Annotated in this window: 51 protein-coding genes, 2 tRNA genes and 2 pseudogenes (1 of these 55 only partly in view); 22 read left to right on the top strand and 33 right to left on the bottom strand. The window is 62.4% G+C overall.

The genetic code is table 11. The features are described 5' to 3' along the window. On the bottom strand, positions 1-141 hold the start of the coding sequence (locus APH35_RS03820) for a Tex family protein (RefSeq protein ID WP_012270051.1). The gene continues 2184 nt to the left of window position 1, outside the view; the window shows 141 of its 2325 coding nt (coding positions 1-141); its start codon is at positions 139-141; its stop codon lies beyond the left edge, outside the window. A 217-nt stretch (positions 142-358) separates the two neighbouring features. Between APH35_RS03820 and ompR the strand changes: the two genes are divergently transcribed. Both ompR and APH35_RS03810 read left to right on the top strand, forming a co-directional pair. Beyond that, entirely contained in the window at positions 359-1099 is a 741-nt protein-coding gene (ompR, locus tag APH35_RS03815) for an osmolarity response regulator transcription factor OmpR (protein ID WP_012270052.1), read from the top strand. A 13-nt stretch (positions 1100-1112) separates the two neighbouring features. After that, a complete protein-coding gene (locus APH35_RS03810; protein WP_012270053.1) occupies positions 1113-2426 on the top strand; it encodes an ATP-binding protein in 1314 nt (437 codons plus the stop codon). 31 nt (positions 2427-2457) lie between these two features. Here APH35_RS03810 and rimK read toward each other — a convergent pair whose 3' ends face one another. Further along, entirely contained in the window at positions 2458-3363 is a 906-nt protein-coding gene (gene rimK / locus APH35_RS03805; RefSeq protein WP_008099005.1) for a 30S ribosomal protein S6--L-glutamate ligase, read from the bottom strand. Then, positions 3360-3842, bottom strand: coding sequence for a retropepsin-like aspartic endopeptidase RimB (gene rimB / locus APH35_RS03800; RefSeq protein ID WP_041166351.1), 483 nt, complete (start codon positions 3840-3842; stop codon positions 3360-3362). Before rimB ends, rimK begins: the two co-directional genes overlap by 4 nt. A gap of 109 nt (positions 3843-3951) precedes the next feature. Here rimB and APH35_RS03795 point away from each other — a divergent pair, with 109 nt between their 5' ends. Next, positions 3952-4353, top strand: a complete 402-nt coding sequence (locus APH35_RS03795) for an RNA-binding S4 domain-containing protein (protein WP_060493641.1) — start codon at positions 3952-3954, stop codon at positions 4351-4353. A 102-nt stretch (positions 4354-4455) separates the two neighbouring features. Here the strand turns inward: APH35_RS03795 and APH35_RS03790 are convergent, their stop codons facing one another. Further along, on the bottom strand, positions 4456-5250 hold the full coding sequence (locus tag APH35_RS03790; RefSeq protein ID WP_060493640.1) for a phosphatase PAP2 family protein: 795 nt from the start codon (positions 5248-5250) through the stop codon (positions 4456-4458). A gap of 119 nt (positions 5251-5369) precedes the next feature. Here APH35_RS03790 and hslO point away from each other — a divergent pair, with 119 nt between their 5' ends. The 3 genes from hslO (at position 5370) to APH35_RS03775 (ending at position 8584) form a co-directional block, all read left to right on the top strand. After that, positions 5370-6269 (top strand): Hsp33 family molecular chaperone HslO, encoded by a 900-nt coding sequence (hslO, locus tag APH35_RS03785; protein WP_060514228.1) that lies wholly within the window; start codon positions 5370-5372, stop codon positions 6267-6269. 179 nt (positions 6270-6448) lie between these two features. Next, on the top strand, positions 6449-7990 hold the full coding sequence (locus APH35_RS03780; RefSeq protein WP_012270058.1) for a phosphoenolpyruvate carboxykinase: 1542 nt from the start codon (positions 6449-6451) through the stop codon (positions 7988-7990). Between the two features lie 153 nt (positions 7991-8143). Further along, positions 8144-8584: an acyl-CoA thioesterase gene (locus APH35_RS03775; RefSeq protein ID WP_012270059.1), complete on the top strand. Its 441-nt coding sequence runs from the start codon at positions 8144-8146 to the stop codon at positions 8582-8584. 55 nt (positions 8585-8639) lie between these two features. Here the strand turns inward: APH35_RS03775 and APH35_RS03770 are convergent. The 3 genes and pseudogenes from APH35_RS03770 to fdhD form a co-directional block, all read right to left on the bottom strand. Continuing rightward, positions 8640-9118: pseudogene (locus APH35_RS03770) on the bottom strand (glycine zipper domain-containing protein). A gap of 196 nt (positions 9119-9314) precedes the next feature. Next, positions 9315-11660 carry an FdhF/YdeP family oxidoreductase gene (locus tag APH35_RS03765; protein ID WP_060514227.1) on the bottom strand — a complete coding sequence of 782 codons (2346 nt, stop codon included), beginning with the start codon at positions 11658-11660 and terminating at the stop codon, positions 9315-9317. Positions 11661-11665: 5 nt separating this feature from the next. Next, positions 11666-12451, bottom strand: a complete 786-nt coding sequence (gene fdhD / locus APH35_RS03760) for a formate dehydrogenase accessory sulfurtransferase FdhD (RefSeq protein ID WP_256213705.1) — start codon at positions 12449-12451, stop codon at positions 11666-11668. A gap of 220 nt (positions 12452-12671) precedes the next feature. On the opposite strand from fdhD, the gene lysM reads away from it, so the two are divergent. Beyond that, a complete protein-coding gene (gene lysM / locus APH35_RS03755) occupies positions 12672-13112 on the top strand; it encodes a peptidoglycan-binding protein LysM (RefSeq protein ID WP_012270063.1) in 441 nt (146 codons plus the stop codon). Between the two features lie 50 nt (positions 13113-13162). On the opposite strand, the gene yrfG is transcribed toward lysM, so the two are convergent. Then, a complete protein-coding gene (yrfG, locus tag APH35_RS03750) occupies positions 13163-13825 on the bottom strand; it encodes a GMP/IMP nucleotidase (RefSeq protein WP_012270064.1) in 663 nt (220 codons plus the stop codon). A gap of 64 nt (positions 13826-13889) precedes the next feature. On the opposite strand from yrfG, the gene nudE reads away from it, so the two are divergent. Next, the gene (nudE, locus tag APH35_RS03745; protein WP_012270065.1) at positions 13890-14456 is read left to right on the top strand and encodes an ADP compounds hydrolase NudE; all 567 of its coding nucleotides are present in this window, start codon (positions 13890-13892) and stop codon (positions 14454-14456) included. Beyond that, positions 14453-15271 (top strand): 3'(2'),5'-bisphosphate nucleotidase CysQ, encoded by an 819-nt coding sequence (cysQ, locus tag APH35_RS03740; RefSeq protein ID WP_060514225.1) that lies wholly within the window; start codon positions 14453-14455, stop codon positions 15269-15271. Before nudE ends, cysQ begins: the two co-directional genes overlap by 4 nt. A gap of 47 nt (positions 15272-15318) precedes the next feature. Here cysQ and APH35_RS03735 read toward each other — a convergent pair whose 3' ends face one another. Genes APH35_RS03735 through rfbC form a run of 4 tightly spaced genes read right to left on the bottom strand, consistent with a single transcriptional unit; the run spans position 15319 to position 19579 of the window. Beyond that, positions 15319-15774, bottom strand: a complete 456-nt coding sequence (locus tag APH35_RS03735; protein WP_060493555.1) for a thioesterase domain-containing protein — start codon at positions 15772-15774, stop codon at positions 15319-15321. Continuing rightward, positions 15774-17180, bottom strand: coding sequence for a sigma-54-dependent transcriptional regulator (locus tag APH35_RS03730; RefSeq protein ID WP_060493554.1), 1407 nt, complete (start codon positions 17178-17180; stop codon positions 15774-15776). The genes APH35_RS03735 and APH35_RS03730 overlap by 1 nt, the downstream gene beginning before the upstream one ends. After that, on the bottom strand, positions 17177-18991 hold the full coding sequence (locus APH35_RS03725) for a sensor histidine kinase (protein WP_012270069.1): 1815 nt from the start codon (positions 18989-18991) through the stop codon (positions 17177-17179). The genes APH35_RS03730 and APH35_RS03725 overlap by 4 nt, the downstream gene beginning before the upstream one ends. A gap of 42 nt (positions 18992-19033) precedes the next feature. Further along, positions 19034-19579, bottom strand: coding sequence for a dTDP-4-dehydrorhamnose 3,5-epimerase (gene rfbC / locus APH35_RS03720; protein ID WP_012270070.1), 546 nt, complete (start codon positions 19577-19579; stop codon positions 19034-19036). A 278-nt stretch (positions 19580-19857) separates the two neighbouring features. On the opposite strand from rfbC, the gene aguA reads away from it, so the two are divergent. Further along, positions 19858-20964 (top strand): agmatine deiminase, encoded by a 1107-nt coding sequence (gene aguA / locus APH35_RS03715; protein ID WP_012270071.1) that lies wholly within the window; start codon positions 19858-19860, stop codon positions 20962-20964. 183 nt (positions 20965-21147) lie between these two features. Then, entirely contained in the window at positions 21148-21345 is a 198-nt protein-coding gene (locus APH35_RS29230) for a hypothetical protein (protein WP_012270072.1), read from the top strand. A gap of 71 nt (positions 21346-21416) precedes the next feature. Here the strand turns inward: APH35_RS29230 and APH35_RS03710 are convergent, their stop codons facing one another. Beyond that, positions 21417-23513, bottom strand: a complete 2097-nt coding sequence (locus APH35_RS03710; RefSeq protein WP_060514224.1) for a TonB-dependent receptor — start codon at positions 23511-23513, stop codon at positions 21417-21419. 504 nt (positions 23514-24017) lie between these two features. Here APH35_RS03710 and APH35_RS03705 point away from each other — a divergent pair. Next, complete coding sequence (locus APH35_RS03705) at positions 24018-25337, top strand: OprD family porin (protein WP_012270074.1); 1320 nt, start codon at positions 24018-24020, stop codon at positions 25335-25337. Between the two features lie 30 nt (positions 25338-25367). Here the strand turns inward: APH35_RS03705 and APH35_RS03700 are convergent, their stop codons facing one another. The 3 genes from APH35_RS03700 to APH35_RS03690 form a co-directional block, all read right to left on the bottom strand. After that, positions 25368-27035 (bottom strand): FMN-binding glutamate synthase family protein, encoded by a 1668-nt coding sequence (locus APH35_RS03700; RefSeq protein WP_012270075.1) that lies wholly within the window; start codon positions 27033-27035, stop codon positions 25368-25370. A gap of 113 nt (positions 27036-27148) precedes the next feature. Further along, positions 27149-28516, bottom strand: coding sequence for an ATP-binding protein (locus tag APH35_RS03695; protein ID WP_012270076.1), 1368 nt, complete (start codon positions 28514-28516; stop codon positions 27149-27151). Position 28517: 1 nt separating this feature from the next. Next, positions 28518-29240 carry a response regulator gene (locus APH35_RS03690; protein ID WP_060514223.1) on the bottom strand — a complete coding sequence of 241 codons (723 nt, stop codon included), beginning with the start codon at positions 29238-29240 and terminating at the stop codon, positions 28518-28520. A gap of 149 nt (positions 29241-29389) precedes the next feature. Between APH35_RS03690 and APH35_RS03685 the strand changes: the two genes are divergently transcribed. Next, positions 29390-31678, top strand: a complete 2289-nt coding sequence (locus APH35_RS03685) for a TonB-dependent siderophore receptor (RefSeq protein ID WP_156341190.1) — start codon at positions 29390-29392, stop codon at positions 31676-31678. 61 nt (positions 31679-31739) lie between these two features. On the opposite strand, the gene APH35_RS03680 is transcribed toward APH35_RS03685, so the two are convergent. The 8 genes from APH35_RS03680 to APH35_RS03645 all read right to left on the bottom strand — a co-directional run bounded on the left by APH35_RS03680 (position 31740) and on the right by APH35_RS03645 (position 37243). Continuing rightward, on the bottom strand, positions 31740-31946 hold the full coding sequence (locus APH35_RS03680) for a DUF3079 domain-containing protein (protein WP_012270079.1): 207 nt from the start codon (positions 31944-31946) through the stop codon (positions 31740-31742). A gap of 214 nt (positions 31947-32160) precedes the next feature. After that, positions 32161-32236, bottom strand: a tRNA-Thr gene (locus tag APH35_RS03675). A 98-nt stretch (positions 32237-32334) separates the two neighbouring features. Then, positions 32335-32583, bottom strand: a complete 249-nt coding sequence (locus APH35_RS03670; protein ID WP_060493557.1) for a hypothetical protein — start codon at positions 32581-32583, stop codon at positions 32335-32337. 416 nt (positions 32584-32999) lie between these two features. Then, positions 33000-34205 (bottom strand): methyltransferase, encoded by a 1206-nt coding sequence (locus APH35_RS03665; RefSeq protein WP_060493528.1) that lies wholly within the window; start codon positions 34203-34205, stop codon positions 33000-33002. Between the two features lie 64 nt (positions 34206-34269). Then, complete coding sequence (locus APH35_RS03660; RefSeq protein WP_012270083.1) at positions 34270-34959, bottom strand: ABC transporter permease; 690 nt, start codon at positions 34957-34959, stop codon at positions 34270-34272. Further along, positions 34959-35651: an ABC transporter permease gene (locus APH35_RS03655; RefSeq protein WP_003255749.1), complete on the bottom strand. Its 693-nt coding sequence runs from the start codon at positions 35649-35651 to the stop codon at positions 34959-34961. Before APH35_RS03655 ends, APH35_RS03660 begins: the two co-directional genes overlap by 1 nt. A gap of 54 nt (positions 35652-35705) precedes the next feature. Continuing rightward, positions 35706-36458, bottom strand: coding sequence for an ABC transporter substrate-binding protein (locus tag APH35_RS03650; protein ID WP_060493527.1), 753 nt, complete (start codon positions 36456-36458; stop codon positions 35706-35708). Positions 36459-36469: 11 nt separating this feature from the next. Continuing rightward, positions 36470-37243: an ABC transporter ATP-binding protein gene (locus tag APH35_RS03645; RefSeq protein ID WP_003257472.1), complete on the bottom strand. Its 774-nt coding sequence runs from the start codon at positions 37241-37243 to the stop codon at positions 36470-36472. Between the two features lie 641 nt (positions 37244-37884). On the opposite strand from APH35_RS03645, the gene gabP reads away from it, so the two are divergent. After that, entirely contained in the window at positions 37885-39270 is a 1386-nt protein-coding gene (gene gabP, locus APH35_RS03640; RefSeq protein ID WP_012270085.1) for a GABA permease, read from the top strand. A 76-nt stretch (positions 39271-39346) separates the two neighbouring features. Here gabP and APH35_RS03635 read toward each other — a convergent pair whose 3' ends face one another. The 6 genes and pseudogenes from APH35_RS03635 to APH35_RS03610 all read right to left on the bottom strand — a co-directional run bounded on the left by APH35_RS03635 (position 39347) and on the right by APH35_RS03610 (position 44746). Continuing rightward, positions 39347-39790, bottom strand: coding sequence for a hypothetical protein (locus tag APH35_RS03635; protein ID WP_012270086.1), 444 nt, complete (start codon positions 39788-39790; stop codon positions 39347-39349). 60 nt (positions 39791-39850) lie between these two features. Then, a pseudogene (ppk2, locus tag APH35_RS03630) lies at positions 39851-40831 on the bottom strand (polyphosphate kinase 2). A 169-nt stretch (positions 40832-41000) separates the two neighbouring features. Next, positions 41001-41076, bottom strand: a tRNA-Phe gene (locus APH35_RS03625). 90 nt (positions 41077-41166) lie between these two features. Beyond that, positions 41167-41439: an oxidative damage protection protein gene (locus tag APH35_RS03620; protein WP_003255742.1), complete on the bottom strand. Its 273-nt coding sequence runs from the start codon at positions 41437-41439 to the stop codon at positions 41167-41169. Next, complete coding sequence (gene mutY / locus APH35_RS03615) at positions 41436-42503, bottom strand: A/G-specific adenine glycosylase (RefSeq protein WP_060493522.1); 1068 nt, start codon at positions 42501-42503, stop codon at positions 41436-41438. The genes APH35_RS03620 and mutY overlap by 4 nt, the downstream gene beginning before the upstream one ends. Then, positions 42500-44746, bottom strand: coding sequence for an AsmA family protein (locus tag APH35_RS03610; protein WP_012270089.1), 2247 nt, complete (start codon positions 44744-44746; stop codon positions 42500-42502). The genes mutY and APH35_RS03610 overlap by 4 nt, the downstream gene beginning before the upstream one ends. Positions 44747-45053: 307 nt before the next feature. Here APH35_RS03610 and APH35_RS03605 point away from each other — a divergent pair, with 307 nt between their 5' ends. The 6 genes from APH35_RS03605 to hisF all read left to right on the top strand — a co-directional run bounded on the left by APH35_RS03605 (position 45054) and on the right by hisF (position 49924). After that, positions 45054-46715, top strand: coding sequence for an OFA family MFS transporter (locus APH35_RS03605; protein WP_012270090.1), 1662 nt, complete (start codon positions 45054-45056; stop codon positions 46713-46715). Positions 46716-46885: 170 nt separating this feature from the next. Next, complete coding sequence (gene hisB, locus APH35_RS03600; protein WP_003255736.1) at positions 46886-47479, top strand: imidazoleglycerol-phosphate dehydratase HisB; 594 nt, start codon at positions 46886-46888, stop codon at positions 47477-47479. Then, positions 47480-48118: an imidazole glycerol phosphate synthase subunit HisH gene (hisH, locus tag APH35_RS03595; RefSeq protein WP_060514221.1), complete on the top strand. Its 639-nt coding sequence runs from the start codon at positions 47480-47482 to the stop codon at positions 48116-48118. Beyond that, positions 48118-48378: a DUF2164 domain-containing protein gene (locus APH35_RS03590; protein ID WP_012270093.1), complete on the top strand. Its 261-nt coding sequence runs from the start codon at positions 48118-48120 to the stop codon at positions 48376-48378. The genes hisH and APH35_RS03590 overlap by 1 nt, the downstream gene beginning before the upstream one ends. A 27-nt stretch (positions 48379-48405) precedes the next feature. Beyond that, positions 48406-49143, top strand: a complete 738-nt coding sequence (gene hisA, locus APH35_RS03585) for a 1-(5-phosphoribosyl)-5-[(5-phosphoribosylamino)methylideneamino]imidazole-4-carboxamide isomerase (protein WP_060494680.1) — start codon at positions 48406-48408, stop codon at positions 49141-49143. A 10-nt stretch (positions 49144-49153) separates the two neighbouring features. Beyond that, positions 49154-49924, top strand: coding sequence for an imidazole glycerol phosphate synthase subunit HisF (hisF, locus tag APH35_RS03580; RefSeq protein WP_008091498.1), 771 nt, complete (start codon positions 49154-49156; stop codon positions 49922-49924). Between the two features lie 119 nt (positions 49925-50043). Here the strand turns inward: hisF and choV are convergent, their stop codons facing one another. The 3 genes from choV to APH35_RS03565 all read right to left on the bottom strand — a co-directional run bounded on the left by choV (position 50044) and on the right by APH35_RS03565 (position 53096). Next, positions 50044-51222: a choline ABC transporter ATP-binding protein gene (gene choV, locus APH35_RS03575; RefSeq protein WP_012270095.1), complete on the bottom strand. Its 1179-nt coding sequence runs from the start codon at positions 51220-51222 to the stop codon at positions 50044-50046. After that, complete coding sequence (choW, locus tag APH35_RS03570; protein ID WP_174244689.1) at positions 51219-52067, bottom strand: choline ABC transporter permease subunit; 849 nt, start codon at positions 52065-52067, stop codon at positions 51219-51221. The genes choV and choW overlap by 4 nt, the downstream gene beginning before the upstream one ends. An 81-nt stretch (positions 52068-52148) precedes the next feature. Beyond that, complete coding sequence (locus tag APH35_RS03565) at positions 52149-53096, bottom strand: choline ABC transporter substrate-binding protein (protein ID WP_012270097.1); 948 nt, start codon at positions 53094-53096, stop codon at positions 52149-52151. A 442-nt stretch (positions 53097-53538) separates the two neighbouring features. Here APH35_RS03565 and APH35_RS03560 point away from each other — a divergent pair, with 442 nt between their 5' ends. Together APH35_RS03560 and APH35_RS03555 are read left to right on the top strand one after the other, a co-directional pair. Next, positions 53539-54915, top strand: coding sequence for an L-serine ammonia-lyase (locus APH35_RS03560; protein ID WP_012270098.1), 1377 nt, complete (start codon positions 53539-53541; stop codon positions 54913-54915). 449 nt (positions 54916-55364) lie between these two features. Beyond that, the coding region (locus tag APH35_RS03555) for a GlxA family transcriptional regulator (protein ID WP_060514220.1) at positions 55365-56460 on the top strand (1096 nt) is incomplete at its 3' end.

The following is a 56460-nucleotide window of genomic DNA, read 5'->3' as shown; positions in this document are numbered from 1 at the left end:
GTCCAGGCTACCGGTCACTTCCTTGCGGTAACGGGCGATGAAGGGCACGGTCGAGCCTTCGTCCAACAGGCCCACGGCCGCCTCGACCTGCTGGGGGCGTACGCCCAGTTCCTCGGCGATACGGCTGTTGATGCTGTCCATGTAAACCACCTGACATTTGTGAATACGGGGGTCGCCTGTGGGCTTTTCGCCCGGCGGCGCTGGATGAAAGGCGCGCATTATACCCATCGCAAACGCCTTGCGGTGATGGCGCCCGGCCAGCCGGAACTGGCGCCGGGGGAAAAATCTGCTAACAATGCTCACGCAACGTGCAGCAATGGCTACGCCATAATGCGCGGCGAAATCAGAGGAGTTATTCATGACCGGCACGCCAAACACCGCTGAAGGTGACAAGATTCTCATCGTCGACGACGATCCGGGGCTGAGCAGCCTGCTGGAACGTTTCTTCACCAGCAAGGGCTACCGTGCCCGCGCGGTGCCCAACACCGAGCAGATGGACCGTCTGTTGCAGCGCGAAGTGTTCAACCTGGTGGTACTCGACCTGATGCTGCCAGGTGAGGATGGCCTGTCTGCGTGCAAGCGCCTGCGCCAGCAGAACAACCAGATCCCGATCATCATGCTGACCGCCAAGGGCGATGAGCTCAGCCGCATCAAAGGCCTGGAACTGGGTGCCGACGACTACCTGGGCAAACCCTTCAACCCGGACGAACTGATGGCGCGGGTCAAGGCTGTGCTGCGTCGCCAGGCGCCCAGCGTACCGGGTGCGCCGGGCAGCGAAGACGAGTCGGTCACCTTCGGCGACTACGAGCTTTCGCTGGCCACCCGCGAACTCAAGCGTGGCGACGAAGTGCACATGCTCACCACCGGTGAATTCGCCGTACTCAAGGCCCTGGTGATGCACGCCCGCGAGCCGTTGACCCGCGACAAGCTGATGAACCTGGCCCGTGGCCGTGAGTGGGATGCACTGGAGCGCTCCATCGACGTGCAGATCTCGCGCCTGCGTCGCATGATCGAACCGGACCCGTCCAAGCCGCGTTACATCCAGACCGTATGGGGCGTGGGCTACGTGTTCGTACCGGACGGAAACGCCGGTAAATGATGCCGCGCCCTTCATGAAAACACCGGTCTGGTTTCCGCAAAGCTTCTTCGCCCGCACCCTGTGGCTGGTGTTGATCGTCGTCCTGTTCTCCAAGGCGCTGACCCTGGTCTACCTGCTGATGAACGAGGACGTGCTGGTCGACCGTCAGTACAGCCACGGGGTAGCGCTGACATTGCGCGCCTATTGGGCCGCCGACGAAGAAAACCGCGACAAGATCGCCGAGGCGGCAGGCCTTATCCGCGTGACCGGCTCGGGCGTGCCCGAAGGGGAGCAGCACTGGCCCTACAGCGAAATCTACCAACGGCAGATGCAGGCCGAACTGGGTGACGACACCGAAGTTCGGCTGCGCATTCACGCGCCGCCAGCGTTGTGGGTCAACGCGCCAAGCCTTGGGCCTGGTTGGCTGAAAGTGCCGCTGTACCCGCACCCGTTGCGTGGGCAGAAAATCTGGAACGTGCTGGGCTGGTTCCTGGCCATCGGCCTGTTGTCTACCGCTTCGGCGTGGATTTTCGTGCGCCAGCTGAACCAGCCGCTCAAGCGCCTGGTGTTTGCCGCTCGCCAGCTTGGCCAGGGGCGCAGTGTGCGCCTGCCGATCAGCGATACGCCCAGCGAGATGACCGAGGTGTACAAGGCCTTCAACCAGATGGCCGAGGATGTCGAGCAGGCCGGGCGCGAGCGCGAGCTGATGTTGGCTGGGGTTTCCCATGACCTGCGCACACCGCTGACACGTCTGCGGCTGTCGTTGTCACTGCTGAACAGCGACAGCGATTTGAGTGACGACATGGTCCGCGATATCGAGGACATGGACGCGATTCTCGATCAGTTCCTGGCGTTTATCCGCGATGGCCGTGACGAACCGGTGGAAGAGGTCGACCTGGCTGACCTGGTACGCGAGGTGGTGGCGCCGTACAACCAGCCACAAGAGCGCGTGCGCCTGTGCCTGGAGCCGATTCCACCGTTCCCGCTGCGCCGGGTTTCGCTCAAACGCATGTTGGGCAACCTGATCGGCAACGCCTTGCACCATGCTGGCAAGGGGGTCGAGGTGGCGGCCTATGTGTCGGGTGACGAAAGTGCGCCGTACGTGGTGCTGAGCGTGCTGGACCGCGGCACCGGGATCGACGAGTCGGAGTTGGAAACCATCTTCAACCCGTTCATTCGTGGTGACCGGGCGCGGGGTGGCAAGGGCACAGGCCTGGGGCTGGCGATCGTCAAACGGATCGCGGCGCAGCATGGCGGGAATGTGGAATTGCGTAACCGGTCTGGTGGCGGGATCGAAGCGCGGGTCAGGCTGCCATTGGGGCTGCTGCTACCGCGTAATGCCGTGTGATTGCTGGGGCCGCAAAGCGGCCCCAAAAATCTCAGCCTTTGCCCTTGGTCCGGGTCTGATTCGGCCCGCCATTCTTCTCCAGGTGTTCGATGATCATCCCGGCCACGTTCTTGCCGGTGGTCACTTCAATGCCTTCCAGCCCCGGCGACGAGTTCACCTCCATCACCAGCGGCCCATGGTTGGAGCGCAGGATATCCACACCCGCCACGCTCAGCCCCATCACCTTGGCCGCGCGAATCGCGGTAATCCGCTCTTCAGGGGTTATCTTTATCAGGCTGGCAACGCCACCACGGTGCAGGTTGGAGCGAAACTCGCCCGGCTTGGCCTGACGCTTCATCGAGGCAATCACCTTGTCGCCCACCACGAAGCAGCGAATGTCGGCGCCACCGGCCTCTTTGATGTACTCCTGAACCATGATGTTCTGCTTGAGGCCCATGAACGCTTCGATCACTGACTCGGCCGCCTGGGTGGTTTCGCACAGCACCACGCCGATGCCTTGAGTGCCTTCCAGCACCTTGATCACCAAAGGGGCACCGTTGACCATCTGGATCAGGTCGGGGATGTCGTCCGGCGAGTGGGCGAAGCCTGTGATCGGCAGGCCGATGCCGCGCCGCGACAACAACTGCAACGAGCGCAGCTTGTCGCGTGAGCGGGCAATGGCCACCGACTCGTTGAGCGGGTACACGCCCATCATTTCGAACTGGCGCAGTACTGCGCAGCCGTAGAAGGTAACCGAAGCACCGATGCGCGGGATCACCGCATCGAAGCCTTCCAGCGGCTTGCCGCGGTAGTGGATCTGCGGCTTGTGGCTGGCAATGTTCATGTAGGCCCGCAGGGTATCGATCACCACCATTTCGTGGCCACGCTGGATACCGGCTTCGACCAGGCGGCGGGTGGAATACAGACGCGGATTGCGCGACAGCACAGCGATCTTCATGCAGCACCTGTGACAGGGGAAAGGGTGGCCGGGAAGGCCGGTTTGTCTTGTACGTATTTCAGGCCGGGGTTGACCACCAATTGGCCGTGGATGAGGGCCTTGGAACCAAGCAACAGGCGGTAGCGCATATTCTTGCGGCAGGCCAGGGTGAACTCCACCTCCCACACACCATCGCCCAGCGCCAGTGACGTGCGGATGACATAGCGGGTCTGGGCCTGGCCGTTGGAGCTTTTGATGGTTTTCATGGTGACCAGCGGCGCCTCGCAGCGGCGGTGACGCAGTTGCACCACCGAGCCCAGGTGCGCGGTGAAACGGACCCAGGGCTGGCCATCGCGCTCGAACGGTTCCACCTCTGTGGCGTGCAGGCTGGAGGTGCTGGCACCGGTGTCGATCTTGGCGCGCAGCCCGGCCACGCCGAGGTCAGGCAAGGCGACCCACTCGCGCAGGCCGATCACAGTCAAATGGTCAAATGTCTTCACGAAGCACACCCTGCGAATGAGGTGGTGAACTGTAAGCACGGCGGGGACTTTTTGCATCCGTATGTGAAGGTAGTACAGTTCGATGAAAGACAGAATCCGAGGTAACGGGATGGCACAAAAAGCCGAAGACGACGATAAGGTTCGTCTGGACAAATGGCTGTGGGCGGCGCGCTTTTACAAGACGCGCGCACTGGCCAAGGCCGCGATCGAAAGCGGCAAGGTGCATTGCCGGGGCGAGCGATGCAAGCCGGGCAAAGAACCGCGGGTGGGCGACGAGTTCGTGCTGCGCACCGGGTTCGATGAACGTACCGTGGTGGTGAAAGCGTTGTCGGTGGTGCGGCGTGGGGCGCCAGAGGCGCAGACGCTGTACGAGGAAACCGAAGAAAGTGTGCGTCGCCGTGAGCAGGCGGCCGACTTGCGTAAGGCGGGGGCGATGGGGGTGACTACCGATGGCCGGCCGACCAAAAAGCAGCGGCGGCAGATACACCAGTTGCATGGGAGCTTTGAATAGCCGGGGCCGCTTTGCGGCCTATCGCGACACAATGGACCTGCGCACACCATTCAATGTGGTAGCGGCCTTGTGTCGCGATAGGCTGCGCAGCAGCCCCAGGGTTTAGCGGACTACCGCCAACTTGCCGACCAACGGTAACTTGGCCGCGATCGTGAACAGTGGCGCCGTCCAGCGCATCAGCGCCTCGCTGCCCTTGGCCGCCAGCGGGGTGTAATAGCTCCAGCCCAACGCCAGCACCGCCATCAGCAACCCGCCAATGTAGTCATCCTGCCCCCAGTGAGCACCCGCTACCAGGCGCGGCAGCATGAACAGCAGCGCCAGCCCCCAGACCACCAGGTACTGCACCAGGCGGCGGCAGAACACGCTCATGAACAGCGCCCAGATCAGCAACACCGAGGCGTGATCGCCCGGGAAGCTCTTGCTGGAACGGTCCTTGAGCTCCCAGGCCTTCTCCAGGTTGGGGTAGTAGTCACTGAGGTGCACGACGTCGTCGAAGATCATCGACGGGCTCTTGTGTTGCCAGCCGGCTGCATCCACCCACTTGGAAAACAGTGCGCGAATCACCACTAAGAGGAGTAGCGTGACCAGAAAGCCGAAAAATGCCTGGCGAACTTGCGCTGCCTTGAACACCCAGTCACCACGGATGAGCACTGTCAGCAGGATCAGGCCGACGACGATGTCGAACGGGCGCAGGCTGCCGACGGTCCAGATGTAGCGCCAAGTGGTGTTGTCGGCCAGCGGCGCATTCAGGCTGTGAAACAGCCACTCGTCGAAAGTCAGGCACAGGATCTGGCCAATGGGCCATAACCAGAAACACAGTAGAGCGATGGGAAGCAGCGTACAGGCTGCCAATGGCCCCAAAGACCACCTTGCTTGGAACAGTGGTCGATTGTCCATAAAATACCTCTATTGCAAACAGGAATCGGAGCGCCTTGTGAGCGCTCTGTCACGGGTTCTCGCAGGTTTCCGATAACCCTTGTAACCATTTTGTCATCATTTTTAGATAGCCAAAACCTATGAGCGATTTGCCTGATACCGATTTCACCCAACGTTTCATCTTCGACGAGCGCGATGTGCGCGGCGAGTGGGTGTCTCTGGATGACAGCTACGCCGCAGTATTGGCGCGCCATGAGTACCCACAGCCGGTCAAGGCATTGCTCGGCGAACTGATGGCCGCCACCGCCTTGCTGGTCGGCGCGATGAAGTTCGATGGCTTGCTGATTTTGCAGGCGCGCTCGGCAGGGCCGATTCCGCTGCTGATGGTGGAATGCTCCGGTGACCGCGAAATTCGCGGCATGGCCCGCTACGAAGCAGAGCAGATCCCGGCGGATGCCAGCCTGTCGCAACTGATGCCCGACGGCCACCTGACCCTGACCATCGACCCGGTCAAGGGCCAGCGCTACCAGGGTACCGTCGACCTCGATGGCGCCAACCTGTCGGAATGCTTCACCAACTACTTCGTCCAGTCGCAGCAGTTGAATACGCGCTTCTGGCTCAACGCCGAAGGCGGCAAGGCCCGTGGCTTGTTGCTGCAGCAGCTGCCGCGTGATCGCCAGCCGGATGATGAAGAGCGTGAGGACAGCTGGCAGCACGTGGTGGCCCTGGCCAAGACCCTCAAGCCCGAAGAGTGGGCCGAAGGCAACGAAACCCTGTTGAACCGCCTGTACCACGAAGATGCCGTGCGCCTGTTCGATATCCAGCCGCTGCGCTTCAATTGCAGCTGTTCGCGCGAGCGCTCCGGCAATGCGTTGGTCAGCCTGGGCGAGCACGATGCCAAGGCGCTGGTAGAAGAGTGCGGTGGGACGGTGGAGATCGATTGCCAGTTCTGCAACGAGCGCTATTTCTTCGATGTCAGCGATGTAGCGCAACTGTTTGCTGGTGGCGGCACTGACGTGGCCTCAGAAACTCGCCACTGAAACGGTTAATCACAGGACAATCTCCTGTCGAATTGCGCAAAAGCGCAGTTCTGACAGGAGGGGCCTACTTTTTTTGGGCGTTTCTGGCATAATCCGGCCACTTTTTTCGCTGTAGTAGTTTTTTCAAGACAACTACAAAACGTTTGGAGCACTCGGCCTCGGGCCGGATGGGGTATCTCATGACGCAAGCCAACAACACCGTGTACACCGACCTGAGCGTCGATGAGCTGGTAAAAGAAGCGCTGCAACGCGGTGAAGGTGTACTAGCCGATACTGGCGCACTGGTCGTAGAGACCGGTCACCGTACTGGCCGTTCGCCGGCTGACCGTTTCATCGTCGAAGAACCTTCCACCCAGGACGCCATTTCCTGGGGCCCGATCAACCGCAAGTTCCCGGCCGACAAGTTCGATGCCCTGTGGGCTCGCGTCGAGGCGTTCAACAACGCCCAGGATCACTTCGTTTCCTATGTTCACGTAGGGGCGGCTGCCGAGCACTACCTGCCGGTGAAGATGACCACCCAGACTGCCTGGCAGAACCTGTTCGGCCGTTGCCTGTTCATCAACCCGGAGCAGTTCAACCCGGCTGGCCGCGACCAGTGGCAGGTCCTGAACGTCGCCAACTTCGTCTGCGAGCCTGAGCGTGACGGCACCAACTCCGACGGTTGCGTGATCATCAACTTCGCCCAGAAGAAGGTGCTGATCGCTGGCATGCGTTACGCCGGTGAAATGAAGAAAGCCATGTTCTCGGTGCAGAACTTCCTGCTGCCGGCTGCCGACGTGCTGCCAATGCACTGCGCGGCCAACATCGGTGAAGAAGGTGATGTGACCCTGTTCTTCGGCCTGTCCGGCACCGGCAAGACCACCCTGTCTGCCGACGAAAGCCGTTACCTGATCGGTGACGACGAGCACGGTTGGGGCGAAGGCGTTGTCTTCAACATGGAAGGTGGCTGCTACGCCAAGTGCATCGACCTGTCCGAGAAGAACGAGCCGGTCATCTGGAAAGCCATCAAGCACGGCGCGGTGCTGGAAAACGTCGTGCTCGACGCCAACAAGCACGCCGACTACACCGATGTCAGCCTGACCCAGAACAGCCGTGCGGCCTACCCGCTGGAGCACGTTGCCAAGCGCTCCGAAGCGAACCTGGGCGGCGAGCCTAACGCAGTCATCTTCCTGACCTGCGACCTGACCGGTGTACTGCCTCCGGTTTCGATCCTGAACAACGAGCAGGCGGCCTACCACTTCCTGTCCGGCTATACCGCGCTGGTCGGTTCGACCGAAATGGGTTCGGGCGGCGGCATCAAGTCGACCTTCTCCACCTGCTTTGGCGCACCGTTCTTCCCGCGCCCGGCTGGCGAGTACGCCGAGCTGCTGATCAAGCGCATCAACGGCTTCAACTCCAAGGTTTACCTGGTCAACACCGGCTGGACCGGTGGTGGCTACGGCGTTGGCAAGCGCTTCAGCATCCCGACCACCCGTGCCGTGATCGCGGCGATCCAGAGCGGCGCGCTGGTCGGTGCCGAAACCGAGCACCTGGACATCATCAACCTGGACGTGCCGAAGGCTGTTCCGGGCGTTGAAACCGAGCTGCTCAACCCGCGCACCAACTGGGCTGACAAAGCTGCCTACGACGAGGCCGCCAAAGGTCTGGCCAAGCTGTTCATCGAAAACTTCAAGAAGTTCGAAGTTTCCGACGCCATCAAGGCCGCTGGTCCACAGCTGTAAGCTGAGCCAGCCGCAACGAGAAAGCCGCCCCCAGGGGCGGCTTTTTTGTTCCTGCAAATCAGCAAGGCCGCTCCCACAGGGGAGCGCAGGCAGCGCAAACCTGGATTTTCTGATTCACTGTCAGCATCAATTGCGAAGACAAGAGCCAGACAGATGACCGAATCCCCTCAGCGCACTGCCTTCTCCCACTTCCACACCGTCCTCACCCGCCCTTCGGACAACGACATCAACGGCCATATCGCCGGGGCTACCGTGCATGGCTTTTTCGAAACCGCCATCCAGGCATTTTTCGTCGAACAGGCCGAACTGGACCTGCGTGACGGCGAACTGGCGGCCTTCGTGGTCAGTTCGGCGGCGGACTTCTACGCACTACCGGGCTTCCCGGACGTGCTGGAGGTGGGGTTGGGAGTGACGCGCCTGGCGGGCAGCACGGTGGAGTACCGCTTGGCGCTTTACCGTCCAGGCGAATCAGAGGCGTGTGCGGCGGGCACGGTGGTGCAGGTGTTCATCGAGCGTGCCAGTGGCCGGCCTGTGGCACTGCCAGAGGCGCTTCAGGCGATCCTGTCCGGCCTTGTACTGGAACCACAGGCATAAAAAAGCCCCGCCACAAGGGGCGGGGCTTTTGCTGCCGGGGCGAGGCCCTCAGGCATCAGTCGCGCCAGTGGCGCTTGTGCTTGCGGTGGCCGTAATGGTGGCCACGGTCGTAGTGGCGACGGTCGTCGTAGCCGCGACGGTAGCGGCGATCGTCATGACGCTCGTCTTCGTCGGCCTTGTTGCCCATGTAGTTACCCAGTGCGCCACCGGCACCACCGCCGGCTGCCGGCCAATGTAGCTACCGGTGGTGCCGCCCACCGAGCGACCTACCACGTTACCGCCTGCCGCGCCCAGTGCGCCGCCGATAGCGGCCTCACCGCGCTGGCGCTTGTCCGCGCCCAGGGCACCGCCTGCCGCGCCGCCCAGGCCGGCACCAATGGCGCCGCCGGTGCTACCGCCGATGGAGTTGCCCACCACTGAGCCCAGTACCCCACCCAATGCGCCGCCAATGCCGGCCTCGGTGGTGCCGCCTGCCATGGAAACGCCGCTGAGCAAGCTGAAAGACAACAACAGAATCGAGGAGTACTTCTTCATCAAGAGAGCCTCATAGGGATGACGAGGCGAATTTGAGGCTAAGCGGCCTGGCTGGCAACGGAAATCCGACGAGTAACACGAGTTGTACACAATTCTCTAAGTTACTGTATTTGCTGTGAAACTTTATCGATTTTCGGCTGTCTGAGACCTTTATGACAAAGCCCTGAACCCCAACGGAACAGGGCTTTTTTCGTTTTTACAGGATGCGCCCGTCGTCCCGCGCGCGCTCCAGTTTGATCGCGATGAACTTCGATGTCGGTGTGTGGCTGCCATCGCCAATGCTCTCCAGCGGCACCAGCGGGTTCACCTCGGGGTAATACGCCGCCGCCTGCCCGGCCGGGATGTCGAAAGGCAGCAAGGTAAAGCCTTGCACCCGGCGCACATGCTCATCTCCCCACAGCGAAACGATGTCGACTTTCTGCCCTGGCTGGAAGCCCAGGCGGATGATGTCGGCTTCGTTGGCGAACAGCACCTCACGTTGGCCGCGCACGCCCCGGTAGCGGTCGTCCAGGCCGTAGATGGTGGTGTTGTACTGATCGTGCGAGCGCATGGACTGCATGATCAGGTCCGGCAGTTGGCCACTGGCGCGCACGCGCTCATCGAGTAGCGAATCCGGCAGCAGGTTGGCCTTGAAGTTGGCGCGACCGGTGCTGGTCTTCCATTCGCGACTGGCGGCGCTGTTGCCCAGGTAGAAGCCACCTGGGTGTTGCAGGCGCTGGTTGAAACCGCTGAAGCCGGCGATGGTATCGCCGATCAGGTCGCGGATTCGGTCGTAGTCAGCCACCAGCCAGTGCCAGTCCACCGGTTGCTTGCCCAGGGTGGCGGCGGCGATGCCGGCAACGACTGCCGGTTCCGAGCGCATTTGCGTCGACAGCGGCTTCAGCTGGCCGTTGGAGGCGTGCACCATGCTGAACGAGTCCTCCACTGTCACCGCTTGTGGCCCGTCGGCCTGCAGGTCGATGTCGGTACGGCCCAGGCACGGCAGGATCAGCGCCTGCTTGCCGTGGACCAGATGGCTGCGGTTGAGCTTGGTGCTGATGTGCACGGTCAGCTCGCAGTTGCGCAATGCCTGGGCGGTGCGCTCGGTGTCTGGCGTGGCTTGGGCGAAGTTGCCACCCAGGCCGATGAATACTTTGGCGCGGCCGTCGAGCATGGCGTGGATGGCTTCGACGGTGTTGTGGCCATTGTGCCGGGGCACGGGGAAGCCAAAGCGCTTTTCGAGGGCGTCAAGCAGGGCCACCGGCGGGCGCTCGTTGATGCCCATGGTACGGTCACCCTGCACGTTGCTGTGGCCGCGCACCGGGCACAGGCCGGCGCCTGGCGCGCCGATGTTGCCGCGCAGCATCTGCAGGTTGACGATTTCCTGGATGGTCGGCACCGAATGGCGGTGCTGGGTGATGCCCATTGCCCAACACATGATCACCCGCTTGCCACGGCAGTACATGCGCGCGGCCAGCTCGATGTCGGCCAGGGTCAGGCCGGACTGCGCCTGGATGTGTTCCCACGGCGTGGCATCCACCACAGCCAGGTACTCGTCGACGCCATGGCCATGCTCGGCAATGAAGGCATGGTCGAACACGGCCGGCTCGCCTTTGGCCTGGGCTTCGCGTTCCCATTGCAGGACGAACTTGGCCATGCCGCGCAGCATCGCCATGTCGCCGCCCAGCGCCGGGCGGAAGAACGCGGTGTTGGTTGGCCGGTCACTGTTGGTCAGCATCTCCAGCGGGTTCTGCGGGTGCTGGAAGCGCTCCAGGCCACGTTCCTTGAGCGGGTTTACGCACACCACCTGGGCGCCACGTTTCACCGCATCACGCAGCGGGTCGAGCATGCGAGGGTGGTTAGTACCGGGGTTCTGGCCCCAGACAAAGATCGCATCGGCATGCTCGAAGTCGTCGAAGGTGACGGTGCCCTTGCCAACCCCGACGCTTTGCCCCAGGGCCACGCCGCTGGCCTCGTGGCACATGTTCGAGCAGTCGGGGAAGTTGTTGGTGCCGTAAGCGCGCACGAACAGTTGGTACAGGTACGCCGCTTCGTTGCTGGCGCGCCCCGAGGTATAGAATTCGGCCTGGTCCGGGTTGGCCAGCTTGTTCAGCTCGCGGGCGATCAGGGCGAATGCGGCCTCCCAGCGGATAGGCAGGTAGCGGTCGCTGGGTGCGTCGTAGACCATCGGCTCGGTCAGGCGCCCCTGGTACTCCAGCCAGTAATCGCTCTGCTGCAGCAACGAGTTGACACTGTATCGGGCGAAAAAGGCCGCATCGACACGGCGCTTGGTCGCCTCCCAGTTCACCGCCTTGGCGCCGTTCTCGCAGAACTTGACCATGCCGGTTTCAGGCGAATCGCCCCAGGCGCAGCCGGGGCAGTCGAAACCGCCGTTCTGGTTGGTTTTGAGCAGGGCGCGAATGTTCTTCAGTGCGTTATCGCTGCCGACCCAGGCCTTGGCCACGCTGCGCAGTGCGCCCCAGCCACCGGCGGGGCCGTGGTAGGGCTTGTAGCGAGGGGTAGAGGCTGGGGCGTTGTCCGGAAGGTGCTGGTACGAGGTCACGGCTGTTACGACTCCGCCGCTGGGCTGTAGACCCGCGGTGCGCTGTGCTTGGGCAAATGGATGAGGTTGAGGTTGTGCTTGCGTGCCCATTGCAGGGCAAGGCCAGTGGGCGCCGACAGGCTGACCAGGGTCTGGATACCGGCGCGCAGCACCTTCTGGATCAGCTCCAGGCTGCAGCGGCTGGTGACGATGGCCAGGCCGCCCTGGCTGTCGATGCCTTGGCGCAGCAAGGCGCCGATCAGCTTGTCGAGGGCGTTGTGCCGGCCAATGTCTTCACGGCCGAGCAGCAATTCGCCATGGCGGTCCATGAACAGTGCCGCATGTACGGCGCCGCAGTGCTGGCCCAGAGGCTGGAAGGCATCGATGCGCTCGCGCAGGCCGACCAGCCACTGGGCCGGCGGCAGGGGGGCACCCGGCAGCACGGCCAGTTCCGGCAGCGCCTGCTCCAGGGCTTCGACCCCACACAGGCCACAACCACTGGTGCCGGCCAGCTGGCGGCGCTGGTTCTTCAGGTTCCAGAATGCCCGGCTGGAAATTTCCAGGTCGGCATACATCGCCGAGCCGCTGCCCGACAGCTTGAGGTCGTAGATTTCTGCGGTGCCTTCGACAATCCCGCTGCCGACGCTGAAGCCCACGGCGAAATCTTCCAAATCGGTGGGGCTGACCAGCATCACCGCCTGGTTGAGGCCGTTATAGACGATGGCCAGGGCCACTTCCTCGGCCAGTGGGGTGCTGTCGCGTTTGGCGTCGCTGAGCTGGACGTAATCGTATCTATTGCTGGCGGCGGGCATGGACAAGGGCGATGAGGCCGCGCAGACCGGAGGCTTGCTGTTCATCGGGGCGCTGAATACCGGCGGCTTTCTGATTGCACAAGCCTAGGCTTGCGTGCCAGCGGCGTCTAATCGCTAGGCTCTATGCCTTGATAGACCGCGTCGATTGGCCGCATGGGGCGAGAGTGGCAAAGCTGGCCTAGACTCCTGTGTCCGAGGTTTCGTCAACAAGGAGAGCGCAATGAGCCTGTTCAGTTTCGTGAAGGAAGCCGGCGAGAAGTTGATCGACCTGCTGACCCCTGGCAACGCCAATGCCGAAGAGCAGCTTAAGAAACACGTGGAAAGTGTCGGCCTGGGCAACCCGAACATCACCGCCACTGTAGAGGGAGACAAGATCATCCTCAAGGGAGAAGTGGCCAGCCAGGAAGAGAAGGAGAAGATCATTCTCGCAGCCGGCAACATCAATGGTGTGGCCAGTGTCGATGACCAGATCACTGTGACCGGGCCAGTGGTGGCGGCGGCCAGGTTTGTTACGGTGAAGAAGGGCGACACGCTGTCGGCCATCTCTGTGGTGGTTTATGGCAATGCCAACCAGTACAACAAAATCTTTGAGGCCAACAAGCCGATGCTCACGCACCCGGACAAGATTTATCCGGGGCAGGTGCTGCGTATTCCTGACTGATCTCTAAAGCCTGTAGCGGCCTCTTCGCGGGCGCGCCCGCGAATGGGGCCTCACAGGCCTACCAATAACTCCCGATAATCCTCGACCGCTGCAAATTCCTCGGTATCACGCGGCTGCGCCTTGCTATCGGGCTGCCGCACCGCCAGCAGGTGCCCCACACCAAAGCGCCGCGCACTGCGCAGAATCGCCAGCGTGTCATCGATGAACAGGCTGCGCCCCGGTTCGAAGCCGATATCCGCCTGCAAGGCATCCCAGAACTGCGGGCTTTCCTTCGGGTAGCCATAGTCGTGGGAGCTGATCAGCCGCTCGAAGTACGGCGCCAGTTCTACACGCTCCAGCTTCAGCGACAGTGAATCACGGTGGGCATTGGTGATCATCACCACTCGCTTGCCCGCCTGGCGAATCGCAGCCAGGAAGGTATCGGCATCCGGGCGCAGGGCAATTAGGTCGGCAATTTCCCGCTTCAGCTCGCGAATGGGCAGGCGCAGCTCGCGGCTCCAGAAATCCAGGCAATACCAGTTCAAGGTGCCGGCATTGCGTTCGAACAGCGGTTGCAGCTCCATTTCCGCCATGGCGCGGCTTACACCGTGCAGCTCGGCATAGCGCTGGGGCAGGTGGTCCAGCCAGAAGCGGTTGTCGTAATGCAGGTCGAGCAGGGTGCCGTCCATGTCCAGCAGGACGGTATCGATGGCGGACCAGGGAAGAACAGGCATGGGAAACTCTCGATCAGTCGGCAAGCCACGGTATAGTAACCCGTTCACGCCAAGGAGCCGCCCCATGCGCCAGAAACCCACCGTACTCAGCCGCGAAATCGTCGCCAGTAGCCGCCTGTTTCGCGTCGAAGCCGTGCAATTGCGCTTCAGCAATGGCAACGAGCGCACTTACGAGCGCCTGGTCGGCCGGGGGAATGGCTACGGTGCGGTGATGATCGTGGCCATGCTCGACGCCGAGCATGCCGTGCTGGTGGAAGAATACTGCGGCGGCACCGATGAATATGAGTTGTCGTTGCCCAAGGGCTTGATCGAGCCTGGCGAAGACGTGCTGGCGGCCGCCGACCGGGAGCTCAAGGAAGAAGCCGGTTTTGGCGCACGCCAGCTGGAGCACCTGACCGAGCTGTCGTTGTCGCCGGGCTACATGAGCCAGAAGATCCAGGTGGTGCTGGCCAGCGAGCTGTATGAAGAGCGCCTGGAAGGCGACGAGCCGGAGCCGATGCGGGTCGACAAGGTCAACTTGCGTGAGCTTTCGGCCTTGGCCATGCACCCGCAGTTCACCGAGGGGCGCGCCCTGGCGGCGCTTTACCTGGCCCGTGACCTGTTGATTCAGCGGGGTTTGCTGGAGCTATGAACGACCTGCAACTGATGCACGAAGTGGTCAAGCTGGCACTGACGGCAGGCGAGGCGATCCTGCCGTTCTGGCGCGCCGATGTGGCGGTGACCAACAAGGCCGACGATTCGCCGGTTACCGTTGCCGACCTGGCGGCGCACCGGGTGATTGCCGATGGCCTGTTGGCGCTGGCGCCGCACATACCGGTGCTGTCCGAAGAGGATTGCAATATTCCCCTGGCCGAGCGTCAGGGCTGGGGCCGCTGGTGGCTGGTCGACCCGCTGGATGGCACCAAGGAGTTCATCGCCGGCAGCGAAGAGTTCACGGTCAACATCGCCCTGATCGAAAACGGCCAGGTGGTGTTCGGCGTGGTGTCGATGCCGACCAACGGGCGCTGCTATTTCGGTGGTCGCGGCCTGGGTGCCTGGCGGGCCGACGCGGGTGAGGCTGCCAAGCCGATTCAGGTGCGTAACGCGCCTCCTGCAGGTGAGTGTTTCACCGTGGTTGCCAGCCGCCGGCACTCCAGCCCGGAGCAGGAAGCGCTGCTGGCCGGGCTGGGTGCTGCGGTGGGGGAGCTGGAACTGGCCAACGTTGGCAGCTCGTTGAAGTTCTGCCTGTTGGCTGAGGGTAGCGCCGATTGCTATCCGCGCCTGGCGCCGACTTCGCAGTGGGACACTGCGGCGGCGCAGGGTGTGGTGGAAGGGGCCGGGGGCGAGGTCATCGGGCTGGATGGGTTGCCGTTCCGGTATCCACCGCGCGAGTCGTTGCTTAACCCGTATTTCCTGGCGTTGCCGGCAAATGCTGCCTGGCGCCAGGCGTTCCTTAACCTGATCTGACGGGGTTTTGCTGTGGGAGCCTTTGGATTTTGCGCAAGGCTGTTGGGCTAGCGGTGCAGAACGTACTGGCCGCTGAAGGTAACGGCAGGCTCGTCACTACCGGCATTGCTTACCGTGGTCTCCAGCGTCAACCGCGCCCGCCCGCGCCGTTGGTACATGTTCAGGAATCGCTCCCAGGTCTTCTCGTCCGGCGCTGCACAACGCGCCACCGCCGTGCCGGTAACTGGCAGTGGATAACTGATCTGCCCCTCCTGAATGACGATATGCCCGTCATCGATCCCCAGCGCTCGCAGGCGCAGGTGCAACCAGCCCCACCCCACCAGCACCGCTGCGCAGTACAGGCTGCCGCCGAACATGGTGCTTTTGTGATTGACGTTGGCCGCCAGCGGCAGCTGCAGGCGCAGGGTGTGCTGCTGCCAATCGATCACTTCCAGGCCCATTTCGCGGGTCAGGGGGATGTCGCTGTGCAGTACGGACTGCAGATACTGGCTATCGGTGCTCATTAACGGTTGTCCTCTTGTTCGTCATGCCCGCCACTGCCTCCGTCGAAGTTCAAGCCATGCTTGCGCAGTTTGTCGTGCAGGGTTTTGCGGGGGATGCCCAGCGCCTCGGCCAAGCTGCGCATGGAGCTGTGTGGCTGGGCCAGTTCGGCAGCGATCAGCGAGCGTTCGAACTGCTCCACCTGCTCGCTGAGGTTGCCGCTCAGCAATGGTGCTGCGGGTGCTGCTGCCGGAGGTGCCTGGCCATCCAGGGCCAGTTCCAGGCCAAGGGCGAAGCGCTCGGCGGCGTTCTGCAGTTCGCGCACATTACCCGGCCAGTCGTGACGCAGCAGCAGGGCTCGTTGTGCTGGCTGCAGCGCGTGCGGTGACAGGCCATGCCGCTGGCTGGCGGCATCGGCGAAATGCTGGAACAACACCAGAATGTCATCGCCGCGTTCGCGCAGCGGCGGAATACGCAGCGGTGCGACGTTAAGGCGGTAATACAAGTCGGCGCGGAAGCGCCCCTGGTCTGCGGCCTGACGCAGGTCTTCCTTGGTGGCAGCGATGATGCGGATATCCAGCGGGATAAGCTGGTTGCCGCCCAGGCGTTCGACCACCCGCTCTTGCAGCATGCGCAGCAGTTTCACCTGAACATCCAGGCTCATGCTCTCGATTTCATCGAGAAACAGCGTGCCGCCGTTGGCAAATTCGAACTTGCCGATGCGCCGCTTCTGCGCGCCGGTGAACGCGCCGGGCTCATGGCCGAACAGCTCGCTTTCGACCACCGACTCGGCCAGTGCCCCCGCGTTGATCGCCACGAACGGGCCGTCGCGGCGGCTGGAAAGGTCGTGCAGGGCACGGGCCACCACCTCTTTGCCTGCGCCGGTTTCGCCCAAAATCAGCACATCGGCACGGGTGCCGGCCAAGGCGCCGATTTGCTCGCGCAGGCGCTGCATGGCCGGTGAATGGCCCACCAGGCGGGTGGCCAGCTGCTGACGGTCGCTTAGCGCCAGGCGCAGGCTGCGGTTGTCCAGCACCAGGCGGCGCAGGGCCAGGGCGCGGCGCACGCTGTCGAGCAGGGCGTCCGTGGCAAACGGCTTTTCCAGGAAGTCATAAGCCCCGGCGCGCATTGCCTGCACTGCCAGCGGCACATCGCCATGGCCGGTAATCAGCAGCACCGGTAGCTCGCTGTCGCGGCTGTGCAGTTGTTCCAGCAACTGCAAGCCATCGATACCGGGCATGCGGATGTCGCTGACCACCACGCCCGGCCAGTCGGCCTCGATTCGCTCGGCCAGGCCTTGGGCATCGGCCAAGGCGACTACCTTGAGCCCTGCCAGGTCCAGGGTCTGGCTCAAGGCCTGGCGCAGGTGGGGGTCATCGTCGACCAGGATGACCTGGGCTCGGCTGTCGATCAGTGTCTCGGTGGTCATGCCGAGGGGTCCTCCGAATTGGGCAAAGTAGCGCCAGGCGCGGCCACACGCAGCTGCAGGGTCAGCAGTGCGCCACCTTCCGGGTGGTTGGCCAGCAGCAGTTCACCGCCCAGGGCGCGCATCAGGCTTTCGCAGATGGCCAGGCCAAGGCCCAAGCCCTGGGTACGGGTCTTGGTGGTGAAGAACGGCTCCTTGGCGTGCTCCAGGGCCTGGCGGCTGAAACCGGGGCCGTTGTCGCGGATGTACAGGTAGACGCAGCCATCACGTTGCTCGGCACTTAGCCACAAACGGCGCGGGTTGGCCTTTTCGGTCAGGGCATCGAGGGCATTGGCCAGCAGGTTGCCCAGCACCTGGCGCAGTCGGGTTTCACCGGCCTGTACCCACAAAGTGGCTTCAGGCAGGTCGCGGATCAGCTCTACGGCCATTGCCCGGCGGCGTTTGGCCAGCAGCGCCAGGGCATCGTCCAGGGCCGGCTGCAGGGCCACGCTTTCCGGGGCGTGGCGGTCGCGGCGGGCGAAGGCGCGCAGGTGGGCGATGATCGAGGCCATGCGCCCGGTCAGCTCGCCGATCAGCTTGAGGTTGCCGCGTGCGTCTTCGGTGCGTTGGTGGTCGAGTAGGATCTCGGCGTTTTCCGCGTAGCTGCGAATGGCCGCCAGCGGCTGGTTCAGCTCATGGCTGATGCTGGCCGACATGGTGCCCAGTACCGACAGCTTGCCGGCCTGCACCAGTTCGTCCTGGGCGCGCACGGCTTCCTGCTGAGCGTTCTCGCGTTCCAGCACGGCGCTTTTCAGGCGGGTGTTCAGGCCTTCGAGGTCGGCGGTACGTTCGGCTACACGTTTTTCCAGCTCTTGGCGGCCACGGGCCTCGAAGTCGATGCGGTCGATGTAATGGCGCCGCCGCTGCATCACCAGCCCGGCCAGCAGCATTACCACCAGCAAGGTGCCGGCGCCGATTGCCATCACCGTCTGTACCGAGCGGTCGACCAGTGTGCGTGGGGCAAGGATGCTCACTTGCCAGCCGGTTTCCTTGATGTCGCGGGTTTGGGAGATCCAGGCGTCCGGGCTGAGTACCAGCGGTTGCGGGGCCTGGGTCGGGTAGGGCTGGATGGCGATGATGGCCTGGCGCTCGGCCTCGCTCAGCACACGGGTGGCACGAAAGCGCCAGTCGGGCCGCGAGGTGAGGATGACCACGCCATTGTGATCGGTCAGCAACAACTGCTCAGGGGTACGACCCCACAGGGTTTCGGTGTGATCCAGGTCGACCTTGACCACCAGCACGCCCACGGTCCGCTCACGGTCCCGTACTGCTGCGGCGAAAAAGTAGCCGCGTTTGGCCGACGTGGTGCCCTGGCCGAAGAAACGGCCCAGATGCCCGGCCATGGCCTCGTTGAAGTAGGGACGGAAGGCGAAATTGCGGCCGACGAAGCTGTCGTGCTTGTCCCAATTGGAGGCGGCCAGGGTGTTGCCGCTGACGTCCATCAGGTACATCACCTCGGCACCGGTCTGCTGGACAATGTCTTTGAGCAGGCGGTTGGCGTTGGTCACCGCTTCCAGGCGGAACGGGTCGGCCAACACGCCACGCAATGCCGGCAGGTCGCCGAGGATTTGCGGGAGGGTCTCGTAGCGGTGCAGGGTGCCGAGCAGGTTGGCGACATACAGGTCGAGGGTCTGGCGGTTCTGCGAGGCCAGCTCTTGCTGGTAGTAGCGTTCGGCCAGATGGTGCAACGGCCACAGTAACGGTGCCAGGCACAGGGCCAGCAAGGCCAGGCTGCGCCAGCGGGGACGGCGTGGGGGCGTGGGTTTTGCGATCATCACGTATAGGCGCCAGAAAAGTCTGGCGCAATTATGCGCTAGTTAAGGGAGCAGTTCCGCCTCTGCCAGTGGCAGGCCGACCTTGTCCTTGTCCGACAGTACCGGTGGCTGCCGTAGCCCCCAGTCGATGCCCAGTTGCGGGTCGTCCCAGCGGATGCAGCGGTCGGCGCCGGGGTTGTAGTAGTCGGTGGTCTTGTAGAGGAATTCGGCCGATTCGCTCATCACCGCAAAACCGTGGGCAAAACCGGGTGGAATCCACAGTTGGCGGTGGTTGTCGGCCGACAGGTGCACGGCAACCCATTGGCCAAAGGTTGGCGAGCTTTTGCGCACATCCACGGCAATATCGCGGATCTCGCCATGCACCACGCGCACCAGTTTGCCCTGGGTGTTTGCCACCTGGTAGTGCAGCCCACGCAGCACGCCCTTGATGGAGCGCGAGTGGTTGTCCTGGACGAATTCCACGTTCACGCCGGTTTGCCGTGCGAACTCACGGGCGTTGAATGCCTCGAAGAAAAAACCACGGCTGTCACCGAACACTTTCGGTTCGATGATCAGTACTTCAGGGATTGCGGTAGGGATGATGTTCATAGCGGCTCGCTGGCCCGTTGCTCACGTATTGACCCTAGTCGTCCTTGTCGGAATTTTCCGTGTGTAGCTGCAACAGGATGCATAAGGTGTGGCTATGGTAGACGGCAGGCTGCTCCTTTCACCAGGCTAAGGTTAGCTTGTGTCGATTGTTATCGATTTAAATGCGCCGAACGGCCTCGGAATTTCTACCGGATCGGCTTTAAATATCGATATATATCGGTTATAAATTGGCAAACGCCCCAGCGCACTCCGGCTCAGGGCCATCACAGAGGTCACCCATGAAAACCCTCAATTCCACACCCCGTGCCGATGGTTTCCACATGCCCGCCGAGTGGGCCCCGCAGACCCAGGTGTGGATGGTCTGGCCAGAGCGCCCGGACAACTGGCGCCTCGGCGGCAAGCCGGCGCAGGCCGCCCACGTAACCCTGGCCAAGGCCATTGCCCGCTTCGAGCCTGTCACCGTCGCGGCCTCCGCCGGCCAGTACGAAAATGCCCGTCGCCAGCTCGACCAGCCGAACATTCGTGTGGTCGAAATCAGCAACGACGACGCCTGGGTGCGTGACACCGGCCCAACCTTCGTCATCAACGACCATGGCGAAGTGCGCGGTGTGGATTGGGGCTTCAATGCCTGGGGCGGCTTCGATGGCGGCCTGTACGCGCCGTGGAACCGCGACGAGGAACTGGCCGCCAAGGTGCTGGAAATGGAGCGCTGCCAGCGCTACCAGACCGAAGGCTTCGTGCTTGAAGGTGGCTCGATCCACGTGGACGGTGAAGGCACCGTGATCACCACCGAGGAATGCCTGCTCAATCGCAACCGCAACCCGCACATGAACCGCGAGCAGATCGAAGCGGTGCTGCGCGATCAGCTGGCGGTGGACACCGTGGTTTGGTTGCCGGATGGCTTGTTCAACGACGAAACCGACGGCCATGTGGACAATTTCTGCTGTTACGTGCGCCCGGGCGAAGTGTTACTGGCCTGGACCGATGATTCCAACGACCCCAACTATGCGCGCTGCCACGCGGCCATGGAGGTGTTGAAGAACACTCGCGACGCCAAGGGCCGTGAGTTCATCGTGCACAAGATGCCGATTCCGGGCCCACTGTTCGCCACCGCCGAAGAGTGCGCCGGTGTCGACCAGGTGGCCGGCAGCCAGGAGCGTGACCCGTCGGTGCGCCTGGCCGGTTCGTACGTGAACTTCCTGATCGTCAACGGTGGCATCATCGCGCCAAGCTTCGACGACCCTGCAGACGCCGAAGCCAGAGCGATCCTGGCGAAGATCTTCCCCGACCATGAGGTGGTGATGATCCCGGGCCGCGAGTTGCTCTTGGGTGGCGGCAATATCCACTGCCTGACCCAGCAGCAGCCGGCGCCGGTCAAGCGCTGAGCGTGAAGTGAATGAAGAGGCCCGTCGTGTGACGGGCCTTTTTTTTGGGGCGACGTCCGGGGCCTGGACTGGCATATGTTTTGTATTGTTTTTCAAATAGATAGCTTGGCCAGGCCGGGGTATCTGATCTGTAACAATACTTACGTAAATTAGCCGCTCACGGGCCAGGGAGTACGTGTGGACATGAACGTAGCAAGTGAGTCGGCTTTGCGCCCATCGGCAGTGAATCACCAATCGCTCAGGGTTGTGGCGAAGTGGTTGAAACACCATGGAAGCATCAGGGTCAGGACGACCGACCCACGACGTCTGCTTGCCGGGCGATACCCCCAGGGGCTGATCAGCGAAGCAGAAATGCAGGCGCTGATGGCGGTGTGGCACTGATCGAATCGGTTCTACCTGCACCGGCCTCTTCGCGGACATGCCCGCGAAGAGGCCGGTGCAGTCAACCAAGATCAGAAGCTGTAGCTACCCGTCACCACCAGGCTACGCGGGTCCCCTACCTGAATCTGCGCCGCACTGGTCGCTGAGCTGTAGTAGGTCTTGTCGGCAATGTTGCTCAGCGCCGCCCGTACATCCCAGTCATGGGTGCGGTACCCCGCCAATGCATCCCAACGGCCATACCCCGGCAATACCGTGGTGTTCTGGTTGTCCGCATAACGTTCACCCACCAACGTCAGGCCGGTTTCAGCGTACCAGCCCAGCTCTGGCTTCCAGGTCACGAACAAGCTGCCGTTGCGCTTGGCCACGTCATTGATGCGGTTGCCTTCCTGGCCGTTGTTGTCCTTGACGATGATGGCGTCCTGCAGGCCGATGCCGCCGCGTACATACCAGTTGCCAACGATATTGCCGGTGGCGGTCAGCTCGATGCCGCGCGAACGCTGCAGGCCGCTGAGCAAAATGTTTTCCGGGATCAGCGGGTCGCGGGTGCGGCGGTTGTACAGCTCCAGCTCGTAAATGGCCAAGGTGGTGGTCAGGCGCTGGTCGAGCCAGTCGCTCTTCACGCCGATTTCCTTTTGACGGGTTTCTTCCGGCTTGGCGTCGTTGCCGTTGCCCGGCGCATCTGGAGTGATGCCGATCAGGCCGCCGCCCACCGGCGAAAAGGTCTTGCTCCACGAAGCGTAGAACGAATGGTCGCGCCACGGCGTGTAGACCACGCCCAGGCGCGGGCTGGTGCTGTTGCTGTCCTGTGGTTCGCGCACGCCATCTTTGTTGGTGGTTTGCACATCGAATTGGTCGAAGCGTACCCCAGCAAGGATCTGCCACTGATCGTTCAGGCGGATCTGGTCCTGCAGGTAAAGGCCACGGCTATCGACCACGGTGTGGTTGTCACTCGACACCGTCATAGGGCCATTGTGCTGCTGGCTGCGGTCGGGGTTGTTCAGGTCCAGGCCTGGAACCGCCTGGCCACCCTTCGCAACAGGCAAGGCGGTGTACAGCAGAGGGTCACGCCGCTGATTACCGAACTCCAGGCCTACAAGCAGCTTGTGTTCCAACCCCAGGGTGTCGAAGTCGCCCTCGGCCTCCAGGTTATTGAACAGGTTGCGGGTGTTGAGGTCCTGCTGCCAACGCTGGCGGGTCACGGTGTTGGTGCCGGCGTTGTAGCCGACGACATAGGTGTTGTCGAACTCACTGTCGAGCTTGAACAGGCCCAGGGTATGGCGCAGCTGCCAGGTTTCGTTCAGCTGGTAGTTCAGGCGTGAGCGCAGGGACTGGGCGTGATCATCGATATAGTCGCGCGGGTCACCGTAGGTGGTGCCGCGGCTCACGTCGGCCGGGCGGCCGTTGACCCCGGGGATACCCCGGTCGGGTGTGCGGTTGTAACGGCTGTATTCGTATTGCACCAGCCAGTTCAGGTCGGGGTTGATCTGCCAGCTGATCGACGGGGCGAACAGTTGGCGGCTGCCGTGAACACCATCGCGGAAGCTGTTGTTGTCCTGGTTGCCCATGTTCAGGCGCAGGCTGACGGTGTCGCTGGGGTCGGCGCTGAGGTCGGCATACAGGCTGCGCAGGTCTTCACTGCCGGCCTGCGCTTCGAGGGTCGAGCGTCGGCCCGGCTCCGGTGCCTTGCTGACCCGGTTGACGATACCGCCCTGGCTGCCACGGCCGTATAGCACCGCCGCAGGCCCCTTCAGCACCTCGACCCGCTCGATGTTGTGCAGGTCGCGGATGTACTGGCTGTCGTCACGAATGCCGTCCAGGTAAAAGTCGTTGCTGGCCTCGAAGCCGCGGATGCGCACACTGTCGAAGCGGGTATCGGCGCCGCTGCTGACGTTGGGGATGCCCTCCAGCGCCTTGCCCAAGGTGTTGCTGCCGTAATCCAGCACGTTGACGGTCTTCACCGTGTCGATGGCCTGGGGGACATAGCGCACCGGCGTCGAGGTGCGGGTGGCGGTGCTTACCTCCTTGACCCGTGGGTTGTCCTTCTCGCGCTCGCTGTCGGCGGTAATCGACGACTCTGGCAGCGTGGTGGTGGCGGCAGTCGCCAGGTCGACGCTGAACAGCAGCGACAGGCCAAGCGTCAGGGGTGAAAGGCGGCAGGGTACAAGCATGGGCACATCCGGACCGGGCAGGTGAAAAGAAAGGCGCGAATGGTAATGCTTGCTATTTACTCTTGCTTGGGTATTTGTAAAGGCTTGTCTTTACATATGTGTCTGTTTGTAACATCCCTGATCGCAGCGACTTTGCCTGTTGGGGCAACCTTGTGCTGTGAAAACGGCTCCACGGGAAGTTGTCCGTGCGATCAAAAGGCTTTTTCCCACACAAGATAAAATGCCCGCTGATAGCGCAAACCTGTATGGAAATGCACCAGGCTCACCGGTGATTTTGGTTATATCAACCTGCATTTCACGATTTTTTGACATTTGTAATCGCACACGGCTAGGATTCGGCCAACGCCTGCTGGCCATGATCTTGGCCAAGCTGCTGCCAAGGGCCGCCGTGTATTACCGGTTGGCCCGCCCGGCTGGATCCGCATAGCGTCGAACCTACGAAGGGGCGTTGGTTCCTGGCGTCATATTGCAGAGCGTTTTTGATTAAGAAATAAGGAAAACAACATGTTGAAAACCAGGATCAGCCTGGTCGCCTTGGCGATGATCGCCGCGACCCAGGCACAGGCCAATGAACAGGCCGACAGCAAGGGCTTCATCGAGGACAGCCACGCCAACGTCCTCCTGCGCAACGCCTACATCAACCGTGACAAGAAGCACGGCACCGACGACCAGATCGAATGGGGCCAGGCGTTCATCGCCAACTTCTCCTCCGGCTTCACCCAAGGCACCGTCGGCGTCGGTGTCGACGCATTCGGCCTGTACGCGGTGCGCCTCGATGGCGGCAAAGGCCACAACGGTGGCGGCGGCGTCGACTTCTTCAAACCGCACGAAACCACCAACGCCGAAGGCAACGCCAGCTCGCCGCACAACCTGGCCCGTGGTGGTGCTGCAGTGAAATTCCGCATCTCCAACACCGTGCTGAAGTACGGTGACCAGATGCCAGCACTACCTGTGCTGCAGTACGACGATGCACGTCTGCTGCCAGAAAGCTTCACCGGTACCCTGATCACTTCCAAAGAAATCCAGGGCCTGGAACTGAACGCCGGTCGTTTCACCCAGGAAGCGCGCAAGAGCGCAGAGGGGCGTGATAGCGGTGGCCTGAAGTCGATCAACGTCTTCGGTGGTAGCTACAAGTTCACCGACAACTTCACCGCTTCGCTGTACACCGCCGACAACGAAGACGTGATGAAGAAGCACTACCTGGGCTTGAACTACGTCTTCCCGATCGCCAGCGACCAGTCCCTGACCCTGGACTTCAACGGCTACAAGTCGGACATCGACCACAAGTACGTACAAGCCGCTGGCCTGAACGGCGACTCCAACACCATCTGGAGCCTGGCCGCCACCTACGCGTACGGTGCCCACTCGTTCACCCTCGCTCACCAGCGCAGCACCGGCAGCACTGGCTACAACTACGGCTTCTACCAGAACGCCGGTGGCGTGGGTGACGGTGGTTCGACCATCTACCTGGCCAACTCGTACTGGTCCGACTTCAATGCCGAAGACGAGCGCTCCTGGCAGCTGGGCTACGGCCTGGACTTCGGTGCCTACGGCATTCCGGGCCTGACCTACAAGCTGGCCTACGTGGTGGGTGACAACATCAACACCCGCAACGTTGCCAACCCGCAGGGCTTTGGCGAAGGTAAAGAGCGCGAGATCTTCAACCAGATCCGTTACGTGGTGCAGGACGGCCCGGCCAAGGACCTGTCCATCAAGCTGCGTAGCTCGTTCGTGCGTACCAACAACGCCGTGCAGCAGAACGGTTACAACGACGACGGCAACGAAGTCCGCGTATTCGTCGAGTACCCGATCAGCATCTTCTGATGCTGATGTGATGTACCCAACAGCCCTGGCCTATGCCGGGGCTGTTTCTTTTCGGCGCAAGGTTACTGCCGGAGCCGGTGTTGCATCTGCGGTTTCCGGTGCAAAACTGTCGCTACGCGCCATCCGCCACATCCGTGCATAAAACTCGCTTTCGATCGAGCCGCTGAGCAATTCGCCCGGCTTGAGGAAGGTGTGCAAGTCTGAAAACAACCCGATCTCGCTGGGGCTGATACGCCGTGCCAGGTGCTTGGGCTTGAGCTCCGAAGGGTGCTCCAGGCCCGCGGCAGCCAGCATCTCGGCCAGGGTGTGCAGGGTGTTGCGGTGGAAGCTGGCCACCCGCTCGGCCTTGTCCGGCACTACCAGGGCGCGCTGGCGCAGTGGGTCTTGCGTGGCCACGCCGGTCGGGCACTTGTTGGTATGGCAGCTTTGCGACTGAATGCAGCCAATGGCGAACATGAAGCCGCGTGCCGAGTTGACCCAGTCAGCGCCGATGGCCAACACGCTGGCAATGTCGAAGGCGCTGACGATCTTGCCTGCTGCGCCAATGCGAATGCTCGAGCGCAGGTTCAGGCCAACCAGGGTGTTGTGCACGAACATCAGGCCTTCGCGCATCGGCACGCCCATGTTGTCGCTGAATTCGCGTGGTGCCGCGCCGGTACCGCCTTCCTTGCCATCGACGACGATGAAGTCCGGGGTGATGCCGGTGGCGAGCATGGCCTTGGCAATGCCCATGAACTCCCACGGGTGGCCCAGGCAGAACTTGAAGCCTACAGGTTTGCCGCCCGACAGCTTGCGCAGGCTGGCCACAAACTGCAGCAACTCGACTGGTGTGCGGAAGGCGCTGTGCGCTGCCGGCGAGATGCAGTCCTCACCTGCGCGCACGCCGCGGGTCTGGGCAATTTCAGGGCTGACCTTGTGCCCCGGCAAAATGCCGCCGTGGCCTGGTTTGGCGCCCTGGCTGAGCTTGATTTCAATCATCTTCACTTGTGGCGACTTGGCCTGTTCGGCAAAGCGCTGTGGGTCGAAGCGACCGTCCTCGGTGCGGCAGCCGAAGTAGCCGCTGCCGATTTCCCAGATCAGGTCGCCGCCGTGTTCACGGTGATACGGGCTGATGCTGCCTTCGCCGGTGTCATGGGCAAACCGGCCCATGCGTGCGCCGCGGTTGAGCGCGGCGATGGCGTTGGCACTGAGGGCACCGAAGCTCATGGCCGAAATGTTGAAGATCGAGGCCGAATAGGGCAGGCGGCATTGCGGCCCACCGATGGCAATGCGAAACGATGCCGGGTCTGGCGTAGCCACTGGCAGCATCGAATGGCTGATGAATTCGAAACCGGGCTTGTAGGCATCGTTCAGTGTGCCGAAGGCTTTCTCGGCACTTTCGTTCTTGGCCCGTGCGTAGACCAGCGAGCGCTGCGACCGGGAAAACGGCAGCTTGTCGTCGTCACCCTCGATCAGGTACTGGCGGATTTCCGGGCGTATAGTTTCGATCAGGTAGCGGATGTTGCCGAGGATCGGGTAGTTGCGGCGTACCGCGTGGTGACTTTGTCGCAGGTCGTTCAGGCCGACCAGGCTAAGCAATGCGGTGATCAGCGTTACTGGCCACAGCCAGGCATGTTGGGCGAGCAGCGGTAGGCTGGCGAAGCTGAAGACAAGGCAGAGCGCGAGGCAGGCGTAGCGGCTGGGCAGAGAGTGTTTCATGGGTCCATCGCAGGCAGGATGACCGGGCATAGGATAGGCAAAGGCGGGGCAGGGAAAACCTGGGGAATTGGTAAAAGACTATTACCTGATTGCGTATGCCAGAGCGCTCGCCGTCAGATGGGGAGCAGTATGCTGACCCGCAATCCACCGCCCTCACGGTTCGACAGCATCAGCTCACCGCCATGGCTGGTTGCAATCCGCTGGGCAATGCTCAACCCCAGCCCATACCCTCCCGAGGCCTGGTTACGCGAGCCTTCGCCGCGCACGAACGGGTCGGTAATGGTCGTCAGCAGCGCGGGCGCGATCCCCGGCCCACGGTCGTCGATATGGATGAATACCCCTGTGCTCGCTCGCTCCAGCGTGACCGAAATGTCTTGGGCATAGCGCAACGCATTCACCAACAAATTTTGCAGGCAACGCTGCAACAGCAGGGCATCCACCCGCAAGCTGCCTGCCTGGCCGTGTACTGGCAGTGGTTCCTCGGCGCAGGCCAGGTCCGCACACTGGCGCGCCACCAGCCGGTCCAGGTCCACCTGCTGCAAATTCTGCTGTTCCCCCGCACGCAGGTAATCGAGGACCTGGCCGATCATGTCGTCCATCTGTGTGATGTTCTGCCGCAGGCGTTGGCGGTGTTCGTCGTCGGGCAGGCGCTCCAGGCGCAGGCGCATTCGGGTCAGTGGTGTGCGCAGGTCGTGTGATACGGCAGCCAGGAAGTAGGCTTTGTCGTTGACCATGGCTATCAGCCGCTGCTGCATGGCGTTGAACGCTTGCGCCGCCTGACGCACTTCCTCCGGGCCATCCAGCGCCAAGGGCGGTTGCTCGAGGTTAGCGCCCAGGCCGCGTGCGGCATCGGCCAGGCGACGCAGCGGGCGCAGGCACAGGCGCACGGCAATCAGGCACACCAGCAATACCGCGACAATCCGCAGGGCGTACACCCGCAACAGGTAGTCGCTGATCAGCACCCAAGCCGACTCGCCGCTCCAACCCTGCAGTTCCTGGCCATCGACGGTCAGCCAGTGACCATCGGCCAACGGCACCGCGAACTGGATATGCGCCTGGGCCGTGCGCAGGCCGAACAAGCTGCGCCAGACGATCGGCTGGCCCAGTTCATCGGTCAGTTGCACCTTCATCAGGCGCACGTCCTGGGCATGCCCCAGCTCGTACTTGAGGGCCTGCTGCAGCAACAGCTCGATGCGCCTGCGCCCGCGGCGCTCGTCATGCTCCGGCGTGGGCAGGCTTTCGGCGCAGCGTAGCTGGTAATGGGCTGGCGGCTGCAGCATGCCGCCGTGGCAGTCGGCCTGGGCAATCAGTGGAGCGCTGCGCGCAGCGACCAGCCGTACGGGCGCCTCGAGCACCTGGGCGAAACGCACATCGAACCAGATGCTGCTCGACATCAACTGAATCACCAGCGTGCCGCTGACCATGATCAGCAGCAACTGACCAAACAAGGTGCGTGGCCACAGCCGGCGAAGCCAGCGCATGTCAGGCATCGGCCTCGTGGCTGGCGATGCTCAGCAGGTAGCCTTCGTTGCGGATGGTTAGGATTTGCGCGGCCCCCGCCGGTGCACGGCGCAGTTGCTGACGCAGGCGGCTGACGCACATGTCAACCGAGCGGTCGTCGGGCAGGTGGTCGCGGCCGAACGCACTGCGCGTCAGCTGGTCGCGGGAGACCACGCGGTTGTTGGCTTCCAGCAGTTCACGCAGTACGCGGTAGTCGGAGCGCGGCAGGGTCAGGGTCTCGCCATCGGGCCGAGTCAGCAGGCGCTTTACGTGTTCCAGGCGAAACCCGGCGAACAGCTGCGCATCCATCACGGCGGGCTCTTCGGCCTGTGCGTCCAGGCGTTGCGGGCGACGCAGCACGGCCTTGATCCGGGCGATCAGCTCGCGTGGCTCGAAGGGCTTGGCGAGGTAGTCGTCGGCACCCACCTCCAGGCCGATGATGCGGTCCAGCGTGCTGCCTTTGGCCGACAGCATGATCACCGCCAGCCCAGGTGTGGCCTGCAGCTGACGGCACAGGCTCAGACCGTCCTCGCCAGGCAGCATCAAGTCGAGCACCACCAGCTCCACTTTTTGCCGGGCCAGCTGCTCGCGCATCTGTTCACCGTCGGCCGCAGCTAACACGGTGTAGCCGGCATCTTTCAGGTAATCGCAAAGAAGTTCGCGGATCTCGTCGTCATCATCGACAACCAGCAAGGTCGTGCTCATGCGGAAAAACACCTGTTCGGTGAGGGCCGGTGGCGCTCATTACGTTCAATTACATCCCCGTACATGTCGGGTCTGGAGCCCGGAGGGCCGATCCCTAGAATCCTAACAAAAAATCATCTGCAAATACGAAGTCTTCCCAAATGAATGCTATGAGCACCCCGAAAGTCTTCACCCCCAGCAGCGCAAGTGGCAGTCGTCTCAAGCCGCTGGCCTTCTTCGTTGCCGTTGCCATCAGCGGTGGCGCCATGGCTGCCGACGGTAAACCCCTGGAGCTGGATGCCACGCAGATCGAAGACAGCGCGTTACTGCCAGCCGACGATGCCGGCCAGTTGGGCTACACGGTCGAGCGCACTCGCAGCTCCACCGGCCTCGATCTGACGCCGCGACAGACGCCACAATCGGTCACCACCATCACCCGTCAGCAGATGGATGACCGCGACATCCACACCATCGAGCAGGCGCTGCAAACCACGCCGGGGGTAACGGCCAACAAGTCCGAAGTGGGTGGGCGTACCGACTACCGTGCCCGTGGTTACTCGATCAGCAACTGGAAGGTCGATGGCCTGCAGACCCAGGGCGGCTCTGACTTCAGCGGCAGCGGCAATGCGCTGAACATGGACCTGTACGAGCGCATCGACATCGTGCGCGGCGCCAACGGTCTGCTGGGCGGCACCGGCGACCCGTCGGCCACCGTCAACCTGATCCGCAAGGCACCGACCAAGACCTTTGGTGGCAGCGCCTATGCCACCTACGGCAGCTGGGACAAACGCCGCCTGGGCGCCGACCTCAACCTGCCATTGTCCGAGGACGGCCGGTTGCGCTCGCGCTTCGTGATGACCCAGCAAGACGCCAACTCGTTCCGCGACAACCAGTCCGAGCGCTCCCGTGCCGCGCTGGCCAACTTCGAATTCGACCTGGACGAGGCGACCACCCTCGGCGCTGGCTACCAGTACGAGTACAACAAGGTGGTTGGTGGCGGCTGGGGAGCGAACATCCCGCTGTGGTACCGCGACGGCAGCAAGACCGACCTGCCACGTAGCACCAACGTGGTGCCCAGCTGGAGCTTTGGCGAGTACACCACCCGCACTGCGTTCGGCTCGCTGGAGCACCGCTTCGACAACGACTGGACCCTGGACCTGAAAGGCGCCCAGGCCACTACCGAAGCCCTGAACCACCGTGGCCTGGCGAAGGTCAACTCGGCGGGCCGTGGCAGCTACGGCGGCTACTGGGACCAGGATGGCAGCGGCGCCGTGCTCAATGGCCTGCACAGCTCCAGCGACACCACCCAGCAATCGGCGCAAATCGACCTGTCCGGTCCGTTCCAGTTGTTCGGCCGTACCCACCAGGCCATGGTTGGCTACAACAACAGCCGCACGGTGGGCTGGTCGCCGGAATACTCCTGCACCATGGTCGGTGACGACATGGCCAGCGCGCCTGCTTTGGGTTGCCAGTTCCGCGCCAACAACGGCTTCCCGCTGACCGACTGGCGCAATGGAGTGGATGACGACTACGACATCCTCGCCTCGCGCACCGGCCGCCACAGCAAGACCACCACCCGCCTGCAGGGTATGTACGCCGCCACCCGCCTGAGCGTCACCGACCCGCTGTCGGTGATCGTCGGCGTGCGCACCAGCAACTACTCGTCCGTTACCCGTAGCGTGGCCGGCGTGCGCAGCAGCCAGGAAGAGAACGGCATCGTCACCCCTTACCTGGGTGCGGTGTACGACCTCAACGAGAATTACTCGGTGTATGCCAGCTACACCGACATCTTCACACCGCAAACTTCTGAAACCAGCAGCGGCAGCAAGGTCGAGCCGATTCGCGGGCAAAGCTACGAGACCGGCATCAAAGGTGAGTGGTTCGATGGCCGGTTGAACGCCTCGGCGGCGTACTTCCGCACCAAGCAGGAAAACAAGGCCGTGCTGGATGGCGACCTGACCACCCCGACTGGTGGCAATGCCTACAAGGCCGGTTCCGGGCAGGAAACTGACGGTATCGACCTGGAAGTCGCGGGTGCCCTGAGCCCCAACTGGAACGTGTATGCCGGCTACACCTATCTGCATTTCCGCCGCGTCGACAGCGACGGTCGCAGCGACCCGTCGCACCTGTTCAAGGCCTCGACCACCTACCGCCTGAGCGGCCCGCTCGACCGCCTCATCCTGGGCGCAGGCGTGACCGCGCAAACCAACATTCGCGCCATTTCCAGCCCGGCAGGTCAGCCCACCAATGGCGTGAGCAATGGTGCCACTGACGTGAACTGGTCCGGTTATGCCATCTGGAATGCCATGGCCAAGTACCAGCTGACCGACGACACCAGCGTCAGCCTCAACGCCAACAACCTGTTCGACAAGCACTACTACACCCAGTACGGGTTCTACGCCGGGGCAATCTATGGCGACCCGCGTAACCTTTCGCTGACGGTTGGCACTGCCTTCTGATCAGGCACGGTCAAGTGTAGGAGCGGCCTTGTGTCGCGATGGGCCGCGCAGCGGCCCTTCTTCACCCGGGCTCTGCCTCTTGCCCCCGAACAACCGGCTTCTCCAGCCGGCCCTCCAAGCTCTCCCAATCCTCGCCAAACAGCTCTATCGGATGCATTGTTCGATCTGCACCGTTGCCACAGGCTAGGGCTTTGGCTGGGCAGTAGAGGTCGCAGCCCCAGCAGATACGCTCGGGATGGCTGGGGTTTGTGGGGAATTTCTTGGCCATGGGGTGCTTCCCTCAAGGGCTGCCTGAAAACAGGCTATGCCTCATGGCTGCAGGGAGCTTGATCGAAATCAAACGCTGCAGTAATTGCACGAGCACGCTGAGGGGGAAGGCTGCAGTCTTTTGGCGAGTGCAGGGTGTTTGATGTGGGTATTCAAAGAAAAACGGTACAAACAAAAAAGGCCCACCTTTCGGTGAGCCTTTTTGATACTGCGTATGGTGCCGGCACCAGGAATCGAACCCGGGACCTACTGATTACAAGTCAGTTGCTCTACCATCTGAGCTATACCGGCAATGGGGCGTCATTATAGCGATCGTTTGGCGCCTGTAAACCACTTCCTTGCGATTGTTCGCAAAAGACCTAAGTTACCGGCCCAAAAGGAGAATTTTCTTACCAGCCGCGGTGGATGGTGTTGACGCTTGGCTCGCTTTTGCCTGGGTTGAAGAACAGCTTGTCATTGTCGCAGCCGCGCTTGCGGCAAGGGCTTTCGGTGCGCAGGGGCAGGCCGTTGTCGCCGCCCAGCTGCATGCCGGGGTGGTTCCAGCCCAGGTTGCTGTTGGAGTGGGGCGCGGTGCCGTTGGTGCAGCCGGTCAGGGCCAGAGCGAAGGTCAACAGGGCGAGGGGGGTGGCTCGGGTCACGATGGTCAAGTCCGTTGGTCCATTGTCGGTTCTGGCGCAACGCCAGAAGGTCGCGGGGCTGGCGGGCAGCGCGCGACGTCACTTTTTAATGATTTGGGGGGCGGATGATACACCGTTACGGCGGTTGGGCATTAGCCTTGTGTTACCTGTCAGGCGCTCTTCGCGGGAATTCTCACACCCACAAATGACCGCGCAAACAGCGCTTGCATCAACCACAAGAAATGTTTATGCACAAGTGGCATTGCCGACTTGCGCGAAAGGCATGCCGGATCGCTACGCCGCTGGTCTTTGCGCAAACGCCTGTTTTTGTTGGGCTTGACGCGTAAGCTGGAATAAGCCAAGCGCTTGAAATAGCGCTTGGCTCCAACAGGTAATCACAAGCTTGTTCACAGACTTATCCACAGGTTGTGCTGCGGCTAACGGTCGCGTTCCGCAAGGATGAGCAGGTTGCGCGGGGTCAGTGGGTAGTCGCAAAACAGGCCCAGGCGCACCTCATAGCCTTGTTCTTCGAGAAACAGGGCGCGATCGAGCACCAGCCATAGTTCCAGCGGCCGGCGGAATAGGTTGCGCACGCGCTCCAGGTTGCGTACCTCGGCCAGGCGCTGCCAGCCCGCGGCCTCCAGGGCGGCCCAATCCGGGTTGCCGTGCAAAGGCAGTTGTTTCAGATCTGCCAGGTCGCGGCAGTAGTGCTCGAAAGGCTTTTCCAGCCAGGCTACCGGCAGCGACGGCGTCGGCAGGTATTCGCTGCTCTGGCGCTGCTGGCGTTGTAGCAGGTCGAAGCCCAGGCGCCGGGCCATCGAGGTGTCGCGCTGGCGCCGCACGCGGGCGCCAGCGGTGACGGTTTCGCTCAAGGGCAGGCCCAGGTCGTCCAGCGACAGCTGCAAGTTGGACGCTTGCGCGGCTGTGGATAACGCCTGGTATTGCTGCACGGCTGTGCGGTTGTAGCAGCAGGGGGCTACGGCCAACTGCCGGCAACCTTGCCGGCTGGCCAGTTGCATCAGGCGTACATGCAGGTCGCCACAGGCGTGCAGGGCGACCACGCTTTTGTCGCCTGCCAGGTGGCGGGCGCTGTCGCTGGCCATCACATCCTGGTGCACATGCTGCGCTGGCACGTGGTGGTGCGCGCTCAGGGCCTGGCCGGCGGCGACCAGGTCGGCGTCGTACTCAAGGCAGGTCAGCTGCTGGCCGGGTTGCAACAGGCGGCGGCCCAGGTGGCCTTTGCCAGAGCACCAGTCCAGCCAGTGTTGCGGCGGTTCACGGAAGGCCAGGTGGCTGGCGAAGGCTTCGATCTGCTGCCATTTGCGGCCGGGGACAGCAACGTCCAGACGGTGGGCGGCGGAGGGTAGAGCGCTCTGAGGAAGGCTGCCAAGGGTGGAGAGCTGCTGGGCTTGCTGGGCCAGTTGCGGGAATGGGGCGGGCAAGTGGTCAGCGGTACTATCGGCTTCGGCGTCTGCCAGGGAGCATTGGCGCAGGTGGGTGGCCAGTTCGGGGTGGGTGGTTTCCCAGCCCAGGTGCAGGGTAGTGAAGGGGCGGGGTTTCCACAGCTGTTGGTGCTCGATCAGGAACTGGTCGAGTGCCTGGAAGCGGGTGCTTAGGTGATGGCTGTGGAGGTGACTGGGCATGGGAGGACGTGTGTTGGGTTTTAGGGCCTCTTCGCGGTTGCACCCGCGAAGAGGCCGGGACGGCTCAGCGGCCTTGGCAGGCATCCACGCGCAACCAGCGCTCCAGCAGCTTGAAGCCCTGCACCAGCAAGAACGAGATCACCAGGTAGAACACCCCGGCCGCGAAGAAGATTTCCACCGGCAGGTAGGTCCGCGCAATGATGGTACGGGCCATGCCGGTCAGTTCCAGCAGGGTCACGGTACTGGCCAGGGCGCTGGCCTTGAGCATCAGGATCACTTCGTTGCTATACGCCGGCAGGCCGATGCGCGCAGCACGTGGCAGCATGATGTAGAACAGTGCCTTGCCCCGTGACATGCCCAGCGCGCGTGCCGCTTCGATCTCGCCCTTGGGGATCGACTGCAGCGCGCCACGCAGGATCTCGGCGATGTACGCGGCGGTGTGCAGGGTCATGGTCAGCACCGTGCACCAGAACGGATCGCGCAGGTACGGCCACAGCGAGCTGGAGCGCACGGCATCGAACTGCGCCAGGCCGTAGTAGACCAGGAACAGCTGCACTAACAGTGGCGTACCACGGAAGAAGAAGATGTAGCTGAACGGCACCGCACGCACGTACCAATGGCGTGAGGAGCGGGCGATGCCCAGCGGGATGGCCAGGATCAACCCGGCAACCACGGCAATGGCCACCAGCTCCAGGGTAAGGGTTGCGCCTTCGGCCAGGCGTGGCAGCCATTTGAAGATGACTTCCCAATTCATTATTCGGCCCTCGCAAAGCCGCGAGCGGCGCGTTTTTCCATGAAGTGCATGCCGGTCATGGCAAGGACGGTCAGGCCCAGGTAAATGCAGGCCGCGACCATGTAGAAGGTGAACGGCTCTTTGGTCACGGTCACGCCTATCTGCGAATGACGCATGATCTCTTCAAGGCCGATTACCGACACCAGTGCGGTGTCCTTCATCAGGATCATGAACAGGTTGCCAAGGCCGGGCAGGGCGATGCGCCACATCTGCGGGAGGATGATCCGCGACAGGATGCGGCCCTTGGACAGGCCCAGTGCCAGGCCCGCTTCACGGTGGCCCTTGGGAATCGCCAGGATGGCGCCACGGAACACCTCGGTGGCATAGGCGCCGAAGCACAGGCCCAGGGCGATCACACCGGCCGCGAAGGCACTCAGCTCAAGGCCAGGCATGTTCAGGGCTTCGCCGAGGCTGTTCATCAGCCCGACGGTGCCGAAATAGATAAGCAGCACCCACAGCAGTTCGGGCACGCCGCGAACCAGGGTCGAGTAAAAGCCGCCAAGCCATTGCAGCGGCTTGAGCGGGGAGGTCTTGGCCAGGGCGCCGAGCAGGCCCAGCACCAGCCCCAGCAGCAAGGCGCAAAGCGCCAGTTTTACGGTCATCAAGGTGCCGGCCATCATGGCCGGACCGAATCCGTGCAGGTCGATATTCATGGGCAGGTCATTCTAGGGACTGGCGCGCCGCAAGGGCGCGCCGGTCAGGGCGGGTCATTCGATGCTGAACGGGAAGTACTTGTCGTTGATCTTCTTGTACGTGCCGTCGGCTTTGATTTCTGCCAGGGCTTTGTTCAGGTTGTCGCGCAGCTTGGTGTCACCTTTGCGCACGGCAATGCCGATCTTGTCGCTGTCCATCACCGGCTCGCCCTTGAACTCGAAGTTCGAGCCGTCTTTGCTCTTCAGCCACTCGTACTGTACGTACTTGTCGGCCAGGATGCCGTCGATGCGGCCGGACACCAGGTCCAGGTAGGCGTTTTCCTGGGTGTCGTACAGCTTCACGTCGACGCCCTTGAAGTTGTCTTCAAGGTAGGTGCCGGCCAGGGTGGCGCGCTGGGTGCCGATTACCTTGCCTTTCAGCGACTCTTTGTCAGTTTTGAAATCGACGTTTTTCGGCGCGATGAACTGCAGCTTGTTGGAGTAGTACGGCTCGGTGAAGTCCACGGCCTGCTTGCGCTCGTCGGTGATCGACAGCGACGACACCAGGAAGTCGAACTTCTTGGCATTCAGGGCCGGGATGATGCCGTCCCAGTCGGAGGTAACGACCGAGCATTCGACTTTCATCTTGGCGCACAGGGCGTCACCGATGTCTTTGTCGAAACCAACCACGTTACCGCTGGCATCCTTGTTGTTGAACGGTGGGTAGGCGGCTTCGATACCCATGCGCAGTTTTTCTGCGGCCATGGCGTTTGCCGACATCACCAGCGTGGCAGCAGCTGCCAGGAGGAACTTCTTGTAAGTGTGCATGTATTGCTCCGTTAGCGGTGGCTGGACATGAATTGCTTGCAACGCGCCGAGGTCGGGTTTTCGAAGACCTGCTGCGGCGATCCCTGCTCTTCGACCAGGCCTTGGTGCAGGAAGACGACTTCACTGGACACATGGCGGGCAAAGCTCATCTCGTGCGTCACCAGCAGCATGGTACGGCCTTCTTCGGCCAATGCGCGGATAACGTTTAGCACTTCCTGGACCATTTCCGGATCGAGCGCCGAGGTGGGCTCGTCGAACAGGATCACTTTGGGCTTCATGGCCAGGGTACGGGCAATGGCGGCGCGCTGTTGCTGGCCTCCGGAAAGCTGGGCGGGGTAGCTGTGGCGCTTGTCGTAGATGCCGACCTTGTTCAGCAGCGCTTCGGCGGCTTCGATGGCCTCGGCCTTGCTTTGGCCGAGCACGCGGCGTGGCGCCTCGATGATGTTGTCGAGGATCGACATGTGCGGCCACAGGTTGAAGTTCTGGAAGACAAAGCCGATTTCGCTGCGCAGGCGATTGATCTGGCGGTTGTCGGCTGCGACCAGGTCGCCGTTCTTGGCGGCCTTGAGCTTGAGGGCTTCGCCGGCGACCAGGATTTCGCCCTGGTGCGGGTTCTCGAGCAGGTTGATGCAGCGCAGCAGGGTGGACTTGCCGGAGCCGGACGACCCCAGGATGGAGATCACGTCACCGTCGCGTGCGGTCAGCGAAATGCCCTTGAGAATTTCCTGCTCGCCGTAGCGTTTGTGCAGATTGCGGATTTCCAGCGCGGGCGTGGCCTGAGCCATGTGCGGTCCTCATGTGTTCGGGTGCGTTCCCAGCTATTGGCGGCCTTCCTGGCGTGCGCCAAGCTAGCATAGCGGCATTATGACGGCCAACAGGGTCGCCGGGGACTGTGGGCACTGGTGGGGCAGTTTGTCGCATCGCTACAGCGTAACGTCGCGCAGATGTCCGCGAAGGTGTCGCCCAGCACCAGAGCCTTGATGAAAAAAGGCGCGATGGTGCCACCTTTGGGCCGCTCATGGAAGCGGTTTTGGCCCATTGGCGGGGTAAAGCCGACCTTTAGGTCAAACGATTCCAGTGGGGGCAGGTTTACCCGCGAATGCGTCGCTAGCTTTAAAGGTTGTACCTCAAGGTTGCACTTTTTTGCATTGCGGTGGTGCACAGGTGTTACCGGGGAGCACCTGTGGTGCATTTGTAAGTGGGTATTTCAGTAATCCGATGATTTGGTGCTCTTTCGGTCAAGTCTTGGCCGAAAGCCCTCCAAGCCGCGTCCTAAAAGGCCCGCAGAAACTTCTGACGAATGCATTCAGCACATGGCGCGCTTATTGCCAGTAGGAAACCGCCGATTGCAGCGACGCCTAGGCCAACCCTTGGTGCGCTTTGTACTCGCAGTCGGAGTGGTCCACTCCTTACAAAGGTAGTTTCAATGAGCGGTAACAATTCCAATGACCTCGCTCAGGGGCTCAAACAACGGCATGTGACCATGCTGTCCATCGCTGGCGTCATCGGTGCCGGCCTGTTCGTAGGCTCCGGCCACGCCATCGCAGCTGCCGGCCCTGCCGTGCTGCTGGCATATGCCGCCGCCGGTACCCTGGTGGTGCTGGTGATGCGCATGTTGGGTGAAATGGCTGTCGCCTCGCCTGACACCGGTTCGTTCTCCACATATGCCGACCGCGCCATCGGGCGCTGGGCCGGTTTCACCATTGGCTGGCTGTACTGGTGGTTCTGGGTGCTGGTGATACCGCTGGAGGCCAATGCCGCCGCAGCCATCCTGCATGCGTGGTTCCCTGCGGTCGACCTGTGGGCATTCTCCCTCATCATTACCTTGGCGCTGACGCTGACCAACCTGTGCAGCGTTAAGAACTACGGTGAGTTCGAGTTCTGGTTCGCCCTGCTCAAGGTGCTGGCGATCATCGGCTTCATCGCCGTGGGCTGTGCTGCCTTGTTCGGCTTCGTGCCAAACAGTCAGGTGAGCGGTGCCAGCCACCTGTTCGATACCCAAGGTTTCATGCCGAACGGCCTGGGCGCCGTGCTGGCCGCGATGCTGACCACCATGTTCTCGTTCATGGGTACTGAAATCGTCACCATCGCCGCTGCCGAGTCGAAGGACCCGGGCAAGCAGATCAGCCGTGCCACCAATTCGGTGATCTGGCGTATCTGCCTGTTCTACCTGGTGTCGATCTTCCTGGTCGTGGCCTTGGTGCCTTGGAACGACCCAGCGCTGGCCGAAACCGGTTCCTACCAGACCGTGCTGAGCCGTATCGGCGTACCGAATGCCAAGCTGATCGTCGACATCGTGGTGTTGATCGCGGTGACCAGCTGCCTGAACTCGGCGCTGTACACTTCGTCGCGCATGCTGTTCTCGCTGAGCAAGCGTGGCGACGCACCGGCCATCGCCCAGCGCACCACCAAGGCGGCTACCCCGCACGTGGCGGTTTTGCTGTCCACGGCAGCGGCGTTCCTTTGCGTGTTCGCCAACTTCGTGGCCCCGGCCCAGGTGTTCGAGTTCCTGCTGGCCAGTTCGGGCGCCATTGCGCTGCTGGTGTACCTGGTGATTGCCGTGTCGCAGTTGCGCATGCGTGCCCAGCGTGAAGCCCGCGGCGAGAAAATCACATTCAAGATGTGGCTGTTCCCGGGCCTGACCTGGGCGACCATTGCCTTCATCGTTGCCATTCTGGTGGTAATGGCGTTGCGTGAAGATCACCGCGCCGAAATCATCGCGACTGCGCTGCTGAGTATTGGTGTGGTGGCAGCTGGCTTGCTGGTGCACCGCAAGCGTGAGGCTGCCGGACGGGTGGCGCTGGATAACTGATCCGCGCTGGCTGAGATGAAAAGGCCGTGCCCTGTGAGGGGCACGGCCTTCTTCGTTGGCAGGTTAAACGGCCCTGTCAGCCGAACTGCTTCTGCTGTTGCTGCTGCTTGGCAACCAGTTCGGAAGCGGCGATATAGGCCTCCTGGAACTCATCGCTCTCCAGCCAGGCCATGGTGGCCTCTTCGTCAGCGCCGTCCAGCCATTTGCGGTAGGCGTTGAACACCAGCACGATGTAGTCGGTGGCGTGCTCTTCCTTGTGCCCCTTGAGTACCAGGGCCAGCAGCGGGTCCACCAGGAATACCGAGATCATCGGTACCAGGCCGCCCTCCTGGGCTTCCTTCATCTTGTTGAACATCGCGTCGTAGCTGCCCGACTCCATGGCCTTGTTGTACACCTGCTCGACGCTGGCGCTGTCGCCGGCACTGGCCTTGACCGCCTGGCCGCTGCGCACCATGCGGTTCTGCTTGGCCTTGCTGGCGGCGCGTTTGGCGCGTTTCTGTTGCTTGGTAGGGGTGGCCATGGGGTGAATCCTTGGGGTGTTCGGAAATTGCGCGTATTGAAGCGCAGCTGCCTCGGCGTTTCAACTCGCCAGCGGGGCGGGCTCATCCTCTTCGAACCCGTGCGATGCCCTGCCGACCAGCAGTTCATCCGGCGCATGGGCCACGCTATGGTCCTTGTCGGGGTAGTCCAGCGAGTGCAGGAAGTGGCGGATGCAGTTGAGCCGCGCACGCTTCTTGTCATCGGACTTGATCACTGTCCACGGTGCATCGGCAGTGTCGGTATGGAAGAACATCGCTTCCTTGGCGGCGGTGTAGTCTTCCCACTTGTCCAGCGACTTGATGTCGATAGGTGACAGCTTCCAGTGCTTGAGCGGGTCGTCGCGGCGCGAGATGAAGCGGCGCAGCTGCTCTTCGCGGTTCACCGAAAACCAGTACTTGAACAGCAGGATGCCGCTGTTGCACAGCATGCGCTCAAGGTCCGGCGCCTGGCGCATGAATTCCAGGTACTGCAGTGGCGTGCAGAACTCCATCACCTTCTCTACCCCGGCGCGGTTGTACCAGGAGCGGTCGAAGAACACCATTTCACCCGCCGTGGGCAGGTGCTGGATATAGCGCTGGAAATACCACTGGCCCTGCTCCTGCTCGGAAGGCTTCTCGAGCGCAACGATGCGCGCACCGCGTGGGTTGAGGTGCTCCATGAAGCGCTTGATGGTGCCGCCCTTGCCTGCGGCATCACGCCCTTCGAACAGAATCACCACACGTTGGCCGGTGTCCTTTACCCAGCTCTGCACCTTCAGCAGCTCTATCTGTAGCGCGTGCTTGGCCTTCTCCTAGTCCTGGCGGCGCAGCCGGGTGCGGTAGGGGTAGCTGGCCGGTAGGCGCGCCGAGGTGCTGTCTTCATTGCTGCCCCTGGGGGCGGTAGCCACTTCCAGCGCTGCGGGTTGCTGGCTGATGCGGGTGATCGTCGGTTCCGGCTTGCGCTGGCGTGGGCGGCGCGTGCGGACTGGGGTGACGGCAGGTTCGCCGGGGGCGGGGAGCAGTAGGGGGGATTCTTCGCTCATGGGGTCCTTGCTAGTCGATTCGGATGTCCGTCCTCGATTATGAAGGTGAGCGAATGGTGGCTACTTGATGCTGGTCAATGAGCAAAAATCACAGGCAACAAAAAACCCGCACTAGGCGGGTTTCTTGTTGTCGCTTCGGGTAACTTTGCAACCACCAGAAGCTTGAAGGTGGTGCCCAGAGACGGAGTCGAACCGCCGACACGAGGATTTTCAATCCTCTGCTCTACCGACTGAGCTATCTGGGCGACGAGGTGAATTAAATAGATTTCCGGACCGCTCGTCAACGACTTTTTGAAAAAATTTTAAATTAATTCCGTCGCTTACGATTTTTGGGGTCATTCGGCCGGTGGAACGTAGCCTTCGGCCTGGGCGTATTCTTCGCCGGCGAAAAACTTGTCCATCTCGGCCTGGAGGAATTTGCGGTCCTCGGCGTTCATCATGTTCAGGCGCTTTTCGTTGATCAGCATGGTCTGGTGCTTCTGCCAGTCAGCCCAGGCTTTCTGCGAGATGTGTTCGAAGATGTCCTGGCCCTTGGCGCCTGGGTAGGGCGGGCGTTCCAGGCCTGGGAGTTCTTCTTGGTACTTGCGGCACATCACGGTGCGGGTCATCGGGCGTCTCCTGCAATCAGTTCGTCGGCCGCGCGTTCAAGCAGCTTTTTTACCGGGGCGGCAAGGCCCAGGCGCGGCGGGGTGGCGAGGTTATACCAGAGCCAGTCGGCCTCGGCCATGTGCTCGCCGACCGGGTCGACGCGCACCAGCCAGGGCTCGATCGCCAGCTGGAAGTGGCTGAAGGTGTGGGTCAGGCCATCCATGGCGTGGCTGCCAGCCAGGCGTAGGCCGTGCTGATAGGCCAGGTCTTCGAGTTGGGCAATGTCATCCAGCTCCGGCAGGCTCCACAAACCACCCCACAGGCCGCTGGAGGGGCGGCGATACAACAGGATGGCGCCTTCGGGGTTGGTCAGCAGAGGCATCAGGGTGCGCCGTTGCGGCAGCGCTTTGCGCGGCTTGGGCTCGGGGTAGCGGGTTTCTTCACCGTGCAGGTGCGCTTCGCAGCCGCGCTGCAGCGGGCAGATCAGGCAGCTGGGCTTGCTGCGCGTGCACAGCGTGGCGCCCATGTCCATCATCGCCTGGGTGTAGTGGTTGGCGCGCAATTGTGGGGTGAAGCGCTCGGCGGTGGCCCACAGCTGGTTGGCCACCTTGGGCTCGCCGGGGTAGCCCGCCTGGGCGCTGTAGCGGGCCAGCACGCGCTTGACGTTGCCGTCGAGGATCGGCGCGCGGATGCCCATGCTGATGCTGGCGATGGCACCTGCCGTGGAGCGGCCGATGCCGGGCAGCTCGGTAAGCTGCTCGACACTGCGCGGGAATTCGCCGCCATGTTGTTCGACGACGATCTTCGCGGCCTTTTGCAGGTTGCGGGCACGGGTGTAGTAGCCCAGCCCGGTCCACAGGTGCAGCACTTCGTCCTCCGGCGCCTCAGCCAGGGCCTGCACGGTCGGCAGGGCCTGCATGAAGCGGTCGAAGTAGTTGAGCACGGTGCTGACCTGGGTCTGCTGCAGCATGATTTCTGACACCCATACCCGGTACGGGGTGATGCCCTGTTGCCAGGGCAGGTCGTGCCGGCCGTGCTCGTCATACCAATCCAGCACAGCGCTGGAGAACTGCTCGGGGCTCATCGCTTGAACAGCCCCTTGAGCGCGTCTTTCACTTCCGGGCTCACTTTGTCTCCAAGTTTTTCTTCAAGCTTTTCGTCGATCTTGTCTTGCAGGCGGTTGCCGGCCAGCTTGGCCGCCACCTTGCCCAGGCCGTTCTGGTCCAGGCGGCAGGCCTTGGCGCCAAGTTCCAGCGGGCCGCGGCAGCGCAGCGGCACTTCAACGCCAACATACCGTTCGTTGACCTGGCAGGCAGGGTCCGGCATGGCGCGTTGGTCGCCTTCGACGATCACACCCACGTTGTAGTCCATGCCCAGCACGCGCAGGTCGAGGTCACCATGGCCGTTGACGGTCAGGCCTGGGATGCGGGCCTTGAGGTCCGGGTTGCTGGCGACGCCATTGCGTACCACGAGGCTGCCGCGCAGCTCCTGGAACGGGGTGTCCTTGCCGCGTGGTTCGCCGCTCAGGGTTTTGCGGTTGAGGGTGGCGATGGCCTGGCACAGCTGCTGTTCCAGGTTGGCATTGACCAGCACACCGTCGTTGATGGTGAAGTTTGCGCTGCCGTTCAGGGTGTCGACCAGTGCCTTCTGGCTGTTACCGGTGGCCGTCAGATCACTGGTCAGGGTCAGCAGGCCCTTGACCGGTGGCGTCTGCTCCTTGCCTTCGGTCTTGATGAAGTGCTCCACCGGCACCCGTTGGATGTTGGTGTTCACGCCCAGTTGTGGCACGGCAGGGCGCACGTCGACCGTGCCCTTGGCTTCGAAGGTGCCGTTGTACAGTTCGCCGCGCAGGGTTTGCAGGGTCAACAGGCCAGCTTGGCCAATGGCCTTGAGCTGGGCGTCTTCGATCGGCAGCTTGTCCAGGGTCAACGAACCGAAGGCCAGGTCGGCCTGCAGGTCGAGGGCGCGCAGGCGGTCCACCGGCAGCAGTTTGTCGTCGCTCCAGGCCACCTGAGTCGGGGCATTGGGCAGTGGCGTGGTGCCGGCACCGGCCACGGCGCTGGCTTCCTGTTGCTTCACCTCGGCCTGGCGCGCAGCGGTGGCGCCCTTGGCTTCTTCGCTCTTGGCCGGCAGGTAGCGGTCGGCGTCGAAGGTGTCGCCTTTGAGCTGCAGGCGCAGGGCCTGCTTGGCGAAGTCTTCGACGGCCACGCGGCCGCTGAAGGTGCTGTCGTCCAGCTTCACCGCCAGGTCTTCCAGGGCCAGGCTGTTGGGCGTGCCCTGCAGGCGAGTCACCAGCTCCAGCTTGGCGAAGGCGGCCGGGTCGTTGGTGGCCGGCAGTGGGCGGCCGATGCTGTCGAGGAAGGTGCGCAGGTTGAACTGGGCGATGGACAGACCGCCGCTCAGCTGGGGTGCCTTGTCCAGGTCACGCAGGTTCAGCTCACCGAGGGCGCGCAGCTGGTTGGCGGAGACTTTCAGGCCGTTCCACGAAGCCACATTGGCAGCCAGGTCTACCAGCAGTTGGCCTTGGGCGGCAAAGGTCACGGTCTTGCCACCAGTGGGTTCACCCGAGGTTTCGCCCGACAGGCGCATGTCTTCGAAGTTGTAGCGCTTGAGCTTGCGGTCGAAGCGCAGTTCGCCGGCCAGCTCGGTGCGGGCCTTGATGCTCGGTTGGCTGGCGCTGATGAAGGCGCTGGCCTTGAGCGGAATGTTGGCGCCTTCATGGACCGGGCCGGTGCTCAGCTGGATGCTTTCGGCGCTATAGCTTTGGCCGGTCTTGGCATCGGTGTACTGCACGCGGGCGTTGTTCACGGTCAGGCTGTCGATGTCCAGCTTGACGGCGCGGTCGTTGTTGTCGGCGGTCGTGGGCTTCTGCTCGGCAGGTGGCTGCGCGGGTGCACCGGCGGTTGTGCCGTTTTGCGCAGGCAGCGGCTTGCCGATGTCTTCCCAGTTGCCATGGCCCTGTTCGTCACGCGCCAGGGTCAGGTTCAGGCCTTCGACGCGTACATCGCTCATTTGCACTTCGCGGCGCAGCAATGGCAGTACACGGACCGAAAGGCCGAGCATCTGCAGGTCGGCGAACGGTTCCTTGGGTTTGGCCAAGGTGGCGATGCTGGCTTCGTGCAGCTCCAGGCCCAGCCATGGGAACAGGCTCCAGCCGATATCGCCGTTGAGGGTCAGCTCCACGTGAGCCTTGTCGCGTGCCAGCTGGCGAATCTCGTCTTTGTAGTCGTTGGGATCAAAGAGGTGGGTCAGGGCGAAGCCCAGCGCCACGATGATCAGCAGCAACCCGAGAAGCCCCAGTCCCAGGATTTTGCCGAACGCTTTCATGGGCGAGTCCTTGTAGTCCGTTAGTGAAATTCAGGCGGCAGAGTATAACGCCGCGAGGGTTGTCCCTGCGTATTCGACCAGAGATACAGGGCATATCCTACGTTTTCAGCAGATGGTACGGCTTTCGGCGGGCAGATGTTCGCCTGTGCCGGCCTCTTCGCGGGTTTACCCGCGAAGAGGCTGGCACAGGAAAGAGGACCGTTTCAGCCAAGCAATAAATCACGATATCAGATTGCTTTCACGCTACTTGGCTCTGCTAACCTTGCGCCGCTTTGCGAGCACCCTCCCTATAACAAGGATCAGATCCATGACCAGTACCGTCGCGACGGGCTCCTCGGCCAGTGCGCCAGGCTTCCTGTCGAAGGAGCGCATCATCGCCCGCCCGGGCTTCAACCGCTGGCTGGTGCCACCCGCCGCCCTGGCCATTCACTTGTGCATCGGCATGGCCTATGGCTTCTCGGTGTTCTGGTTGCCTTTGTCGCAAGCCCTCGGCATCACCGCCCCCGTTGCCTGTGCCGCAGACATGAGCTTCATGGCCCGGATGTTCAGCGCCGAATGCGACTGGCCGATCTCGATGCTGAGCTGGATCTACACCCTGTTCTTCGTCTTTCTCGGCTGCTCGGCGGCGGTGCTGGGCGGTTGGCTGGAGCACGCCGGCCCGCGCAAGGCTGGCCTGGTTTCGGCCCTGTGCTGGTGTGGCGGCATGCTGCTTTCGGCAATCGGCGTGAAAACCCACCAGCTATGGCTGATGTGGCTGGGCTCCGGCGTGATTGGCGGTATCGGCCTGGGATTGGGCTATATCTCGCCAGTGTCGACCCTGATCAAGTGGTTCCCGGACAAGCGCGGCATGGCCACCGGCATGGCGATCATGGGCTTTGGCGGCGGGGCCATGGTGGGTGCACCGCTGGCCACCGCGCTGATGGGGCATTTTGGCAACGAGCATGAAGTTGGCGTGTGGCAGAGCTTCGTCGCCATGGCGGCGATCTACTTCGTGTTCATGACTGCCGGCGCTCTGGCATATCGTGTCCCGCCGACCGGCTGGAAGCCTGAAGGCTGGACGGCCCCGGTGAAAAAGGCCGGCAACGCCATGGTCACCGACCGTCACGTGCACGTCAGCGTGGCCTGGAAGACGCCTCAGTTTGCGCTGATCTGGCTGGTGTTGTGCCTGAACGTGTCGGCAGGCATCGGCATTCTTGGCATGGCTTCGCCGCTGCTGCAGGAGGTGTTCGCCGGCAAGCTGCTGGGCAACGAACTGACCTTCAGCCAGCTGAACACTGCCCAGCTGGCGCAAATTGCCGCGATCGCTGCCGGTTTCACCGGTTTGCTGAGCCTGTTCAACATTGGCGGGCGGTTCTTCTGGGCGTCCTTCTCCGACTACATCGGCCGCAAGAACACCTACTTCGCTTTCTTCGCCTTGGGCGTTGGCCTTTACAGCCTGGTGCCGAACATGGGGCACTTGGGTAACGTGGCGCTGTTCGTGGCCGCGTTCTGCATCATCCTGTCGATGTATGGTGGCGGTTTCGCGACCGTGCCGGCGTACCTGGCTGACCTGTTCGGTACGCAGATGGTCGGCGCCATTCATGGTCGTCTGCTGACGGCCTGGGCGGCGGCGGGGGTGCTGGGGCCGGTGTTGATCACCTACCTGCGTGAGTCTCAGTTGGCCGCGGGTGTGGAGCGGGCAGCGGCTTACGACATGACCTTGTACATCCTCGCTGGCCTGCTGGTGCTGGGCTTTATCTGCAACATGCTGGTACGCCCGGTGGCCGACAAGCATTTCATGAGCGATGCAGAGCTGGCCGCCGAGCGGGCGTTGAGCCATGACAAGGGCGCCGACAGTGCACGCTCGCTGGAGTGGAAAGCGGCGCCGGGCAGCCTGCCACTGGTGCTGCTGGCCTGGGCTGTGGTGGTCGTGCCGTTGGCCTGGGGGGTGTGGGTAACCTTGCAGAAGACAGCTGTGCTGTTCCACTGAGCCGCTCCTTTGGGGTTGCAAGGCAGCCCCAATTACCTGGTTGTATAGACCTGTAGCGGCATCTAGCCCGCGTAATTCCTCGCTTTGCCATATGTCATCCGCGTTTCAAGCTGGCGCGTTCTGGGCCTATAATGGAGCCCTTTTCGCCCAATGATTTTGCGGAGCTGGTGATGGTCGAACGTAAGGCTTCCGTCGAGCGCAATACCCTGGAAACCCAGGTCAAGTGCTCGATCAACCTCGATGGCAGTGGCAAGGCCCGATTCGATATCGGTGTGCCTTTCCTTGAACACATGCTGGACCAGATCGCCCGCCATGGGCTGATCGATCTGGATATCGAGTGCAAGGGTGACACGCATATCGACGATCACCATACCGTCGAAGACGTTGGCATTACCCTGGGCATGGCATTCGCCCAGGCCATCGGTGACAAGAAAGGCATCTTCCGCTACGGCCATGCCTACGTGCCGCTGGACGAAGCGCTGTCGCGCGTGGTCATCGACTTTTCTGGCCGCCCAGGCCTGCAGATGCACGTGCCGTACACCCGCGCCAGCGTTGGTGGCTTCGATGTCGACCTGTTCCAGGAGTTTTTCCAGGGCTTCGTCAACCATGCCCTGGTCACCCTGCACATCGACAACCTGCGTGGCCACAACACCCACCACCAGATCGAAACCGTGTTCAAGGCTTTCGGCCGCGCTCTGCGCATGGCCATTACCCTCGACGAGCGCATGGCCGGGCAGATGCCTTCCACCAAAGGGTGCCTGTAAATGCAGACGGTAGCCGTAATCGACTATGGCATGGGCAACCTGCACTCGGTGGCCAAGGCGCTTGAGCACGTAGGTGCCGGTAAGGTGTTGGTCACCAGCGATGCCGCAGTGATCCGCGAGGCCGACCGCGTGGTGTTCCCAGGTGTGGGTGCGATTCGCGACTGCATGGCCGAAATCCGCCGCCTGGGCTTCGACAGCCTGGTACGTGAAGTCAGCCAGGACCGCCCGTTCCTCGGTATCTGCGTCGGTATGCAGGCGCTGCTCGAACACAGCGAAGAAAACACCGGTGTCGATTGCATCGGTCTGTTTCCCGGCCAGGTGCGTTTCTTCGGCAAAGACCTGCGAGAAGACGGCGAGCACCTGAAGGTGCCGCACATGGGCTGGAACGAAGTTGCCCAGACCATCGACCACCCGCTGTGGCACGACATCCCCGACCGCGCACGTTTCTACTTCGTGCACAGCTACTACATCAATGCCGGCAAGCCGGGCCAGGTGGTCGGTCGCGGCCACTATGGCGTCGATTTCGCCGCCGCGCTGGCTGATGGCTCGCGCTTTGCCGTGCAGTTCCACCCGGAGAAGAGCCATACCCATGGCCTGCAGTTGCTGCAGAACTTCGTCGCCTGGGACGGGCGCTGGTAATGAGCAGGTCGAAGACCAAGGCCCCGATCATGACCCTGGCCCCCGAGCAGGAGCGCGATGCGCTCGACACGCTCAAGCGCTTCCTTGAAGACCGCTTCGAGCTGCAGCTGGGGTCGTTCGAGGTGGCCGAAGTCCTCGAGCTGTTCACCAAGGAAATTGCACCCCATTACTACAACAGGGCGATTGCCGATGTTCAGCTGCACCTCAAGGAGCGGTTCGAGAGCATCGAAAGCGACCTGTGGGCACTCGAGAAGCCCTGAAACCCAACAAATAGACAGGTTCCCAAGATGCTGATTATCCCCGCTATCGATCTGAAGGACGGTGCCTGCGTGCGCCTGCGCCAGGGCCGCATGGAAGACTCCACGGTATTTTCCGACGACCCGGTGAGCATGGCCGCCAAGTGGGTCGAGGGTGGCTGCCGCCGCCTGCACCTGGTCGACCTCAACGGCGCTTTCGAAGGCCAACCGGTCAACGGTGAAGTGGTTACCGCCATCGCCAAACGTTACCCGACTCTGCCGATCCAGATCGGCGGCGGTATCCGTTCGCTGGAAACCATCGAGCACTACGTCAAGGCTGGCGTCAGCTACGTGATCATCGGCACCAAGGCGGTCAAGCAGCCCGAGTTCGTCGCCGAAGCGTGCAAGGCCTTCCCAGGCAAGGTCATCGTTGGCCTGGATGCCAAGGACGGCTTCGTCGCCACCGACGGCTGGGCCGAAGTCAGCTCGGTGCAGGTCATCGACCTGGCCAAGCGTTTCGAGGCCGATGGCGTCTCGGCGATCGTCTACACCGACATCGCCAAGGACGGCATGATGCAGGGCTGCAACGTGCCGTTCACCAAGGCGCTGGCCGAAGCCACCCGCATTCCGGTGATCGCGTCTGGCGGCATTCACAACCTGGGCGACATCAAGGCCCTGCTCGACGCCAAGGCGCCAGGCATTGTCGGCGCCATCACAGGCCGTGCCATCTACGAAGGCACGCTCGATGTCGCCGAGGCCCAGGCCTTCTGCGACAACTACCAAGGCTGAGGACTGAACCATGGCACTGGCCAAGCGCATCATCCCTTGCCTGGACGTGGACAACGGCCGGGTGGTCAAGGGCGTCAAGTTCGAGAACATCCGTGATGCCGGCGACCCGGTGGAAATTGCCCGTCGGTACAACGAGCAGGGTGCCGACGAAATCACTTTCCTCGACATCACCGCCAGCGTCGATGGCCGCGACACTACCCTGCATACCGTCGAGCGCATGGCCAGCCAGGTGTTCATCCCGCTGACCGTGGGCGGTGGCGTGCGTACCGTGCAGGACATCCGTAACCTGCTCAACGCCGGTGCCGACAAGGTTTCGATCAACACGGCTGCGGTGTTCAACCCGGAGTTCGTGGGCGAGGCTGCGGACCGTTTCGGTTCGCAGTGCATCGTTGTCGCCATCGATGCCAAGAAAGTGTCCGGGCCGGGTGAAACGCCGCGCTGGGAGATTTTCACCCACGGTGGGCGCAAGCCGACTGGCCTGGATGCAGTGGAGTGGGCGAAGAAGATGGAAGGCCTGGGTGCAGGCGAAATTCTGCTCACCAGCATGGACCAGGACGGCATGAAGAACGGCTTCGACCTGGGCGTTACCCGTGCCATCAGTGATGCGCTGGGTATTCCGGTGATTGCCTCGGGTGGTGTGGGCAACCTGCAGCACCTGGCTGACGGTATTCTGGAAGGGCATGCCAGCGCGGTGCTGGCGGCCAGTATCTTCCACTTTGGCGAGTACACGGTACCGGAAGCCAAGGCCTACATGGCTTCGCGCGGGATCGTCGTTCGCTGACAGATCGCTGGGAGGGCTTTGCCCTCCTATCGCGACACAAGGCCGCTCCTACAGGGTAATGCGTATCTCTGTAGGAGCGGCCTTGTGTCGCGATGGGCCGCAACGCGGCCCCAATTGCATCACCCGTGATTCTTGCCGAGCAACGCGTGATAAAGCTCGGTATCCCCAAGAATCCCCACCACCCTGTCGTTATCCTGCAGCACCAGCTTGTTGCCAGTCTGATAACGAATCTGCAGCGCCTCGCGCATGCCGATGTCGGCGTGCACCACGGTCGGTCTGCGCTCCAGCAGCTCCACATCCTGCCCCGGTGCCCAGTTCTGCATGTCCAGCCCGTTCTGGCCCTGGCGAGCACGCTTGAGCGCGCCGCCTTCGCCCAGGTCCAGCCACGAATCGATACCGGGGTCCAGGCACACCGAACCATTGACCCGCTTGCAGTTGTCCAGGCTGCGCATCAGGCTGCGGCCGCACAGCACGTTCAGCGGGTTGGTGTGGGCGACGAAGGTGCGCACGTATTCGTCGGCCGGGTTGAGCACGATTTCTTCCGGCTTGCTGTACTGGATGATCCGCCCGTCCTTCATGATCGCAATACGGGTACCCAGCTTCAGTGCCTCGTCCAGGTCATGGCTGACGAACACGATGGTCTTGCTCAGCTTGGCCTGCAGGCCCAGCAGTTCGTCCTGCAGGCCCTGGCGGATCAGCGGGTCGAGGGCCGAGAACGGTTCGTCCATCAACAGGATGTCGGCATCCATGGCCAGTGCACGGGCCAGGCCCACGCGCTGCTGCATGCCGCCTGACAGCTCGTCCGGCTTCTTGTTGCGCCATTGGGTCAGGCCCACCAGCTCAAGCTTCTCGTCGACCAGCTTGCGCCGTTCCTTTTCCGGGCGGCCCTGCATTTCCAAACCAAAGCTGATGTTCTCGCGCACCGTCAGCCAGGGCATCAGGGCGAACTTCTGGAACACCATGGCAATGCGCTTGGTGCGCATCATCTTCAGCTCGGCCGGGGAGCAGTGGGCAATGTCGATGTGCTTGCCTTCGTGCTCGACGAACAGCTTGCCACGGCTGACGGTGTTGAGGCCGTTGATGCAGCGCAGCAGGCTCGACTTGCCCGAGCCGGACAGGCCCATCAGCACGCAGATCTCGCCCTTGTTGATATCCAGGTTGGCCTTCTCGACGCCAACCACCAGGCCGGTCTGCTTGAGGATCTGCTCGCGGGTCTTGCCTTGGTCCAGCAGCGACAGCGCTTCGCGTGGCTTGTTGGAGAAAATGACGTCGACGTCTTCGAAACGAATGATGCTCATGCCTCACCCCTTACCGGCAGTTCCGGTTGCTTGCAGATACGGTCGAGCATGATCGCCAGCAGCACGATCGCCAGGCCCGCTTCGAAGCCCAGGGAGATATCGGCGGTGTTCAGTGCGTTGACCACAGGTTTGCCCAGGCCGTCAGCGCCGACCAGGGCGGCAATCACCACCATCGACAGCGACAGCATGATGCACTGGGTGACGCCGGCGGCGATGCTGGGCATCGCATGCGGCAGTTCGATACGGGTAAGCAGTTGGCGACGCGAGCAGCCAAAGGCCTTGCCGGCGTCCATCAGCTCTTGCGGCACGTCGCAGATGCCCAGGTAAGTCAGGCGAATAGGCGCGGCAATGGCGAATACCACGGTGGAGATCAGCCCCGGCACCACGCCCAGGCCGAACAGGGTCAGGGTTGGGATCAGGTAGACGAAGGTGGGCACCGTTTGCATCAGGTCGAGCACCGGCCGCATGGCGGTGTAGAACATCGGTTTGTGCGCGGCGAGGATGCCCAGCGGCACGCCGATTACCACGCACACCACCGTGGCGAAGGTGACCTGGGCCAGGGTTTCCATGGTTTCCTGCCAGTAGCCCAGGTTGAGGATCAACAGGAACGACAGGGCAACGAACACGGTCAGCGCCCATTTGCGCTGGATCAAGTGCGCCAGGGCGGCGAACAGGGCAATGAGAACGAACGGGTTGAACCAGGTCAGGGCGCTGGTGACGCCATGGATCATGAACTCCAGGCCTTGCGCGATGGCGTCGAAGTAATTCGCGCCGTTCTGGGTCAGCCACTCGACGAACGACGCGATGTACTGGCCCAGGGGTATTTTCTGATCGATAAGCATGATAGCGAGCTTCCACCTGCATAGATTGAAATCAACCCGGGGCAGGCACGGTCCTGCCCCGAGGTAGCGCTATTGCGTGGTTCGTTATTGCGTGAGCTTGGCCTTGGCCGCCTCCAGGCCAGGTTTGCCATCCACGGTGGTCACGCCGGCCAGCCAGGCATCCAGCTTGCCTGGGTTGTCCTTGATCCATTTCTTGGCGGCGGCTTCGGGTTTCATCTTGTCGTCCAGGACATAGCCCATCATGGTGCTTTCATCCTTGAGCTCGAACGACAGGTTCTTCAACAGCTGGCCAACGTTGCTGCACTCCTGCGCGTAGCCCTTGCGGGTGTTGGTCAGCACGGTGGCCTTGCCGAAGTCGGGGCCGAAGAATTCGTCCCCGCCGGTCAGGTACTGCATCTTGAAGCGGGTGTTCATCGGGTGCGGTTCCCAGCCCAGGAACACTAGCGCTTCGCCACGCTTCTGCGCGCGGTCGACCTGCGACAGCATGCCGGCCTCGCTCGATTGCACGATCTTGAAACCGGCGTCCTTCAGGCCGAAGGCGTTCTTGTCGATCATGCTCTGGATGGTGCGGTTGCCATCGTTGCCGGGTTCGATGCCGTAGATCTTGCTGTCGAGTTCTTTCTTGAACTTGGGAATGTCGCTGAAATCCTTCAGGCCCTTGTCATACAGCGCCTGGGGCACGGCCAAGGTGTACTTGGCGTTTTCCAGGTTGGCGCGCACGGTTTCCACCGTGCCGGCGTCGCGGTACTGCTTGATGTCGTTTTCCATGGTCGGCATCCAGTTGCCGAGAAACACGTCCAGGTCCTTGCCGGTGGCCAGCGACTTGTAGGTCACCGGTACCGAGATCATGGTGGTGTGGGTTTTGTAACCCAGGGCTTCGAGCACAACGCTGGTGGTCGCGGTCGTGACTGTGATGTCGGTCCAGCCGACATCGGAGAAACGTACCGTCTGACACTGCTCGGGTTCGGCGGCCTGGGCCAGCAATGGCGTGGACAGCAACGCAACCAGCAACAGCGAGGGTGAACCTTTCATGGATGGACTCCTGTGATTTTGTCTTCGGGTTCGCGTGGGTCGCCGGGCTTTCTGAAGGTCCGGTCGACCAGGCCTGCAGAGGGCAGGATGCGTGGCCGTGCTTTACGAGTCGCTTTCGATAATCCTCCAGCGCCGGGCAATCGCCTACTGGTAGGGTCGTATCCAGTACGGAACGGGTCGTATCCAGTACGGGCGATGTCGCTTATGGATTTTTCCACCCCTTCGGCCGCATTTTTGCGTCACCAGGCCGCTGGAAAACGGCGTGGAGAAGGCAACGAACAGCGCGGCGCTGCTGGACAAAAGTACGTCGGTTGCAGACGGCGAGGGGGGCGGTAAAAGCCCGATGATGCTGGCATTCAAGGCGGCCCGCTGTTTCAGCCTAGCAGCTGCCCCGCCCTGCGCATGGCGCGCAGAGACAAGCCCAGCAAGAGGTGATTCGACAATGGCCATCAGCGTGTTCGACCTGTTCAAGATCGGTGTCGGGCCCTCCAGCTCCCACACCGTCGGCCCCATGCGTGCTGGCGCCCTGTTCGTTCAGGGCCTGCGCGAACGCGGCGAGCTGGAGCGTGTGAAACGGATCGAGGTGCGTCTTTACGGCTCGCTGTCGGCCACCGGTATCGGTCACGGCACCGACAACGCCACCATCATGGGCCTGATGGGCGAATGGCCTGACGCCATTGACCCGACCCAGATCGTGCCGCGCATCGCCGACCTGCGCGAAACCGACACCCTGCAGCTGGACGGCCGGCTACCCATCGAATTCGTCTGGGCCCGCGACATGCTGCTGCTGGACGAGAACTTGCCATACCACCCCAACGCCATGACCCTGATTGCCGAAGGCGAGCAGGGTGAGCTGCACCGCGACACCTACTACTCGGTGGGCGGCGGTTTCGTGGTCGATGCTGCCCAGGCCGCCAGCGGCGTGCTGGATGCCGACCAGACCGTGCTGCCGTACGACTTCAACAGCGCCGCTGAACTGCTGCGCCTGTGCAAGCAAAACGACCTCAGCGTGTCGCAATTGATGATGGCCAACGAGAAGGTCTGGCGCAGCGAGCAAGAGATTCGCGCAGGCCTGCACAAGCTCTGGGAGGCCATGCAGGAATGCGTCAACAACGGCCTCAAGTACGAAGGCACGCTACCTGGCGGGCTGAATGTGCGCCGCCGCGCCGCCAAGCTGCACCGCAGCCTGCAGGAAATCGGCAAGCCCAACGTGATCGGCTCGACCATGAGCGCCATGGAGTGGGTCAACTTGTTCGCCCTGGCGGTCAACGAAGAAAACGCCGCCGGCGGGCGCATGGTCACCGCGCCTACCAATGGCGCGGCCGGGATCATTCCGGCGGTATTGCACTACTACATGCGTTTCAGCGATGAAGTGGACGAGTCGAGCGTGGTCGACTTCTTCCTCGGTGCTGCTGCGGTGGGCATCTTGTGCAAGAAGAACGCTTCGATCTCCGGTGCCGAAGTGGGGTGCCAGGGTGAAGTCGGCTCGGCCTGTGCCATGGCTGCAGCGGGCCTTGCCGAAGTGCTCGGGGCTACCCCGCCACAAGTGGAAAACGCTGCTGAAATTGCCCTGGAGCACAACCTCGGCCTGACCTGCGACCCGGTCGGCGGGCTGGTGCAGGTGCCGTGCATCGAGCGCAACGCGATTGCTGCGGTAAAGGCCATCAACGCGGTGCAGATGGCCTTGCGCGGGGACGGTGAGCACTTCATTTCTCTCGACCAGGTAATCCGCACCATGCGCGATACCGGGGCCGACATGCACGACAAGTACAAAGAAACCTCGCGCGGTGGCCTGGCTGTCAGTGCTATCGAATGCTAATGGTTTGATCCCCCCTCAAGGGCCTCTTCGCGGTTTTACCCGCGAAGAGGCCCTTGAGGTTGATGCAGGTGCAGCACAATCACCAATGCCTCTTTATGGTGCGCACGACGCCTACCGATCGTCGGGTGTCGTTATCAGTACTCGTGTTGTCGGTGACACTCAAGAGTGTCGTTTCTGGGCAACCTACACTGCGCGTGTCACCAAATTGCTCAGCCGTTACACGCATGGCGCCTAGCACGCCCGTTTGCGAACACCAGGCCAACTCGATCAAAGCACCTGATTTGCCGAATAAAGGCGTCGTTTTCAGGTTTTTTTGGATAGCCGTTCAATTTCAGGCACGGCGTTTGCGTTGATATTGGCCACCAAGCCCCGGCACATGAATCGGGGTAATAACAAGAAATCAGTGCCCGCCTGAGGCACACCCTGCATTTGTGTGAGGAGAAATCGCGATGACGTCGTACACCTCCGGGAACCCAACCCAGAACCGCACAGCACCCCAGTCCATCGGGTTTCTTCTATTGGACAACTTCACCCTGATTTCCCTGGCATCGGCCGTCGAGCCGCTGCGCATGGCCAACCAGCTGTCTGGGCGCGAGTTGTATCGCTGGCACACCCTGACGGTCGACGGTGGCCAGGTATGGGCCAGCGATGGCTTGCAGATCACCCCGGATGCCGCCATCAGCAATGCACCGCCCATCGACACCGTGATCGTCTGCGGCGGGGTTGGCATTCAGCGGTCGGTCACCCGTGAACACGTTACCTGGCTGCAAGCCCAGGCCCGTCAGTCGCGCAGGCTGGGCGCGGTGTGCACCGGCAGCTGGGCGCTGGCCTGCGCCGGCCTGCTCGATGGCTTCGACTGCAGCGTGCACTGGGAATGCCTGGCCGCGATGCAGGAGGCCTTCCCGCGGGTGAACATGAGCACCCGCCTGTTCACCCTTGACCGTAACCGCTTCACCAGCTCCGGTGGCACCGCGCCGCTGGACATGATGCTGCACCTGATCAGCCGCGATCATGGCCGCGAATTGTCGGCGGCCATTTCCGAGATGTTCGTCTACGAGCGCATCCGCAACGAGCAGGACCACCAGCGCGTGCCGCTCAAGCACATGCTCGGCACCAACCAGCCGAAGCTGCAGGAAATCGTCGCGCTGATGGAGGCCAACCTCGAAGAGCCGATCGACCTGGACGAACTGGCGGTGTACGTGTCGGTGTCGCGACGCCAGCTTGAGCGGTTGTTCCAGAAGTACCTGCACTGCTCGCCGTCGCGCTACTACCTGAAGCTGCGGCTGATCCGTGCGCGCCAGCTGCTGAAGCAGACGCCGATGTCGATCATCGAAGTGGCATCGGTATGTGGCTTTGTGTCGACCCCGCACTTCTCCAAGTGCTACCGCGAGTACTTCGGTATTCCGCCGCGTGACGAGCGCGTGGGCTCCAACACCGCCCAGCAGGTGGCGATGATGCCGATCCCGCAGGCCATGACCCTGTCGCCGCACAGCGGGCCGATGGCGGCCCTGAGCCAGGCGCGCAACGAATCGACGTTTGCCAGTG

Origin of the sequence: Pseudomonas sp. NBRC 111132, assembly GCF_001320565.1 — a bacterium.
GTDB lineage: Bacteria > Pseudomonadota > Gammaproteobacteria > Pseudomonadales > Pseudomonadaceae > Aquipseudomonas > Aquipseudomonas putida_P.
Note: the sequence above shows the minus strand (reverse complement) of the source record. Positions and strands in the feature narration are given on the sequence as shown.

Coding starts and splice junctions, on each gene's coding strand:
- APH35_RS29230 (WP_012270072.1), top strand. CDS start 21,148: ATGAACGTAGCAAGTGAGTCGGCTTTGCGCCCATCGGCAGTGAATCAC.
- APH35_RS03560 (WP_012270098.1), top strand. CDS start 53,539: ATGGCCATCAGCGTGTTCGACCTGTTCAAGATCGGTGTCGGGCCCTCC.
- APH35_RS03605 (WP_012270090.1), top strand. CDS start 45,054: ATGACCAGTACCGTCGCGACGGGCTCCTCGGCCAGTGCGCCAGGCTTC.
- yrfG (WP_012270064.1), bottom strand. CDS start 13,825: ATGCCTGTTCTTCCCTGGTCCGCCATCGATACCGTCCTGCTGGACATG.
- APH35_RS03695 (WP_012270076.1), bottom strand. CDS start 28,516: ATGCGCTGGCTTCGCCGGCTGTGGCCACGCACCTTGTTTGGTCAGTTG.
- aguA (WP_012270071.1), top strand. CDS start 19,858: ATGAAAACCCTCAATTCCACACCCCGTGCCGATGGTTTCCACATGCCC.
- APH35_RS03655 (WP_003255749.1), bottom strand. CDS start 35,651: ATGAATATCGACCTGCACGGATTCGGTCCGGCCATGATGGCCGGCACC.
- APH35_RS03775 (WP_012270059.1), top strand. CDS start 8,144: ATGACCGAATCCCCTCAGCGCACTGCCTTCTCCCACTTCCACACCGTC.
- APH35_RS03610 (WP_012270089.1), bottom strand. CDS start 44,746: ATGAAAGCGTTCGGCAAAATCCTGGGACTGGGGCTTCTCGGGTTGCTG.
- hisB (WP_003255736.1), top strand. CDS start 46,886: ATGGTCGAACGTAAGGCTTCCGTCGAGCGCAATACCCTGGAAACCCAG.
- APH35_RS03665 (WP_060493528.1), bottom strand. CDS start 34,205: ATGCCCAGTCACCTCCACAGCCATCACCTAAGCACCCGCTTCCAGGCA.
- cysQ (WP_060514225.1), top strand. CDS start 14,453: ATGAACGACCTGCAACTGATGCACGAAGTGGTCAAGCTGGCACTGACG.
- APH35_RS03725 (WP_012270069.1), bottom strand. CDS start 18,991: ATGATCGCAAAACCCACGCCCCCACGCCGTCCCCGCTGGCGCAGCCTG.
- APH35_RS03780 (WP_012270058.1), top strand. CDS start 6,449: ATGACGCAAGCCAACAACACCGTGTACACCGACCTGAGCGTCGATGAG.
- APH35_RS03645 (WP_003257472.1), bottom strand. CDS start 37,243: ATGGCTCAGGCCACGCCCGCGCTGGAAATCCGCAATCTGCACAAACGC.
- hisF (WP_008091498.1), top strand. CDS start 49,154: ATGGCACTGGCCAAGCGCATCATCCCTTGCCTGGACGTGGACAACGGC.
- hisH (WP_060514221.1), top strand. CDS start 47,480: ATGCAGACGGTAGCCGTAATCGACTATGGCATGGGCAACCTGCACTCG.
- choV (WP_012270095.1), bottom strand. CDS start 51,222: ATGAGCATCATTCGTTTCGAAGACGTCGACGTCATTTTCTCCAACAAG.
- nudE (WP_012270065.1), top strand. CDS start 13,890: ATGCGCCAGAAACCCACCGTACTCAGCCGCGAAATCGTCGCCAGTAGC.
- APH35_RS03620 (WP_003255742.1), bottom strand. CDS start 41,439: ATGACCCGCACCGTGATGTGCCGCAAGTACCAAGAAGAACTCCCAGGC.
- APH35_RS03730 (WP_060493554.1), bottom strand. CDS start 17,180: ATGACCACCGAGACACTGATCGACAGCCGAGCCCAGGTCATCCTGGTC.
- APH35_RS03690 (WP_060514223.1), bottom strand. CDS start 29,240: ATGAGCACGACCTTGCTGGTTGTCGATGATGACGACGAGATCCGCGAA.
- rfbC (WP_012270070.1), bottom strand. CDS start 19,579: ATGAACATCATCCCTACCGCAATCCCTGAAGTACTGATCATCGAACCG.
- rimK (WP_008099005.1), bottom strand. CDS start 3,363: ATGAAGATCGCTGTGCTGTCGCGCAATCCGCGTCTGTATTCCACCCGC.
- APH35_RS03685 (WP_156341190.1), top strand. CDS start 29,390: ATGAGCACCCCGAAAGTCTTCACCCCCAGCAGCGCAAGTGGCAGTCGT.
- APH35_RS03650 (WP_060493527.1), bottom strand. CDS start 36,458: ATGCACACTTACAAGAAGTTCCTCCTGGCAGCTGCTGCCACGCTGGTG.
- APH35_RS03705 (WP_012270074.1), top strand. CDS start 24,018: ATGTTGAAAACCAGGATCAGCCTGGTCGCCTTGGCGATGATCGCCGCG.
- APH35_RS03680 (WP_012270079.1), bottom strand. CDS start 31,946: ATGGCCAAGAAATTCCCCACAAACCCCAGCCATCCCGAGCGTATCTGC.
- ompR (WP_012270052.1), top strand. CDS start 359: ATGACCGGCACGCCAAACACCGCTGAAGGTGACAAGATTCTCATCGTC.
- APH35_RS03635 (WP_012270086.1), bottom strand. CDS start 39,790: ATGGCCACCCCTACCAAGCAACAGAAACGCGCCAAACGCGCCGCCAGC.
- APH35_RS03790 (WP_060493640.1), bottom strand. CDS start 5,250: ATGGACAATCGACCACTGTTCCAAGCAAGGTGGTCTTTGGGGCCATTG.
- APH35_RS03710 (WP_060514224.1), bottom strand. CDS start 23,513: ATGCTTGTACCCTGCCGCCTTTCACCCCTGACGCTTGGCCTGTCGCTG.
- APH35_RS03660 (WP_012270083.1), bottom strand. CDS start 34,959: ATGAATTGGGAAGTCATCTTCAAATGGCTGCCACGCCTGGCCGAAGGC.
- lysM (WP_012270063.1), top strand. CDS start 12,672: ATGAGCCTGTTCAGTTTCGTGAAGGAAGCCGGCGAGAAGTTGATCGAC.
- gabP (WP_012270085.1), top strand. CDS start 37,885: ATGAGCGGTAACAATTCCAATGACCTCGCTCAGGGGCTCAAACAACGG.
- APH35_RS03565 (WP_012270097.1), bottom strand. CDS start 53,096: ATGAAAGGTTCACCCTCGCTGTTGCTGGTTGCGTTGCTGTCCACGCCA.
- APH35_RS03795 (WP_060493641.1), top strand. CDS start 3,952: ATGGCACAAAAAGCCGAAGACGACGATAAGGTTCGTCTGGACAAATGG.
- APH35_RS03700 (WP_012270075.1), bottom strand. CDS start 27,035: ATGAAACACTCTCTGCCCAGCCGCTACGCCTGCCTCGCGCTCTGCCTT.
- APH35_RS03735 (WP_060493555.1), bottom strand. CDS start 15,774: ATGAGCACCGATAGCCAGTATCTGCAGTCCGTACTGCACAGCGACATC.
- mutY (WP_060493522.1), bottom strand. CDS start 42,503: ATGAGCCCCGAGCAGTTCTCCAGCGCTGTGCTGGATTGGTATGACGAG.
- APH35_RS03590 (WP_012270093.1), top strand. CDS start 48,118: ATGAGCAGGTCGAAGACCAAGGCCCCGATCATGACCCTGGCCCCCGAG.
- hisA (WP_060494680.1), top strand. CDS start 48,406: ATGCTGATTATCCCCGCTATCGATCTGAAGGACGGTGCCTGCGTGCGC.
- fdhD (WP_256213705.1), bottom strand. CDS start 12,451: ATGCCCGCCGCCAGCAATAGATACGATTACGTCCAGCTCAGCGACGCC.
- hslO (WP_060514228.1), top strand. CDS start 5,370: ATGAGCGATTTGCCTGATACCGATTTCACCCAACGTTTCATCTTCGAC.
- APH35_RS03810 (WP_012270053.1), top strand. CDS start 1,113: ATGAAAACACCGGTCTGGTTTCCGCAAAGCTTCTTCGCCCGCACCCTG.